Here is a 57,671-nt window from a genome sequence, read left to right as displayed (position 1 = left end):
GATTCCGTCGAGAACAGCCCGAGCGCGCCGGTACCCTGGAAGCTCGCCTTGCCGGTGAAGTGGTCGTCCGAGAGGAGCGTGACGCCGAGGGTGCCGAAGGGCCGGATCCAGCGCCCTTCGTCGAGGTCGATCCGCCCGCCGATCTCCAGCATCGGGCTGAACGCCATCAGCGTCTTGGCGACCGGGCGCATGTCGAGGTTGAAGCCCGGGGCGCCGGTCTCGGAATAGGCCGGGCTGTAGCTGTAGAGCAGGTCGAGATCGGCGTAGGGCTTGAGGTACCAGTCCCCGAACAGGACCTGATAGCTCGCCCGCAGCCTGCCGCCGGCGGTCAGGATCCCGGATTTGCTGCGCGCCGTGGCGGTGGTGCCGCCGAAATCGATCAGGCGTTTGTTGTCGGCCCAGGCATAACCGAGATTGGCCGAGGCTGCGAGGAGCCAGGGGCCGATCTGGTGCTTGAGCGCCGCCGAGACGTCGCCGGCATCGCTGGTCGTCCCGGTGATCCGGTCGGGGTCGCTCTGGAGCGCGCGGGTATAGGCACCGGTGAGGCCGAAGAACCAGTCCGGGGCGAACTCGGTCTGGAGACCGCTCTGGTAGCTGAGGGCGCTCTGGTGGTAGCCGACGTCGTCGGCCGTCGCAGACTGGGTCGTGTGGGCGCTGGTGATGCGGCCCCAGACGCACTCGCCCTCGCGCAGGAGCGTGCCGGTGCCGGTGAAGGCCGGGCAGCTCATGGCCCGTTGGAGGCCCTTGCGGGTGTCGAGGGTCCGGTCGGTCAGGTTGTCCTGGTTGGATTCCGGCTTCAGCTCGTCGAGGGCGGCGGCGTAGGCTTTCTGGCTGTCGACCGAGAGGAAGCGCCCGTAGAGGGTTCCGAGCTTGGTGGTGTTGCCGTCCCAGGCATCCTGCAGGCCCTGGGCGACGCTACGCTGGTCCGAGGTCAGCGTCACGCCCGTCGGCTCCGTGAACCGGGCCCTCGGGACCAGTGAGAGGCTGTCGCCCGATGCAACGATCGACCAGGAGATTGGGACCGCGCCGGAATGGATACTGCCGCCGGTCGCCATGGCACTGCTCTCCATGATCCGGCCGGCCCGGAGGAAGGTGTACTGGCCGGGCAGCAGCCCGTCGATCAAATGTGGCTCGACCACACCCTTCAGGGAGGCGGTGCCGGTCACGGTCAGGAGATCGGTGCGCAGGGCGCCCTCCGGCGCCAGGGGTGCGACGTCGACCAGCAGACGCCCGTACTCGCTCTGCGTGAAACTGCCGGTCACTGTCGCGCGGGCGACCCGGCCGACGCCGCCGATGTCGAGGATGGCGCTGTTGTGCAAGCGGCCGTTCGGCCCCAGGGCGATGACGCCGTCGGGGCCGGTGCGCAGGATCGCCGAGGTCGCACTCGCGTTCTGGAAACCGCCGTTGATGAAGGTGACGCTCCCCGCCTGACCGGCGGCCAGGTCCACGTCGCCGATCACGGTGCCGTAATTGTTGATCTCGCCGGCGGAGAATGCGCCGACGATGGCCCGGCCCGAAGCCGCGCTGACCACGGCGCGCCCGCCGATCACGATCGTATTGTAGCGCCCGCCATCGATGCGGATCGCCGCCCCGGTGCCGCTGCCACCTGTGACGAGGCCGTTCACCCGGAGGTTGATCCTGCCGCCCCGCTCCGGGTCCTGGTCGAGGCTTCCGTCGGTGCGTTGGACGCCGGATTGGGCGAAGATCGCGTTCGCGTCGAGGCCTGACGCAATGATCGAGCCGGACGCGTCGATAGTGATGTTGCCGCCCTTGCCGGTGGAGTTGGGACGGTTCTGGCCCGACGCCCCGGCAGCCGGGCCGGTCAGATCCAAGAGCAGGCCGCCGCCGCCGCCGAGGCTCTGGGCGAGGAGGCCGTGGGACTGGGCGCCCGTCGTGCGGATCGCGCTGCCGTCCTCCAGCGTCACCCGGATGAGCCCGCCATCGCCGTCGGAGCCGTCGCGCAGCGCGTAGGGAACCGCGTAGCCCATCACCTGATGCGCGCCGCCATAGCCGCCACCGCCGCCAATCGATTGCAGCAGCAAAGCCGGTGCCGCGTCACCGGTGGTGGAGACCTGGGCACCCGCGGCGAGGCTCACCGTGACCGGACCGCCATTCCCCGAGGCGCCGCCCGCGCCGCCGATGCCGAACGTGTATTTGTGGCCGCCCGGGCCGGCCGCGACCGAGGCGAGCCCGCCGCCGCCGCCGATGCTCTGAGCCAGGATGCCGACGGCGCCAAAGCCGCTCGTGGCGATCGTGCCGGATTGCACCACCGAGACGATGCCACCGTTGCCCGCCATGCGTCCGGAGCCGCCGAGCGTCAGGCTTCCGGATTTCTCCGACACCTTTGCTGGATCCTCCGGAGGGGCGATCCGCTCGATATCGAGCGCCGAGAGCAGGGCATCCGCCAGGGCCTGGGCGTCGCTCTTACCCCCGCTCTTCTTCGAAGCGCCGGTCTCGGCCTTGCCCTCGGAAGCGCCCTTGGCGGAGGCCGCCGTTCCGTTCTCCGCGGCGGGCGTATCGGTCTTCTCGTCGTCCGTGCCGGCGGATGGCACGGAGAAGCTGCCGCCGCCACCGCCGATGCTCTGGGCGACCACGGCATGGGCCTCGGCCCCGGTGGTGGTTACCGCGCCGCGGTTCTCGACCTGAACCCATCCGCCATTCGCCCCGGTTCCGCCGGAGCCTCCGACGGTGAGGTTGAAGGTCAGACCCTTGTTCGCGCTGCTGTTGGCGACGCTGCCGGCCACGCCATTACCGCCGCCGCCGCCGATGCTCTGCGCATAGAGACCGTAGGCGGCGTCCTCGAGGGTAGCGACGCCGCCGGTATTCAGGATCTTGACCGTACCACCAGTGTTGCCGCTGCCGCCCGTGCCGCCGAGCGTCGCCGTCAGATTGGTCTTGTTTGTCGCTTCCGCGAAGGAGAGCCCGCCCTGGCCGCCGCCGCCGCCGATGCTCTGAGCCAGGATGCCGTGTGAGCCGATGCCCTGCGTCCGGATGGTGCCGCCATTCTCGACCGAGACGGCACCGCCGTTCCCGCCCTCCGCGCCGTTCCCGCCGAGCGACAGGGTGAACGAGGCGTCGGGCAGCTTGTTGGCGCCCTTCTTCTGCGCCTCCAGATAGTTCGAGACGCCGGTGCTGTAGGACTTGAGCGCCTTGCCGAAATCGGAATTCTTGAGCTCGTCCGCCAGCTTCTTGTACGTGTCGCTGGTCTTGATGTCTTTCAGGAATTGATCGAGATCGTCCTTGTTTTTCTTGTCTTTTGCCCATTCTTCATAGGCGTTGACGCCAATCGTCTTCTTGATCTGCTTCCAGATCGCTCCCACGGTGTCCGGGTCGGAAACGTCACGCGCCGCGACGCTGCCGCCCATGCCGCCGCCGCCGCCGATGCTCTGCGCGGCGATCCCGTGTGAGCCGTCACCGCTGGTCGCGATCACGCCGCCGGCGGCGTTGGTGACGGTCACCTCCCCACCGCTGCCGCCGCTGCCGCCCTTGCCGCCGAGCGTCAGGTTGACGGCGAGCTTGCCCACGGCCGATCCGGAGACGGTGCCGCCATTGCCGCCGCCCCCGCCGATGCTCTGAGCCTCAATGCCGTGCGCGTTCGACCCGCCGGTCGTGATCGCGCCCCGATTCGTCACCGTCACCAAACCGCCGGCGTTGCCTTTCCCCGTCCCGCCGCCGATCGTCTCCGTCACCGAGAGCGTATCGGCGATCGGAAGCTTTCCGACGAGGCTGTTGAGGGTCTTGTCGAAGGAGAAGCCGGGGGCCGCGAGGCTTGAGGCGTTGCCGCCGTTGCCGCCGCCGCCGCCGACGCTCTGCGCAAGGATGCCGACCGCGTCCGCCCCCCCGGTGGTGACGCTGCCGGACTGCGTGACCGTGACCGCGCCGCCGATCCCGGCGACACCCGCGGTTCCGCCGATGCTCCGCGATATCGTGACGTTCTGCTTGAGGCTCAGGCTGTTGCTCGTCGCGGTGGCGCCGCCGCCGTTGCCGCCGCCACCGCCGATGCTCTGTGCCGCGATGCCGATGGCGCCGTCCCCGGAGGTGCGCACCACCCCGCTATTCTCGGCCGTCACCGTGCCGCCATTGCCGCCGCTGCCGCCCTTACCGCCCAGCGTCGAGGACGCCGAGACGGCCATCTGGCCCGGCGGCGCGACCGCCAGCGCGTAGGCCGCCGCGTCCCCGCCGATACCGCCGCCGCCGCCGACGCTGAGGGCCAGGAGGCCGATGGCGGAGTCGCCGTAGGTCGTGACCAGGCCAGAATTGATCACACCCGCCACGCCGCCGTTGCCGCCATCCCCGCCCGAACCGCCGATCGCGGTGGAGAAGGCGAAGCTCGGCAGCGCCTGACCGCTCGGTGTGACCAGGGGCGCCGTGATCGCCATCGCGCTGGCGAGACCGCCGACCCCGCCCCCGCCGCCGATGCTAAGGACGGACAGACCGTTCGCGCCGAAACCCGAGGTCGTCACGGTCGTGCTGCTATCGATCCGGGCCTCGCCGCCGCTGCCGCCCTTCCCGCCGGATCCGCCGATCGCCCAGGAGGCCGAAATCACCGCGCCGACCGCGATGCTCTTGACGTCGCCGCCCACCCCGCCGCCGCCGCCGATGCTCTGCACCAGCACGGCCGTCGATCCGTCCCCGGCCGTCTCGACCAGACCGCCGATGCCGGTGATGCGGGCGAGGCCGCCATCGCCGCCGCCGCCTCCGCTGCCGCCCAGGCCGACCGAGAAGAAGGCTCCAGCGGGGAAGGAACCGCCGCCGCTGCCGCCACTGCCGCCTATGCTCTGCGCCAGGACCCCGAAAGCCGTCGAGCCTTCGGTGAGGACCCGGCCGCCTTCGTTGATGATCGTGGCAGTCCCGCCCGTCCCCCCCGTGCCACCGTCACCGCCGCGGCCGAACCAGTGCGAGATGCCCCCGGCGCCGCCGCCAGTGGTCTTGGATGCCACCTCGAGGGCCGAGAGCGGCAGAGCCGAGAGGGCGCTGCCGCCGCCGATGCTCTGGGCAACCAGGCCGGTCGCGCCGGCGCCGGTGGTCGTCACCGTGCCGCTGTTGGTCAGGGTCACCGTCCCGCCCGGGGCGGCGTCGCCACCGCTGCCGCCGCCGAAGACGCCGCCGCCGCCCTGACCGCCGGGCCCGCCGACCGATTGCGCGACGAAGCCCAGCGCGTAGTCGCCCTCCGTGACGATCGTGCCTCGTTGGGTCACCGTCACGGTGCCGCCGTCACCGCCCCGGCCACCGGGCCGGCCGCCGGCATCGGGCTGAATCCCGCCGTTGCCGCCGATGCTCTGGACGAGGCCGCCGAGGGCATAGTCGCCGGAGGTCCGGATCGTCCCGAACGTGTCCAGGCGCGCGGTGCCGCCCGCGCCACCCTGCGTCACGAACGGGTTGCTGAACGCGGTCCCGGACCCGCGGATCGCGCCCGCGCCGCCGATGGACTCGACGATCACCGCCGTCGCTCCGACACCGTCGGTAATCACTTGGCCGGACCGCGTCACCGTGAGCGCGGCCGGGCCGCCGGCACCGCCCCGTCGGGACGCGGTCTGGTCCGCGTCGGTGCCCCCGGCACCGGCATTGCCGCCGATCGCGCTGACCCGAACCCCGAGGAAGGCCTGCCCCTCGGTCGAGACGCGGGACGACAGGGTCAGTCTGGCCGGCCCGGCATCGCCGCCGCCGCCGACATCCTTCTGGGCGTCGCCGCCGTTTCCGCCTCTGGAATATACCCAGAACCGGGGAATCGGCTTGAACTCAAGCTGGGAGACGCGGTTCCGCGTGACATAGCCGACCTGCTCGCCCTGCCCGGTCACGTCCTCCGCCAGCGTCGCGGTAACGGCACCGCCGCGTCCGCCCTTGGCACCTGGGACGGATGCCCAGGCGCGCGTGTCGCCCCGGCCGCCTTTTCCGCCCTGCGATCCGATTGCGATCGTTGCGCCCGCATCGCGTCCTGCGGCTGCGGGATCGACATCGATCAAACTCAAGTCGCCGCCGTTCTGGCCGGGCGTCGCGTCGACATTCGATAGGAAAGCGTTGGCTTGTCCGTTCCGGCCGTCCGCGCCGACCGTCACCTGCGGAACCGGTCGTTCGGCAGCGCGCGCCGGCATAGCCGCGATCAGAGCCAGAGCAGCAACGGACGAGACCAGGAGCTGGCGCGGGTTGCGGGCGTTCTGGCCGCAGGCTGGGACATACAGCTGACCGTAGAAGGGCGGCATCGAAACAAGTCTCTTTGCCCGCACGGCCGTGCAGGCGCACGCAGCCATCGGCGGGTGGGTCGGGGTGTTCGGCGGACCGGACCGCCATGCGTCGACGGCACTTCGACGCGGTGTCAATTTCTCATCGGCATGGTTAATGAAATCTTTATGACAAAGGTTGCGGCCCACAAACGTCAATCGCAAGCCTTGTCTCGATATTAATAAAATATTGATCTTCAAATTACCAGAAAATTTGATGTATTAATTTGGATAATCCGTATTCAATTCGATATGTTACGGAATACATAGGGAAGATCTCATTTCAAACTCTGCATCTTTGGCCGCAATCGTTCTGATTCCCTTGATCATTCGACTGCACCCGCCCTCTTTTCGTCCCCGGCGGCCTTCTGATGTGCGCGCATGGCGGTGCAGTCGAGGACCACCATTACCTGGCCGAACGCCGCGCTCCCTGCACGCGGCCGAGTAGACGTTCCCACAGCCCACCGTGGACCCGATGGAGATCTGCGCCGCACGCCGCCATGGCCCCGGTTCTTGTGGGATCGCGCGCCACTTGGCACCGTTCTGATGGCGCCACAGGATCGCCGAGCGCGTGCGCCGCAAGTCCTGTGGCAGCGTTTCGCCTTTGACCGCAAAGCCTCTCTCAACGGCTCCGGAACAGCTCGAAGCGCGTCGCTCGGCATCGTCCCCCCTCAGTCGAGGGCGAAAACGTATACTGGACCAGAGGGTTCAGGCGACGACAGGCCCTAACCCCGCGCCGCCGCCGCGGCGCCATAGCCGGCCCGGCGGCCGAAGACGACGCCGGAGGTCAGGCCCGAGCCGCCGGGATAGCCGTTGAAGAACACGCCGCCGACCATCTCGCCGCAGGCGTAGAGGCCGGGGATCTCGCTGCCGTCCTCGCGGCGGACGCCGCCGCCCTCTCCGACCTCGACGCCGCCATACGTGAAGGTGATGCCGCCGGTGACCGGGTAGGCCTTGAACGGCCCCGCCTCGATCGCCTGGGCCCAGTTCGACTTCGGCAGGGGAAGCCCCTGGGTGCCTCGGCCGTCCTTCACGGTGGGGTCGAACGGCACGGTGTCGTCCACGGCCGCGTTGAAATCCGCGATGGTGCGCCTGGCCGCCGCGCGGTCGATGCCGTTGAGGTTGTCTAGGAGCCCGTCGAGCGTGTCCGCCTCGACGAAATGGGCGTCGTGGAACCGGTACTCGCTGTAGAGCAGATGATCGACCTTGGCATCGAAGATCTGCCAGGCGACGTGGCCGGGCTGCTCCATGATCGAGCGGCCGAACTGGGCGTAGGTGTAGTTGCGGAAGTTCTTGCCCTCGTCGACGAACCGCTGCCCGTCGGCATTCAGCATGAGTCCCAGGAAATAGCAGATCTTGCGGTAGTGCTTGCGCTCGCCGTGGGGCAGGAAGAGATTGCCGTAATCGGGGGTGTGCAGGTCCATCGGCGTGGCGTGGCAGCCGCCGTAGAAGCCGTGCGGCTTGGCACCGAGGGCCAGCGCCATCTCCAGCCCGTCGCCGCGGTTGTGCGGCGTACCGCGGACCCGGGCCTTGTCCCAGCCCGCGCCGATGAAGCGGGTGCGCAGTTCGGGGTTCGACTCGAAGCCGCCGCAGGCCAGGATCACAGCCTTGGCCCGAAACGCGCCTTGGGGCGTCTCCACGCCGACGACGCGGCCCGCCTCGACGATCAGCCCGGTGGCGGGGCAGCCGTAGCGGATCTCGCCCCCCGCCTTGGTGAAGGCCTCCAGCTCGGCCCGGGCGAGGCCGAACCCCTCGTCGTGGGTGGCGAGCGTCAGGCCGCCCCAGAACACGAAGCGCCCGTCCTTCTCGAAGGATTGCCGAGAATAGATCGGCTCGAACTTCACGCCCTGGGTCGATAGCCAGCGCAGGGCCGCGCCGCTCTCGTCGATCAGGATGCGCTGCTCACGCGAGAGCGGCCGTCCATCGTTGAAGCCGAGCAGGTCGGCCTCAAAGGTCTCGGCCGTGTAGGCGCCGAAATCGGTGCGCGGCAGGCGTGGATCCTCCGGGTTGGCCAGCAGCGGGATCAGGTCGTCGTTGCCGTGATAGACGAACCGCATGGCGCCGGCCGTGTAAGCAGTGTTGCCGCCGGCCAGATCCGGCTCCGCCTTCTCGATCATCAGCACCGAGGCGCCGCGCTCCAGGGCGGCGAGGCCCGCGCTCATGGCGGCGTTGCCGGACCCGACCACCACGACATCCCAGGATTCCGCGTGCCGCTCCTGCATCCCCGCCCCCACTCCGTCATCTCGATTTCGAAAATTGTATACGCTCGCATGCAATATCCGGCAAGCGTTCCGGACGTTCCGGTTTCGCGCTAAGGCCCCGATCGAGGAGAGCCGGACATGAAGGCGAGCGAGTCGGAGCGCTCCAACGGCGCCGCGGCCTATGAGCGGCTGCTACGCGCGATCGAGGAGGGCGAAATCGCGCCCGGGAGCCGCCTGCGCGAGGCGGATCTGGCCGAGCGGTTCGCGATCAGCCGCACGCCGGTGCGGGAGGCCCTGGGCCGCCTGGAGGCGCAGGGCCTCGTCGCGCACGAGCCGCACCGGGGCGCCAGCGTGGCGCAGCTCGATTACGGGCAGGTAAGTGAGCTCTACGACATGCGCGAGGTGCTCGAGGGGACGGCGGCCCGGCTCGCCGCGATCCATGCCAGTGCGGTGGAGACCGAGATCCTGGAGGAGATGATCGCCCGTGACCGGACGCTGACCGGCGATGCGGCAGCGCTCGCGCGCAACAACCGGCTGTTCCACCGGCAGATCCACGCGGCGGCGCGCAATCGCTTCCTGCAGGGCACCCTGGAGACGATGCGCCTGTCGCTGGTGCTGCTGCCCGGCACCACGACGCTGGCCGCCCCGGAGCGCGCCGGAGAGTCCCTCGACGAGCACGCTGCCATCATCGCGGCGATCCGCGCCCGTGACGGTGACCGGGCCGAGGCGGCGGCGCGTGCACATATCCGTGCCGCCTTCAAGGCGCGGATCCGGATCTGGCAGGGGGTGTAGCCCCCGCCCTCAGGCGTGGGCCGGGACCCGGGCCTCCCGCGGGCCGCCCCGGAACAGGGCGAGCGTGGCGACGATCCCGCAGGCGGCGGCCGCCATGAGCCAGTAGCTCGGGGCGGCGCGGTCGCCGGTCTGGTCGATGAGGTAGGTCGAGACCATCGGGGTGGCGGTGCCGAACAGGGCCGTGGCGAGGCTGTACGCCAGGGAGAAGCCACTGGCCCGGACATGGGCCGGGACGACCTCGGACAGCGCGACGATCATCGCGCCGTTGTACACCCCGAAGAAGAACGACAGCCACAGCTCGACCCCAAGCATCTTGCCGAAGGTCGGATCGGCCACGAGCCAGTGCAGGGCCGGGTAGGTGGTCAGCAGCGACAAAACCGAGATCGTCAGCAGCACCGGCTTGCGCCCGACCGCGTCCGAGATCGCACCACCCACGGGCAGCCAGATGAAGTTGGTGACCGCCACGCACAGGGTGACGATCAGGCTGTCGGTCTCGGTGAGCTTGAGGACATTCTTGCCGAAGGTCGGGGTGTAGACAGTGATCATGTAGAAGGTCACCGTGGTCATGGTCGACAGCATCATGCCGAGCAGCACGATCCGCCAATTGGCGGCCACGGTGGTGAGGATCTCGCGCGTGCTCGGATGATGGGTCCGCCGGGCGAAGTCCTGCGTCTCCTGCAGGGAGCGCCGGATGAAGAAGATGAACGGCACGATCAGGCAGCCGATGAAGAACGGGATCCGCCAGCCGAAATCGCCGATCTGCTGCTTCGTCAGGTAGGCGTTGAGCCCGTAGCCGATCACGGCGGCGAACATGATCGCCACCTGCTGGCTGGCCGACTGGAACGCCGTGTAGAAACCCTTCCGCCCGGGCGTGGCGATCTCGAACAGGTAGATCGAGACGCCGCCGATCTCGACGCCGGCGGAGAAGCCCTGCAGCAGGCGCCCGGCCAGCACGATCAGCGGGGCGGCGATGCCAATCGTCCCGTAGCTCGGGCAGAAGGCGATCAGCACCGTGCCGCTCGCCATGATCGCCAGGGTGACGATCAGCCCCTTCCGGCGCCCGATCCGGTCGATATAGGCGCCGAGCACGATCGCCCCGAGGGGCCGCATCAGCGCGCCGAGCCAGAAGGTGCCGAAAGTCAGGAGCAGCTCGGTGGTCTCGTTGCCCGAGGGGAAGAACGCCCGCGCGATGGAGCTGGCGTAGAAGCCGAACAGGAAGAAGTCGAACATCTCCAAGAAGTTGCCGCTCGTCGAGCGGAGGATCGCACCGATCCTGGATTGCAGGTTCGCCTCGACGGCACCCGGATCACCGGCCATGACGCAACGCTCCGGATTTCAAGCTCATACGCCGATCCATTTCATCGCGATGATGGTCCCGGTCACCGTGAGCGCGCCGCCGATCCGGGTGGCGATCTGAGCGAACGGCATCAGCGCCATGCGGTTGGCGGCGGTGAGGATCGCCACGTCACCGGTGCCGCCCTGGCCGCTGTGGCAGGCGTTCACGATGGCGGTCTCGATCGGGTACATCCCGAGCGCGCGGCCGACGAAGAAGCCTGTGACCATCAGCGTCGACACGGTCGACACGATGGTAATCAGGTTCACCAGGGTGAAGGCCGCCATCAGCTCGTTCCAGGGGGTGAGCGCCACCCCGATGGCGAAGAGCAGCGGGTAGGTCATCGAGACCTGGACGAACTTGTAGACCACGAAGCCGCCGGCCTGGAGATGGGGCGACACGGCGCTGCCGAGCTTGGCGAACACCGCCAGGAACAGCATCGCCACCGGCGCTGGCAGGCCGACGAGGTGATGGGCGATGACCCCGAGCAGGTAGAGGGTGATGGCCGTCAGCCCGGCCGCGCCGATCGTGGCGGCGTCGATCTGGCCCCTTGCCGCTTCGGAGCGGGCCTGCGCGTCGCTCGCTTCCATGCCCTCGTGGCCGGGCTGAAGCCGGCCCTCGCCGGTAAGGTCCGGATAGCGCTTGCCGACATAGTTGAGGGTGCCGGAGAAGATGATCGCGGTGAGCGAGCCGAGCATCACCGGCGGCAGCACCTGGGCGAAGACCACGCCTTGCTGCTGGCCGAGGATTGCGGCGTAGCCAATCGAGAGCGGGATCGCACCCTCGCCGACGCCGCCGGCCATGATCGGCACGACGATGAAGAAGAAGGTCTTGTAGGACCCGAGTCCCAGGGCCGTGCCGACCAGGGTGCCGACGATGGCGGCGACCACAGAGCCGGCGGCCAGCGGGGCGAAGATCTTGAGGAAGCCCTTGACCAGGACGTCGCGATCCATGCCGAGGATCGAGCCGACGATGATCGTGGCGATGTAGATGTAGAGGAAGTTGGTGAACTTCGTGAAATCGAAGATCGCCTTCTCCATCTGAGGCGGGATCAGCTTGTAATAGACCAAGGCCGAGGGGATGAAGGTCGCGAAGATCGCGCCCGCGCCGATGTTGCGCAGGACCGGGAGCCGCTTGCCGATCTCGGCGCAGGTGAAGCCGCCCATGACCAGGACCGCGATCATGGTCGGACCGTCCGGCTTGACCTCACCCTCCTGGACCAGGACCACCAGCAGGATCGCCAGGATGACGTAGAGCGGCAGCGGGATGATGCCGATCTTCATGTCGACCAGGCGCCACCAGCTCTCGGGCCAGAACCGGCCTGCGCGGTGCGCGGCGCTCACAGTCTCAGCCGGCGCCGGCACGGGGCTGGTCGAGGCGGAACTGGTCATCGGCTTCCTCCGGACTTCCGACCACGAATGGGCCCTTCCGGCCTTCGCCGCGCGGCTCCGGTCGCCCCGACGGTCGCGACCTGGGCCGCGCGGTTGGCGGAGAAAAAGTCGAATCCGGCGTATCAGCGCCCGCACAGGGCGGCAACGCGATCAACGGGACAAAGCGCGCCACCTGTATTGGGGACAGGGATTAAACCGGCGCCTCCTTTCGTAGCCCGGACATACGCTCGAGAGCGACGCCGGGCTGGAGGCCCCGCGCCGGCCCGTCGGATCAGAAGTCGCGCTGCACGCGGAAGCGGACGTGGGTCATCGAATCCTGCGTCGCGGTGCGCGGGACGAAGGTGCCCGCGTTGATGCCGGCCACATTCGCGTAGGCGGTCGGGCTCTTGTCGGCATCAATTACCCGGCCGCTCCGCACGCCGATCTGGGTGTAGAAGGCCTCGACGCCGATATCGAGGTCGGTCACCGGCGACCAGATCAAGCTGCCGCCGAGCACGAACTGGTAGGTGTCGCGCAGGGCCTGGCTCAGCTGGTAGAACCGGGTGCCCGGGACGCCGACGGCGTTGCTGCCGAACACGGCGGTGCTGCTCGGGCTCACGAGGCTGTAGAGCGCGCCCTGGGCCAGGCGGGCACCGGCCGAGAAATCCTGCTCGCCGTAGGAGCCGAACAGCGCCGAGCGCCATTCCGGCGACCAGTAATGCAAGTACGACGCGACCGCCGAGAAGCTGGCCGAAGTCTGGAGCTGGCCGGTGAACGGGTTGATCGACGCGTCCGCGAAGTACTGCTCGAACTTCTGAGTATCGAAGCCGGTGTTGGATTGCCGGTAGCAGCCGGCGATCATGCAATAGCCGGCGTAGCTCTGCGCGCCGTTGGCGTAGGCCCCCTGCAGGTAGAGGGTATCCCCCGGGGCAATCGACGGCAGGTTGAACTTAACGCCCCCCTGCACGGCCCAGCCCTGGACCGCGTCGGTGTGTGGGATCCCGGTTAGCACGCCGCCGGTCCCCGCGGCCGGCGCGGTGCTCAGGTTGCCGACATTGATCTCGTGCGTGGCGGCCGAGAGCTGGGCCGAGCCCCAGTCCTGGTCGACCCGCAGGACCCCGACAAAATCGGGCAGCCGCGAGCGCTGGATGGTGTCGACGTTGCCGTAGCGGGACGGCACGCCGTTGGCGTAGCCGACGAAGACGGGCGTGACCGCGGCGGTGTTGGTGAACGGCGCGAAGACCGGCGAGCGCGTGAAGACCGGATCCTCGATCGACACGGTCGCCGACAGGCCGTTCCCGAAGGTGCCCGTGTAGGCGAGCAGGTTGGTCGACGCGTTGTCCGAACCGGACGTGGCGCCGTAGAACTCGAAGTCGTGCGCGTAGAAATCGTAGAACGACGAGGCACGCCCGGCGGTGAGCCCGGCGAACTGGATGAACGCCTTGTCGACGTTCACGTATTGCTGCACGCGGCCGGCCTCATCGACGCCGGTGGCGCCGTAGGCCTGGCCGATGCGCAGCATCGTGCCGGAATGGATGACGCCCGTGCGTGAGGCGGCGTCGAGGCGCGCGAAGGCGCGCAGGGTGCCGTAGGCGGTCTGCGTGCGGGCATCGAGGTTGAAGCGCGCCAATCCCCGGTAGCCCGACGTGTCGCCGGCAGCGCCCGGCTGGCGGCTGGACGAGGTCTGGTAGGCCCCCTCGAACCGGGCCCGGCCCGAGATGCGCAGGCAGGTATCGGTCCCCGGGATGTAAAAGAAGCCGGCACCGAAGGCGGAGCAGACCCGGACATACGCGATCGGGGCCGCCTTCTTGACCGGCAGGTCGGCGGCGTGGCCGGATCCGGCTGCTGCGAGCGCGGCGGCAGAACCCAGCAGGGAACGCTTCAACACATTCATCAAAACCCCCAGAAGTCTGAAGCCGAGGACGGCACCGATTCCCGTATTCCCTGCCAAACGCAGGTGTAATTTTATTTTCTTATGTGAGATGGAAGATGTTTCCGGAGTAAAACGCGCAAGACTCATCTTTCACGGATCATTCTGCGATCCGTGCTTTTGGCTTTCAACGTTCATTCCACGACCCGCACATACATTCATAATCTTGTTGCGGATCAGCAACAAAAGCATATCGATTATTATCCAGTAATATTTGTCATCTTTAGAATAGGATAGACAAATTTATGTGGGATGCGAATTTATCCAGCGCAGCATTGTTCAGTAACTCTCGCGCGATACTCTGATCACATTCGGCCGACGCAAGGGCACGTTCGCCCAGTGCAAAGGCCAGCCGAGCGCAGCCGGCGACGGAGCTAGGTCTGGACGGACGCTCAGGCGGGCCGGATTTGCGGGCGGTGGCCACTCGCCGCGGCTCCTCCGGCGAAGAAGGCTTGGAGGGATCGAATCAGAAGTCGCGCTGGACGCGGAACCGGATCTGCGAGACCGAGTCCTGGGTCGCGGTGCGCGGCACGAAGGTGCCGGCGTTGATGCCCGCGATGTTGGCATAGGCGGTCGGGCTCTTGTCGAGGTCGATCGCCCGGCCGCTCTTCAGGCCGATCTGGGTGTAGTAGCCCTCGAGGCCGATATCGAGGTCCTTCACCGGCGACCAGATCAGGCTCGCGCCGGCGACGAACTGGTAAGTGTCCCGCAGGGCCTGGCTGAGCTGGTAGAACCGCGTGCCCGGCGCGCCGACGGCATTGGCGCCGAAGGGATTGCTGCCGGCGAGCGAGCTCACGAGGTTGAAGGCCGCGCCCTGGGCGAGACGGGCGCCGCGGCCGAAGCTCTGCTCGCCGTAGGAGCCGAAGACGGCCGAGCGCCAGTCCGGCGACCAGGAGTGCAGGTACGACGCCACCGCGGTGAAGCTCTGCGAGGTCTGTAGCTGGCCGGTGACCGGATCGATCGTCGCGTCGGAGAAGAACTGCTGGAACTTCTGGCCCTGGATCGTCGCGGGGCTCTGGCCGGCCGAGCCGCTGAAGGTCGAATAGCCGGTGTAGAATTGCGCGCCGTCGGCATAGGCGCCCTGCAGGTAGAGGACGTCGCCCGGAGCGTCGAACGGCGCGTTCAGCTTCACACCGCCCTGCACCGCCCAGCCCTGGGCGCTGGTGGTGTGCGCGACGGCGGCGTTCGTGCCGGTGCCGAGCGCGATGTTGCCGACGTTCAGCTCGTGCGTGGCGGCCGAGATCTGGGCCGAACCCCAGGCCTGGTCGAGGCGCAGGACGCCGACGATATCGGGCAGGCGTTCGCGCTGGATGCTGTCGATGTTGGCAAAGCCCGACGGAACGCCGCGCATGTAGCCCGCGAGGACCGGGGCGACCGGCGCGATGCCCCCCGATGGCGCGAAGATCGGCGTACGCCGGAAGACCGGATCTTCCACCGACAGGGTCGCCGACAGGCCGCCGCCGAAGGTCGCCGTGTAGGCGAGCAGGTTGGTGGAGGCGACATCCGAGCCGGCGGTCGCGTTGGAGAGCTCTAAATCGTGGGCGTAGAAGTCGAAGAACGAGGAGGCGCGACCGGCGGTGAGCCCGGCAAACTGGATGAACGCCTTGTCGACATGCATCACCTGCTGCACGCGGCCGTTCTCGTCGGCGCCGGTCGCGATATAGGCCAGGCCGAGGCGCTCCTGGGTGCCGGAGCGCCCCACGCCGGCCGCGCCCGCCCGGCTGCCGGCATCGAGGCGCACGAAGGCGCGCAGGGTGCCGTAAGCAGTCTGCGTGCGGGCATCGAGGTTGATGCGCAGCAATCCCCGATAACCCGACGTGTCGCCGCCGTTGGTGCCGGCCTGGCGGGTATAGTTGGTGATGTAGCCGCCCTCGAACCGGGCGCGGCCGGAGACCCGCAGGCAGGTATCGGTGCCCGGAACGTAGAAAAAGCCGGCGCCGTAGGCCGAGCAGACGCGGACATACTCGAGTGGCCCGGCCTTCCTGACCGGCAGGTCGGCCGCACGGGCGGATCCCGACGCCGCGCAGGCGACGGTCGATCCGAGCAAAGCATACGCCACCAGTCTCATCAACGGCCCCAATATTTGCACGTCAAACGCGTGTTGCTCCGGCCGGACTCGTCGGTGCATGCCGTTATTCCCGCGCCACGCACGCAAGTCGTGCTTCGACGACGGAGACTTTCACGCTCATGCCGTGATGTGTGAGACTTGTACGACAAACATCATTGGGACAACTGTCACAAGGAAGCAGTTTACAATACATTCGAACGTGCTGTAGCAAAGCAACTTATGAACAATTCAATGGAAACTATATAAAATATAACCGCAATTCTCAAAACACGTTATGCGGCATAAACAGACCCGCTACGCGATCAATTAGAAGCGATGCGGCAGATATTATTGGTCTCTGTTTCCTGATCGACGTGGCGCAGAAATCCGGCCTCTGTTCTGCTGCCGGAGGAATGGCCCTATCCGATCCCGATGCGGTGAACCGAATCGGCTGGACGTCGTTGCGAGTGATGGCGACGCAGCGCCCAGCCGGGGCGACGCACGGCTGGACGGTCCGCGAAACCGGTAACCGCCCGCGATCCAGCGATGCCAGCGCCGCGGGATCCGGCGCGCTCGCTCGGCACCGCGATGCCGGCGTTAAAAAAAAGCCCGGCACAGGGCTGGGCTTTGAAAGTCGAGATGCACGAGGACGGGTGCCGAGACCGAAGCCTCGGCACCAATATCGCGGACTAGAAGTCGCGCTGGACGCGGAACCGGATCTGCGAGATCGAGTCCTGGGTCGCGGTGCGCGGCACGAAGGTGCCGGCGTTGATGCCCGCGATGTTGGCATAGGCGGTCGGGCTCTTGTCCTGATCGATCGCCCGGCCGTTCTTCAGGCCGATCTGGGTGTAGTAGCCCTCGAGGCCGATATCGAGATCCTTGACCGGCGACCAGATCAGGCTGGCACCCGCCACGAACTGGTAGGTGTCGCGCAGCGCCTGGCTCAACTGGAAGAACCGGGTGCCGGGAACGCCGACGGCGTTCGCGACCGGGTTCGGCGTCACGAGATTGGCGACGAGGCCCTGGCTGAACCGGGCGGTCTTGGCGAAGTTCTGCTCGCCGTAGGAGCCGAAGAACGCCGAGCGCCATTCCGGCGACCAGTAGTGCAGGTACGAGGCGACCGCGCTCACGGTCTGCGACGTTTGCAGCTGGCCGGTGAACGGGTTGATCGTCGCATCCGAGAAGTACTGGGTCAGCCTCTGGCCCTGGATGGTGGCCGCGTATTGCTGATACGAGCCACTGAACGCGGAGTAACCCGTATAGAGCTGCGCCCCATCGGCATAGGCACCCTGCAGATACAGGGCGTCGCCCGGCGCGATGAACGGCAGGTTGACCTTCAGGCCACCTTGCACCGCCCAAGCCTGGACGCTTTTGGTGTGCGCAACACTGGCGTTCGCGCCGGCGACGGGCGTCGTCGCGATATTGCCGACGTTCAGCTCGTGAGTGGCGGCTGAGAGCTGAGCGGAGCCCCAGGCCTGATCGAAGCGCAGGGCGCCGACGAAATCGGGTAGGCGCTCGCGCTGCACGGTGTCGATGCTGCTGACGACGGTCGGAACGCCCCGGCCGTTGTAGCCGACGACCACGGGGCTGACGGGAGTAGCCGGACCGGTCGGCGCGTAGATCGGGGTGCGGCGGAAAATCGGGTCTTCCACCGAGACCGTCGCCGACAGGCCGTTGCCGAAGGTCGCCGTGTAGGCGAACAGGTTGGTGGACGCGACATCCGAGCCGGCGGTAGCGCCAGAAAGCTCGAAGTCGTGGGCGTAGAAATCGAAGAACGAGGATGCGCGACCGGCGGTGAGCCCGGCGAACTGGATGAACGCCTTGTCGACGTTCACGAATTGCTGCGCGCGCGCGTTCTCGTCGACGCCGGTGGCGGCGTAGGCCTGCCCGATGCGCTGTTGCGTGCCGGAGGTGCCGATGCCGGAATAGCCGGTCCGGCTGCCGGCATCGAGGCGCACGAAGGCGCGGAGCGTGCCGTAGGCGGTCTGGGTGCGGGCATCGAGGTTGATGCGCATCCGGCCCTGGTAGCCCGACGTGTCACCGTTGCCCGTCTGGCGCGAGTTGCTGGCCATGTAGCCGCCCTCGAACCGGGCGCGGCCGGAGACGCGCAGGCAGGTGTCGGTGCCGGGGATGTAGAAGAAGCCGGCACCGTAGGCCGAGCAGACGCGGACGTACTCGATCGGCGCGGCCTTCTTGACCGGCAGGTCGGCGGCATGGGGTGCCCCGACCGCCGCGAAGGTAGCGGCCGAGCCGAGCAGCGAGCTCTTCAAGAGCTTCATAGATATCTCCAAATCTTCGAGACCAAATAACAACTACGATCCCGACTTATCCGGTCATCGCAGCTCTAATTTTTGTTTCGATCTGCAATTCTGATGGCAGATTTTAGAGATATCTCGCGTCCGAGATTCCTCTATGCCGTTTCATATGATGGAACGAGCCTGATATGGGCAACATCGATTTCATATCTGTTCGGTGTTTGCTTTATGTTGTTGCAGCTTCGCAACGTCACGCAAATGTTTTGCGATACTACTTCAGCAATAATTTCGATGCATACTAAGAAAGCGTCCGATAATTATCCCGGTCGATCTTCGACATGTATCCGAGGCCGGTGATTTTGATTTCGGCGACCTGTGGCAAAGGCACGGATACCTGGCGGACGCCAACACCGACCCATATCGGCGCGGCGCCATCGCCTGCGGCCGGCACGAAGCCGCCTGCTCCCGGCTTCCCCAGCGCCCGAATGCGGTGCGAAGGCCGGCGCGGCCGTGATTCGGACGAATCGGCTCACGAATCGGGAGGCGCGCATCGACCCGACACCGCGACAGTGCGCGAGGCAGAGCCGGCACACCGCTTCGATAGGGTCGCACGCCCGGACGCGGCCGGCGTGCGGATGCCGGCGGCGCAGGGGCGGCCTCGGCCAAAAACGGCGATCGGGAGCTTGGGGAAGGTGGCGCGGCGATGGTTACCCAGGGCAGCCGCCCGCGTCGGGCTCTGAGTCCCGTGAGGACGCGCGATCCTTCACGATCCCGGGGCACGCAACAGGCGGCCGACGCCTCGTGGCGTATCAGGAGCCGGGTCGGCGGCACCGCAGCCGGCCGGCTGCCGGCGGCAGAGCTTGGCTCTCAGGATGGGGCGTATGCGCGGCGATCGCGTTTCGGAGCCGCAGCACGCCGGGTCCAGGGCGCCGGAGCCTCGGCACTTTGCTTCGATGCGCGCGCCGGAATCGGGCAGTGCCGCGATCGGGCGGGCACGGCGGTAGCGGTTGCCTGGCGGCGCCCCTGTTCCGCACACCCGGCGACAACGAAAAAGGCCCAGCCGAGGGCCGGGCCTTGAGATCCGTGGAGCACGGGGTTCGGCGCCGGGCTTGGTCCCCGGCGCCGACGATGCGGCTTAGAAGTCGCGCTGGACGCGGAAGCGAACCTGCGAAACCGAGTCCTGCGTGGCAGTCCGCGGCACGAAGGTGCCCGCGTTGATGCCCGCGACGTTGGCGTAAGCAGTCGGGCTCTTGTCGCGGTCGATCACGCGGCCGTTCTTGAGACCGATCTGGGTGTAGAAGCCCTCGACACCGATATCGAGGTCCTTCACCGGCGACCAGATCAAGCTTGCGCCCGCGACGAACTGGTAGGTGTCACGCAGGGCTTCGCTGAGGTTGAAGAAGGTCGTGCCCGGCGTACCAACCGCGTTCACACCGAAGGAGTTGGCACCGGCCGGGTTGGTGAGTGCGAAGGCCGCGCCCTGGGCGAGACGGGCACCGGAGCGGTAGTCCATCTCACCGTACGACCCGAAGAAGGCCGAGCGCCACTCCGGCGACCAGTAGTGCAGGTACGAAGCCGTCGCGGTGAAGCTCGTCGACTGCTCCATCTGTCCGCTGAACGGATTGATCGTCGCGTCAGCAAAGTACTGGGCGAACTTCTGACCCTGGATCGTAGCCGCGTTCTGCGAATAGCAGCCGCTGTAGGCACAGTAACCGGTGTACATCTGCGATCCGGAGCCGTAGGCGCCCTGCAGGTACAGGGCGTCGCCCGGCGCGATGAACGGCGTGTTGATCTTGATGCCGCCCTGCACCGCCCAGCCGTAGGAGTTGCTGGTATGCGGGATGCTGATGTTCGAGCCGGTGCCAGTACCCGCGCCGTTGGCGACGTTGCCGACGTTCAGCTCATGTACGGCAGCCGAGACCTGAGCCGAACCCCAGGCCTGATCGAGACGCAGCGCGCCGACGAAGTCGGGCATGCGCGAGCGCTGGATCACGTCGACGAAGCTGAACCGCGTCGGCGCCCCACCGGTGTAACCGATGAATACCGGGGCGGGCGCATTACTCTGCGCGAAGTTCGCAATGTTGGCGTTACTCGTGACGCCGCCCGGGTTGTTGGTCGGCGAGAAGATCGGGGTCCGACGGAAGACCGGATCTTCGACCGAGAGCGTGGCTGACAGGCCGTTGCCCAGGGTCGCGGTGTAGGCGAGCAGGTTGGTCGAGGCGATGTCGGAGCCGAGCGTGGCGCCGGCGAACTCGAAGTCGTGGGCGTAGAAGTCGAAGAACGACGAGGCGCGACCGGCGGTGAGGCCGGCAAACTGGATGAACGCCTTGTCGACGTTCACGAATTGCTGAGCGCGGCCGAACTGGTCAATTCCGAGGCCCGGAAAGGCTTGGCCGATGCGCTGCTGGGTGCCGGAGGTGCCGACACCGGAATAGCCGCTGCGATGGCCGGCATCGAGGCGGACGAAGGCGCGCAGGGTGCCGTAGGCGGTCTGGGTGCGGGCATCCAGGTTGATACGCATCCGGCCCTGGTAGCCCGATGTGTCACCAGCGTTGGTGCCGTTCTGGCGCGAGTAGCTGGTCTGGTAGCCGCCCTCGAACCGGGCGCGGCCGGAGAGACGCAAGCAGGTATCGGTGCCGGGGATGTAGAAGAAGCCGGCGCCGTAGGCCGAGCAGACGCGGACATACTCGATCGGGACCGCCTTCTTGACCGGAAGGTCGGCGGCGTGTGCGGCTCCGATCGCGACGAACGCGGTGGCGGAACCGAGCAGTGAGCTCTTCAAGAGCTTCATAGACATCTCCAAAGCTTCGAGACCCAATGATGCGGACATGCCCGGTTCTCCGGATCTTGCCGCACGTCTTGTAGGTTTGGCCTGCGTCTTAGGTGGCAGGCTCCTGCGGGCTCTCGCTTGGCGATGCCCCCGTGCACCATCACCATGTGCGAACGGGTTTCGCCGATCAATCAGATTTCAGCTCGGCTAAATTGGTTCCTGTGCGATGTTGCCGCCCGGCAACAATATCAGAACGCCTTAGCCGGCAACAGCTTGCCGGATGTAATGATATGCTTGCTGAGGCAGCACGGGTGCTGTCGAACCGGGCACGAACCCGGCCGCCCCGGCCGCGTGAGAAGGCCGGGGCGTACGGGCATGAACCGTGATTGGGACTCGTGCGGTTTCCGGAGCGATCCGCCCCGCCTCGCCTCACATGGGCGGCGTCAGGCCGTCCTTGCCGACCGCGACGCGGCGCGCCGTGATCGTGCCGTCCTCGCCGCGCGCGGCGACCACGAACGCCTTAGCGCCGGCGGAGATCGCGGCCGCATCAGCCGGCTCGAAGGTGACCACCGGGGCCTGCGGCGGGACCAGGATCTTCATCGACTGGCCCTTGCCGTAATCGACCGTGAGCGTGCGTTCCGCGCCTGTCCCGCTCGCCTTCACGGTGCCGTTGGTCATCGCGCTCTTCACCCGGGGAGCGTCCGACGCGGGCGCGGCCGCCTTCACGGTGCCGTTGGTCATCGTGCTCTTGACCGCCGTGCCGCCGGTGTGATCGGGGATCACGTCCCAGTCGTAATGGCCCTCGCCGGTCCCGCGCATCGATTCCGGGAACAGCACCACCTCCAGGGCCACCGGGGGCTCGCCCTTGGTGGCGGTGCCGATGAACACGCCGTCCTTGATGTGGTCGAGCTGGGCCGGGACGACCCAGGACACCTTGGCATCCGGCGCGAGGGTCACCCGCTCGCTCTTGCCGTCCAGGGTCTTGAGGGTGAAGCCGCCGCCCTCGACGGCCTCGATCGTGCCCCGCAGCCGCTCGGGCGGTGCCGCGGCCTGGGCGGCGGCACCGAGCGTCAGCAGGCTCGCCAAGGCGAGTGTCGGAAGTCTTGCCATGCAGAGGTCCTCTCGCCGCCGGAACGATGGCGGCGTGCATGACCTGGGACTCGGCGCAGCCGTGTCAGCCCCGGCCGGCCCGTGACATCAAGCCCTTGCGAGTGGATGTAACCGGGACGGTTTCGCTCAGGCCGGAAGCGTCAGCAGGGCCAGACCCGCCGCCGCGACGCAGGCGCCGAGCGCCGGTGCGGCCCGGGCCGCGTCGAGCCGTGCCGCGGCGATGCCGAGACCGAGGCCGGCGGCGTGGAGCAGCGCGGTCGCCGCCAGGAAGCCGAAGCCGAAGGACAGGCCCGAGGCGGTTTCCGGCATCTCGGCGCCGTGGGCGTAGCCGTGGAATACCGCGAACACCCCGACGAGGCTTGCGAGCAGCGCCACCGGCGCCCGCAGGCCGACGATCGCGGCCATGCCGAACACCACGATGGAGAGCGCGATCCCGGTCTCCGCGTAGGGCAGCGCCACGCCGGCCATGCCGAGGCCCGCGCCGGCACTCATCAGCACCAGGAAGGACAGGGGCAGAGCCCAGAGCGCCCGTCCGCCGCGGAGGGCGGCCAGCAGGCCGACCGCCACCATCGCCAGCACGTGGTCGGCCCCCATCAGCGGGTGCAGGAAGCCGGCCTCCGCGCCGATGGCAGCGCCGTGGCCGGGATGGGCCAGAGCCGCCTGGGGCAGCAGCGCGAGCGCGGCGGGAAGGACGGCCAGGGACAAGACGAGGGGAGCGGCGAGCAGGCGCTTCATCGGGAATCCTTCGCGGGTTCTGCGCAGGATGTAGCGCCGATCCCGCGGCTCCGCGAGGGCCCGCGGCTCAGAGGGTCATGGCCGCGTGGACCGCCTCCGGCGCGAACGGCTCCAGGAAGGCGGCCCCGATCCCGCGCTCGAACTGGCGGACGACCCGGGCAGCCCGGCCGCCGACCCGAATCGTCTCGCCGAGCTCCAGCGTCCGGTCGAGCAGCAGGCCGATACCGGATGCGGAGACATTGAGGACGTGCCCCGGGAAGGCCAGGCCGCATTCGAGCGTGATCTCGACGGTCTTCTGCGCCGGCACGATGCGGTGATGCACGCGGACCGGCTCCGGATGGCGGTTCTGCGCACGCGCCAGCGTCATGAACTCCCGGGCCAACCCGTTGAGAGCCGCGCGTCCGCCCCGAACCCGGAAGACAAAGTCCGGGCTCGCGACCTGGGTGACCCGCACCTCCAGCAGGCCGATATGGCGGATGCTGCAGGTCAGCTCCTCACCGGCCGCAACGCGAGCCGAGGAGCGCAGCCGGATGCCCTCCGGGGTGACGTCGGCGGTGACCGCGTAGAAATCCGGCCTGCGGACGTTCCAGCAGAGCGCCGGCAGCACGATGACGTGTCGCTGGCTCGTCGCGGCTGTCATCGGTGTTCGATCCATCGGCCCGCTTCTGCGCCGTGAACGCCTGCGAAGAAGTTTCGGATTCCGATAAAATTGACTCGTCCGCCGGGCTCCATCCAACGGAGATTTTTGGCCGCAACGCCTGCGTGCATGGCATATGCGAACACACGGGGCCCGGTTGGCCGCCCGGCACGGAATGCTCGTCCTCGTGGCGATCCCCACCCTGCTACGCCGCGGGCACGGAGCCTGCATCGGCGCGCCTATCCGGCGCTGCGGCTCTCTTGAATACATGATACAGCGTCAACCCGCGCCGGGAGGGCGAGGCTTGGGGGCGCGCCGCCGCCTCTCTGGCCGCGCGGCGCAGAACACCGCGCGGCTCGATCGCACTGGACAGGATTTCCCGTGAGAGATTTCTCCGCCCCCGGGCGTTCCCCGGTCTACGCCGCCAACGCCGCCGTCGCGACCTCGCACCCGCTGTCGACCCTGGCGGCCATCGAGATCCTGCGTGCGGGCGGCAACGCCGTCGATGCCGGCATCGCCGCGGTGGCGGTGCAATGCGTGGTCGATCCGCTGATGACCGGCATCGGCGGCGATTGTTTCGCGCTTTACGCCCCGGCCGCCGCCAAGACGCCGATCGCCCTCGACGGCTCTGGGCGGGCACCTGCCGCGGCCACGCCCGATTGGTACGCCGAGCACGGCGTCGCCATCACGCCGACCTCGCCGCATGCGGTGACGGTGCCGGGGGCGGTCGGGGCCTGGGACCTGCTTGTGCGCCAGCACGGCACACGCTCGCTGGGTGAGCTGCTCCAGCCGGCGATCGGCTATGCCGAGGACGGCTTCGTGATCCAGCAGCGCGTCGGCTGGGACTGGCTGCGCAACGTTCCCCGGGTCGCGGGCGATCCCCACGCCGCCGCGACCTACCTGCCCGGCGGGGCGGCCCCGGCGATCGGCAGCGTCTTCCGCCTGCCGAAGCTCGCCGCCACGCTCCGGCGCATCGCCGAGGAAGGCCCGCGCGGCTTCTATGAAGGGCCGGTGGCCGATGACATGGTCGGCCGGCTCACCGAGCTCGGCGGCCTGCACACGCGGGACGATTTTGCCGGGGCCCGACCGGACGTGGTCACGCCGGTCTCGACCCGTTACCGCGGCTACGACGTCTACGAGTGCCCGCCCGCCGGCCAGGGCCTCGCCGCGCTGATGATGCTGAACGTGCTGTCGCATCACGATGTCGGCGCCCTGTCGGACCTCGACCGGCTCCACCTGTTCGCCGAGACCTGCAAGCAGGCCTATCACCACCGGGACGTGCTGTTCGGCGACGCCGACCTCGCCCGGGTGCCGGTGGAGCACCTGCTGTCGGATGCCTGGAAGGCCGCCGCCCACGGGGCGATCGACATGAGCCGGGCCCAGCCGCCCGAGATCTATCCGGAGATCGCCCGGGAGATCGCGGAGGAGCGGGCCCACAAGGATACGGTCTATCTCTGCGTGGTCGACCGGGACGGCAACGCGCTCTCCCTGATCAACTCCGTGTTCCAGGGCTTCGGATCGGGCATCCTGGCGCCCGAGAGCGGCGTGCTGCTGCACAACCGCGGCCTGTCGTTCCGCACGGAAGCCGGACACCCGAACAGCGTCGGGCCGGGCAAGCGGCCAATGCACACGATCATCCCGGGCATGCTCATGAAGGACGGCCAGGCAGTCGCGCCATTCGGCGTGATGGGCGGCCATTACCAGGCGATGGGCCATGTCGAGCTGCTGTCGGGCATCCTCGACCGGGGCCTCGACGTGCAGGCGGCGCTCGATGCCCCGCGCAGCTTCGCCTATGGCGGCAGCCTGGAACTGGAGGGCGGCATCTCCGACGCCGCGATGGCCGGCCTGATCGCGCGCGGCCATCCGGCGATCCGCGCGCCCCTGCCGCTCGGCGGCGGCCAGATCATCTGGATCGACCGCGCGGCCGGCACGCTGGTCGCGGGCTCGGACCCGCGCAAGGACGGGGCGGCTCTAGGGTTTTGAGGGGCGGGCGAGCCGCGGTCGCAGCCGCAGGATCGAGGTTTCCGGACGCAGCGCGGGTCCCCTTACCCGCACGGGAGTGGGGGCACGTTGCGGCTCGCATGGACCGGTATGTGATCACCGGCGCTCCTCCCTGTCAGGACGAGCGCCGATCGCAAACAATCAGTCGATGTCCTCGACCTCTTCGCCCCCGCCATAGACCCGCTGGGCCAGCGAGGCCTCCATGAACGGGTCGAGGGCGCCGTCGAGCACCGCGTCCGGATCGGTGGACTGAGTGCCGGTGCGCAGGTCCTTCACCAGCTGATAGGGCTGAAGCACGTAGGACCGGATCTGGTGGCCCCAGCCGATATCGGTCTTGGCCGCCGCCTCGGCGTTGGCCTTCTCCTCGCGCTTCTTCAGCTCCGCCTCGTAGAGCCGGGCGCGCAGCATGTTCCACGCCGTCGCGCGGTTCTTGTGCTGTGAGCGCTCCTGCTGACACGCCACCACGATCCCGGTCGGGTTGTGGGTGATGCGCACCGCAGAATCGGTGGTGTTGACGTGCTGGCCGCCGGCGCCGGACGAGCGGTAGGTGTCGATCCGGCAGTCGGATTCCTTGATCTCGATCTCGATCCGGTCGTCGATCACCGGGTAGACCCAGACGCTGGCAAAGCTGGTATGCCGCCGGGCGCTGGAATCGTAGGGCGAGATCCGCACCAGCCGGTGCACGCCGGACTCGGTCTTGAGCCAGCCATAGGCATTGTGGCCCTTGATCAGGAGCGTGGCGCCCTTGATCCCGGCTTCCTCGCCGTCCGACCACTCGACGATCTCGACCTTGTACTTCCGGCGCTCGGCCCAGCGGGCGTACATGCGCTGGAGCATGTTTGCCCAGTCCTGGCTCTCGGTGCCGCCGGCACCGGCATGGACTTCGAGATAGGTGTCGAAGGCGTCGGCCTCGCCCGAGAGAAGGGTCTCGACCTGGCGGCTCGCGGCCTCCTTCTCGACGGCGAGAATCGCGGCCTCGCCCTCGCGGATCGAGGCCTCGTCGCCCTCCATCTCGCCGAGTTCGATCAGCGTCGCGCCGTCCTCGAGGTCGCGCTCCAGCTTGCGGATGGAGGTGACCGCCTCGTCGAGTTGCTGGCGTTCGCGCATGACTTTCTGCGCGGCGTCGGCGTCATTCCACAGGTCGGGGTTCTCGGACGCCGCGTTCAGCTCCGCGAGGCGTTTATCGACGGTATCCCAGTCAAAGATGCCTCCTCAGCAGCCCTATAGACTGCTTGGCGGCATCCGAGGCTTGCTCGATCTCGGCGCGCATTTGGTTTTTCGGGACTTGAGGTGATGGGTCGGGCCGGGGTGATACCGTCCGGGGGCCGCCCTGTAAACGGCGGGGCCCCGCCGATGACCGAAGCGTGCGGCGCCCGACCGCAGGGATGCGCGCGAGCCGGTGCGTGGGCCGCGCGTTGTCCGGGACGGATCAGGCCGGAACGCGGAGGCGACCAGGATGGCGGACGACGATCACGCGAAGACGTGGAGCGAATTCAGCGAGGCCGTCAACATGACGCCGGCGGCCCTGCGCAAGCACCTCGATGGTGCGGCGAGCCAGGCGGTCGGCCAGAAGAAGGACGGCGATGAATCGACCGGCCACGAGATGGGCCGGCGCATCCTGGCGATCAAGGACAAGAAGAAGGCGGATCTGACCGACGACGACTACGCCGCGATGCGCAAGGTCGTGGGCTACGTCCACCGCCATCTCAAGCAGGGCGGCGAGGCCCGCAAGGACCCCGATTCACCGTGGCGGATGTCGCTGATGAACTGGGGCCACGATCCGCACAAGGATTGAGCCCCCGGCCGGGCCGGCTCAGTAGCGCGGCGGGACGATGTAGGACGGGGCGATCACGAACTCCTTCGGGCGCCGCTGTGCGCCGAACCGGCTCTCGGTGATCTGGTCGTTGTAGTAGTCGAACCCGGAATAGCCGAAGCCGCCGCCGTTCATGACCTCAGCCACCGGGACCGGCGGCACCGCGAGATCGGGGCGGCCCGGCGGCACGATCACCTGGCAGCAGCCGTCGGCCTGCAGGACCGAGGGGCCGTTGGGGGCGGTGAACACGTAGGCGCGCGGCTGCGGGACGCCCGGCGGGAAGGCCGGCTCGGCGGCGACGCCCTGGGCGACGAGGCCGAGCAATCCGGCGGCGATCAGGGTCTTGGTGCTCACGCGATGCTCCGTCACGGGGCCGGCCGGGCCGGCGTCAGGCCTACACTCTAGCTTATCGCGGGCGGCCTGTCCGGCGCTTGCGGGCCGACCGGTTACCGGAACCTGGACCGCCCGCTCAGCCGCGGGCGCGCAGGACGACCTGCGGGCTCGCCGGCACCGGCCGGCAATCCGACATGAAGGCGTTGACCGGCAACGGCTTGGAATCGCAGGCGTAGACATCGGTCGGGCCCGGGGCCGGCACCGGATCCCGGGCGATGATCGGGTTCGGCGCACAGGCCGAGGCCGCCGCGGCGAGCAGCAGGGCGGCGATGAGGTTCAGGCGGCGCATGCAACTCTCGGGACGCGGGAGGACCCCCGCCCCGGACCCTGCGCATCGCGATCCGCTCTGACAAGCGCCGGCGGGGGACGGGCGGTCCTTTGACGGGGCCTGTCGCACGGCGGCAACAATCGGGCTTAGAGCGCTCGCAGCCGCGTGGAAACCGGTTCGGCTGCGAGCGAGCGCGTGAAATCAAGGCCTTGGAGCCGTTCCCGATCGCGACGCGGTCGGGAACGGCTTCAGTCCGATCTCAAACGGCCCGGGCCATCGGCACGACGTTGTGCAGGGTCTTGTCGCCGCCGTCGAAGAACCGGCGGATGTTGCGGGCGGCCTGCCGGATCCGCTGCTCGTTCTCGACCAGCGCGATGCGGACATACTCGTCGCCGAACTCACCGAAGCCGATGCCCGGCGCCACCGCGACGTCGGACTTCTCGAGCAGCAGCTTCGAGAATTCGAGGCTGCCCATCTCCCGGTAGCGCTCGGGGATCGGCACCCAGGCGAACATCGAGGCCGCCGGCGCCGGGATGGTCCAGCCGGCCTTGCCGAAGGACTCCACCAGCGCGTCGCGCCTCTTGCGGTAGGTCGCTCGCATCTCGTCGATGCAGTCGTCCGGCCCGTTGAGGGCCGCGGTGGCGGCGACCTGGATTGGCGTGAAGGCGCCGTAATCGAGATACGACTTCACCCGGGAGAGCGCCGCCAACAGGCGCTCGTTGCCCACCGCGAAGCCCATGCGCCAGCCGGCCATGGAATAGGTCTTTGACAGGGAGGTGAACTCCACCGTGCAGTCGATCGCGCCCGGGACCTGCAGGACCGAGGGCGGCGGCTTGCCGTCGAAATAGACCTCCGCGTAGGCGAGGTCCGACAGCAGGATCAGCTCGTGCTGCTTCGCGAAGGCGACGAGGTCCCGGTAGAAATCGAGGTCGGCCACGTAGGCGGTCGGGTTCGACGGATAGCAGACCACCAGGGCGACCGGCTTCGGGATCGAGTGGCGCATCGCCCGCTCGAGGGCCGGGAACATCGCCGGGGTCGGCTCGGCCGGGACGGAGCGGATCACGCCGCCGGCCATCAGGAAGCCGAAGGCGTGGATCGGGTAGCTCGGGTTCGGAACCAGCACGACGTCGCCCGGGGCGGTGATCGCCTGGGCCATGTTGGCGAAGCCCTCTTTCGAGCCCAGCGTCGCCACCACCTGGGTGTCGGGGTTGAGGCTCACGCCGAAGCGGCGCTGATAATAGCCGGCCTGGGCGCGGCGCAGGCCGGCGATGCCCTTCGAGGCGGAATAGCGGTCGGTCCGCGGACGGCCCGCCGTCTCGCACAGCTTGGCGATGACGTGCTTGGGGGCGTCGAGGTCCGGGTTGCCCATGCCGAGATCGATGATGTCGGCGCCTTGAGCTCGGGCGGTTGCCTTGATCCGGTTGACCTGCTCGAACACGTAGGGCGGCAGGCGCTTGATGCGGTGGAAATCGGTCATCGGCGTGTCCATCGGCGCGTCCCGAATCTGGCGTCTCTCGTTCATGGCGGGCGCGCGAACGAATCGCTCTATCAGAGATGCGCGCCGCCGCCGACTCACAAAAATCCGAGCCGGATCGGCCGTGTTATTGCGCCACGGCGGGGGCCGGCTTGATCGTGGCCGCCGCCCCGCGCCCGGCGCTCTCGGCGGCGCGGCCGCGGCTCTGGTTGCGGCCGCGGGCGCCTTCGAGCTCGGCCTCCAGCGCCTTCTGCCCCTCGGCCGACTTGGCCCGGACGGGGCGCTTGGGCGCATCGACGCCCACCGGCATGAAGGCCGGCGGCTCCTTGCTGCGCGACTCGGTCACGAAATCCGGCGCGGCCACGACCCGGGGCCCGTAGCCGGCATCGGTGGCGAGCGTGCGCACCGTATCCCCCGAGCAGGCGGCGAGCGGCGCCGCCAGCAGCGCCAGGACGAGCGCCCGTGCCGCTGCCGGCGCGCCGGGCAGCCGGGCGGTCGATGGGGTGGTGTTCGGAAAGGCGCGGCGCATGGGCACAAAGGTATGAGAAGAACGCGCGGATGTTTCGGCGACATGCGCGGCCGGGCTGGTGCAACCACTCGCTCGCTCCCTAATTTGTCGGAAACGAGGCTCATGCTCAGTCGAGCCGAAACACCACACAGGGAGGCACGCGTGACGAGCCCGCGGACGCAGGCGCCGGACCAGGCTGCCGCACGGACTTCCCTGACCAACGGCGCCCTGCCGGAGGGCATCCCCACGCCGCCGATGCCGGATATCGAGGCCCTGTCGCGCAACGCGGGACACTTCGTGGAGGCGCTCGGGCGCAGTGCCGCCCGCATGCTCACGCCCGAAGCCCAGGCCAACGGGCCGACCGGGGAGATCAACGAGGCGATCAAGACGCTCGGTCAGGTTGCCGAGGCGTGGCTCTCGGACCCGAACCGCAGCGCCGAGGCCCAGGCCAAGCTGTCCCAGGCGTTCCTGACGCTCTGGGGCACGACCTACCTGCGGCTCCAGGGCCAGGAGGCCGAGCCGGTGGCGGTGCCCGAGCCCCGGGACGGCCGGTTCAGCGACGCGGAGTGGTCGAGCAACCCGTATTTCGACTTCATCAAGCAGGGCTACCTGATCGCGACCCGCTGGGCCGAGAGCTTGGTCGACGAGGCCCAGGGCATCGACGAGCACACCCGCCACAAGGCCCAGTTCTACCTGCGCCAGCTCACCAGCATGCTGTCGCCGTCGAACTTCCTGCCGACCAACCCGGAGCTGATCCGTCACACCCTGCAGGAGAGCGGCGCCAATCTCGTGCGCGGCCTCAAGATGTACGAGGAGGATCTGGCGGCCGGTGGCGGGCAGCTGCGCGTCCGCCAGACCGATCCGAGCGGGTTCGAGGTCGGCCGCAACATCGCGGTGACCCCCGGCGAGGTGGTGTTCCGCAACGACCTGATCGAGCTGATCCAGTACGCGCCGACCACCGAGACCGTGCTCAAGCGCCCTTTCCTGATGGTGCCGCCCTGGATCAACAAATACTATATCCTCGACCTCAACCCCCAGAAGAGCTTCCTGAAATGGATGGTCGATCAGGGGCTGACGGTGTTCTGCATCTCCTGGGTGAACCCGGATGCGCGCCATGCCGACAAGGACTTCGAGTCCTACATGCGCGAGGGCATCGAGGCGGCGATCGACGCGATCGGCGTCGCCACGGGCGAGAGCGAGGTGCATGCGGCCGGCTACTGCGTGGGCGGCACCCTGCTTTCCGTGACGCTCGCCATGCAGGCCGCCACGGGCAACCGGCGGATCAAGAGCGCGACCTTGCTGACCACCCAGGTCGACTTCACCCATGCGGGTGACCTCAAGGTGTTCGCCGACGAGGAGCAGATCCGCCAGATCGAGGCCCGCATGGCCGAGCGGGGCTACCTGGAGGGCACCCGCATGGCCAACGCCTTCAACATGCTGCGGCCGAACGATCTGATCTGGCCGTACTTCGTGAACAACTACATCAAGGGCAAGGCGCCGACCCCGTTCGACCTGCTGTACTGGAACTCGGACGCCACCCGGATGCCGGCGGCGAACCACGCCTTTTACCTGCGCAACTGCTATCTCGAGAACGCGCTGGCCAAGGGCCGGATGGTGATCGGCAACGTCCGGCTGGACCTGAAGAAGGTTCAGGTGCCGGTCTTCAACCTGGCCACCCGGGAGGACCACATCGCCCCGGCGATCTCGGTCTTCGAGGGTTCGAAGACCTTCGGCGGCAAGGTCGATTACGTCCTGGCTGGCTCCGGCCACATAGCCGGGGTGATCAACCCGCCATCCAAGCCGAAATACGGCTACTGGACCGGCGGCCCGGTCAAGGGCGCGCTGAAGGACTGGATCGCGGCGGCGGTCGAGACCAAGGGCTCGTGGTGGCCCTACTGGTTCCAGTGGATCGAGGCCCAGGCCCCCGAGCGAGTCCCAGCTCGCCAACCGGGCGGCGACGCGCTGCCGTCGCTGGGCCCGGCCCCCGGCACCTACGTGCGGATGCGCGCCTGAGGGGAGCTTCGCCGGGACGGCGCAAGGGCTCGGACACGATATCGCGCGCCCTCTGCTGTGCGGGCGATCAGCTTCACACGGCTCCAGACGAAGCGCTGGTTCCCTCTCCCGGGCGGGAGAGGAGGCACCTCGCGGCTGTCACGAGCCGATATGTGATCATCGCAGCCGGCCCGGGCGTGGGGCCCTGCGCTCTCTGCCCGCGACGCTATGAGAGGCCGAACGCCCCGCTCAGTACTTCCGGATCAGCGGCGCCGGTGTGGCCGCAGGCGGGGCGCCGAACATGTAGCGGAAGCCCACCGAGACGATGTCGGCGCTGGAATCGACCACGCCCGCGAAGGCGATGTTGCTGACGTTGTAGTCGCGCCCGACCCCTGCGAGGATGCGCGAGCGGTCGAGGAAGAAGTGCGAATAGGCCAGGTTCAGGGTCAGGCGCTCGTTCCAGCGGTAGCTCGCGCCCACGGAGGCGATGTAGCGGTCGCCGTCGGGCAGCCGCACCGAGCGGTTGCGGAAGTCGATCGGCGAGGATTCGTAGGCGAAGCCGGTCCGCAGAGTCAGGTTGGGCGCCGCGTCGTATTCGGCACCGATCGAGTAGGTGTAGCCGTCCTTGTAGTTCAGCGGCAGGTTGCTGACCGGCAGGCCGAGGCGGTTCGACACGATCCCGATCGTGCCAAGCCTGGACCACTGATCCCATTCGAAGCCGAGATTGAGCCGGGCGACCGGCGAGATCGCCTGGACGAGGCCGACGCTGAGCTTCTCCGGCGTGTTGAGCTTGGCACGGACCTGTCCGGCGAGCGGCGCTAGCGCCACCAGCGGCACGCCGATCGACCCGTCGATGTCGTGATGCACGGAAGAGCGGTAGCCGATGCCGATCACAGTCCCGTCGCGGGGCGTCAGGGTGGCGCCCGCCGTGAAGCCGACACCCCAGGATTCGCCCTTGAGGAACGAGCTCGGATACAGGGTCGGCGCGATGCCGGGGATCGGCAGCGCCTGCCGCAAGGTCAGCCGGAAATACTCGATGTTCGGGCCGGCGGCGAGCGACAGCCACTCGTTGACCTTGAAGCCGATTACCGGATTGAACGCCAGCGTGAAGATCCGGGACGAGCGCCCGTAGACCTCGCCGGCCCAGACTGGGTTCGGCTTGGTGACCAAGCCGAAGGGCGCGCCCGTGGAAAGGCCGAGCCACAGGCGGTCGTTGAGCTGATAGGAGGTCGCCCCCGCGGGCACCACGGCGCCCTGCCCGATATCGCCGGAGCCGCCCAGACCCGCGAAACCGGGATTGGTGCCGGGCGCGGTCCGGATCTCGGAGGAGAGGCCGATATAGGTGAGGTTCTGCTCCGCGACGAAGCCCGGGTTCATCGTGATGGTGGCGGGGTTCCAGAACATCGACGAGACGCCGCCGGAACCGGCGGCCGCACCCGCGAAGGACAGGCCCTGGGCCCGGGTGCTCTGCTCCCGGATGCCGAACGCTCCGGCCCGGGCCTCCCCGGCGCCGAGCGCCGCCACAGCAGCCGCGAGCACCGCCGCGCGCATTGTCCCGCTCATCTGTCCCCCCGAACCGGTTGGTTAGCCCGGGCGCCCTGATTCGACCTTGTGCCCCGGTCCGGCGCCCTTGCCGACATGGTGCCGGTTTCCCCGGGTCGATCGCAATGACGATTTCTATTCGGGCCAGCGGGAAGGTCATTGATGAAGCGAAAATGCATAGCGCGCTTTATTGTACGCCGTCATATTGAAATCTGACTTCTCACGGGTCTAACAGTTGTTCGCGCGCGCGTCGGCGCGATGAACAATAAATCTATCGCCGTTGAAATCTGCACTTTTTCGCCATGATGTGACCAAGTTGTGACACCGCACACAGGCACGCATGGGTCCGGCAGCGCTTGCACCGACGGTCCTGCCCGGCCATGGTCCCGGCGCCCGGCGCAGACCGGTTCCAGGGAAGGATGAGGAGTCGCGGCGATGAAGCTCTTCCGGCACGGCCCGAGCGGCGACGAGAAGCCCGGCCTCATGGATGCGCAGGGGGGCCTGCGCGATCTGTCGACCATCGTGCGCGACATTGCCGGCCCGGCGCTGGCGCCCGAATCGCTCGCCCGGCTGCGCGCCCTCGATACCGAGAAGCTGCCGAAGCTGCCGGACGACGTGCGGCTCGGCCCCTGCGTCGGCGGCACCCGCAACGTCGTCGCGATCGGTCTCAACTTCGCCGACCACGCCGCCGAGACCGGCTCGCCGATCCCGGCCGAGCCGATCATCTTCAACAAGGCGCCGTCCAGCCTGTGCGGGCCGAACGACACGGTGATCATCCCCAAGGGCTCGGCCAAGACTGACTGGGAGGTGGAACTCGCCGTGGTCATCGGCCGCCGGGCGAGCTACGTCCACGCCAACGAGGCGCTGAACTACGTGGCGGGCGCCTGCATCTGCAACGACGTCTCCGAGCGCGAGTGGCAGCTGGAGCGCGGCCCGACCTGGACCAAGGGCAAGAGCGCGCCGACCTTCGGGCCGCTGGGGCCCTGGCTGGTGACGCTCGACGAGATCCCCGACCTCAAGAACCTCGCCATGAGCCTCGACGTGAACGGCGAGCGCCGCCAGACCGGCTCGACCGCGACCATGATCTTCGACGTGCCCCAGCTCGTCGCCTACGCGTCGCATTTCATGCTGCTGGAGCCCGGGGACGTGATCACCACCGGGACCCCGCCCGGCGTCGGCCTGGGCATGAAGCCGCCGCGCTACCTCAAGGCCGGTGACGAGATGGTCCTGCGCATTGAGCGCCTGGGCGAGCAGCGCCAGAAGGTCATCGCCTTCGACGACTGGACCGCCAAGGTCTCGGCCGGCGAGCCGACGCACTGACGCAGGCGCCGCCGCCTCCGCACCGGATGGCGGCGGCCCGCAGGGCGCTTGATTTTGGCCACCGATCCCACTCAAGAAGACAACATGAGCCAAGCCGCCGACCCGCACGCCTCCGATTTTCGCCACGACTGGAGCGTGGCCGAGATCCGCGCGATCCACGATTTGCCGTTGCTTGATCTGGTGTATCGGGCCGCAGGCGTGCATCGGGCCCACAACGACCCCAGCGACGTCCAGCGCGCGAGCCTGCTCTCGATCAAGACGGGCGCCTGCCCGGAGGATTGCGGCTACTGCTCGCAATCGGCCCACCACAAGGGCACCGGTCTGCCGCGCCAGCGCCTGATGCCGGTGGAGACAGTGCTGGCCGAAGCCGCGGCCGCGAAGGCCAACGGCGCGACCCGCTTCTGCATGGGCGCGGCCTGGCGCAGCCCGCGGGACGGCGCGGAATTCGACTCCGTGCTCGACATGGTGCGGGGCGTGCGCGGTCTCGGGATGGAGGCCTGCGTCACGCTGGGCATGCTGACCGCCAGCCAGGCCGAGCGCCTGGCCGAGGCGGGGCTCACCGCCTACAACCACAACCTCGATACCGGGCCGGACTATTACGACAAGATCGTCTCGACCCGCACCTACGAGGACCGCCTGAATACCCTGGAGCGGGTCCGCGAGGCCGGCATCGGCGTCTGCTGCGGCGGCATCATCGGCCTCGGCGAGGGAGTCGGCGACCGGGTCGCGATGCTGCAGGTGCTGGCCAACCACGCGCCGCACCCGGAGAGCGTGCCGATCAACGCCCTGGCCGCCGTCCCCGGCACGCCGCTCGGCGACACGGCCACGCCGGTCGATCCGTTCGACATGGTGCGGATGTGCGCCACCGCCCGCATCGTCATGCCCAAGGCCCGGGTCCGCCTGAGCGCCGGGCGCAAGGCCCTGAGCCGAGAGGCGCAGGCCCTGTGCTTCCTCGCCGGGGCCAACTCGATCTTCTACGGCGAGCGCCTGCTCACCACCGCCAACAACGAGGCGGATTCCGACGCGGCCCTGCTGCAGGATCTCGGCATCCGGGTCGCCGAGCCGATCCTCGCCGCGGCAGAATAGGGTCTCACGCTTCCGCCAGCACGATCCGGAACCGGGCCCCGCCCTCGCCCGGATCGAGGGTCAGGCTGCCGCCGTTGATGCCGATCAGCTCGGCGGCGATCGGCAGGCCGAGGCCGGTGCCGCCCGAGCGCGCCGAGCCCTGGAACGGCGAGAACAAGTTCTCCCGGGCCCGCGCCGGCAGGCCCGGGCCGTTATCGGTCACCAGGATGGTCACCCGGCCCGGCTCCTCGCGGGTGGCGGCGACCCGAACCTCGGCGTCGGGCATTCCGGCGCCGTCGAGCGCCTGGACCGCGTTGCGGACCAGGTTGGCGAGCGCCCGGGCAAGCTGCTCCGGATCGGCCTGGACGCGACATTCGCCGGCCGCCACGCTCACGCGAACGGGATGCGACGCGAGCGCGGCGAGATCCGGCAACTCGGCGAAGAGCGGGGCCAGCGGCGTGCAGCTTAACGTCGGCGCGCGTTCGGAGACGCGCCCGTAGGCCAGGCTCGCTTCGCAGAACCGGATCGCCCGGGCGATGGCCGCGACCAGCCGCGGCGCCACCCGCTGGACCATCGGGTCGGCGGTATCCTCCAGCCGATCGCCCAGGAGTTGCGCGCCGGTCAGGAGGTTGCGCAGCTCGTGGCTGACCTTGCTGACCGCGAGCCCCAGCTCGGCGAGGCGCCGCTTCTGGCGGAGCTGATCGGCCAGGATCCGCTGCATCCGCCCGAGCGCCAGTTCCGCCTGGCCGATCTCGTCGCGGCGGCGGGACGGCGCGATGATCCGGCCGGCATCCTCCGGGTTCTCCGCGAAGGCGGTGATGCTGGTGGCCAGCCGCCTCACCGGGCGCACGATCAGCACTTGCAGGACCACGAAGACCAGCCCGGCCGCGGAGGCCGCGATGATCAGCGAGGAGACCAGCAGCCGCAGGGCGTAGTCGATCATCGCGGCGCGCAGGGGCGCCTCGTCGAGCAGGACCTCGACCCGGTCGAAGCCGATGCCCCCCTCCCCGATCACCCGGATCGGTTCACGCACCGGCGCGACCAGGGTCCGCCAGGCGCCCCGAATGGTCGACCAGGCGGTGACGTCGCGCAGGTCGACGGTGTCGGCGACCGTCTCGGGCACCGGCTCGATAGCGAGCAGCCGCTGGGCGCCGCCGCCCCGCACCGCGATCGCCCGGGCGTTGACCCCGGCGAGCAGCCGGCTCTCCACCGCCTCCGAGACCGGCTCGCCGGTGCGGCCGTCGAGGACCAGGGCGGCGACCTGCGCGGCCGCGACCCGGTCCGACATCCACTCGACCCGATAATTGGCGACCGCCGGCACGTAGGTGAGTACCTCCGCCACCACCACGAAGGCGACGGTGACCAGGAACAGCCGGCCGGACAGGCCCAGGCGCGCCGGGGGCCGCTCGGGCACCTCGCGCGACGCGGCGACCGCGGCGGTCGCCGCAGCCGCGACCGTGTCGGATTCGACGGCCACGCTCATCACGCTCCGACCTGGCATTGCGGCGGGCGGGCGACGTAGGGATCATGAAAGCTCGAGCCGTTTCCGGCCTTCGCGCGGGACATGTTCGGGGCGCCATCACTTCGAAGGCGGGAACACAGGCGCATTCCCGCGCGCACTATACGAGCACGATGACGCTGAGGTTGCATGTACCTTGGAACACCTCGAAGAACGTCCACGGCCAAGCGGGCGGGCACGTGGGCGGGCACCCAGAGCGGCGTTCCGTCCCGGCGTGCCGCTCAATCGCCCCTCAACCGCTTCGGAACCGTCGGCTCAGCACCATGCTGCCCAGAGCGAAGACCGCCAGCATTCCCAGGCCCCCCACCATCTTGGGCGTGATCAGTGCCCGCAGGGTCAGGGCCTCGTCGCAGCCGGGGGCACCGGAGGCCAGGCAGGCGGCCCGGGCGGCCTCGTGGGCGGCGACCACGTCGTCGATCCCGGCGCCGGTGGTGGCGTAGACCAGGGCGCCCGGCAGGAGGCCCAGGAAGGTCGCCAGCACGAAGACCCGCATCTTCACCCCACAGGCGGCCGGCGCGAGGTTCGTCATCCAGAACGGGAACAGCGGCAGCAGCCGCATCACCGCGATGTAGCCGAAGGCGTCGCGCCGGAACCCGTCCGTGAAGGCGGCGAGCCGCGTCCCGCCCATCCGGCGCAGTAGGTCGGCCCCGGGTCCTTTGCCGATGGCGAAGACGATCGCCGCCCCCGTGGTGGCGGCGCAAACCGCTGTCAGCGCACCCGGCACAATCCCGAACAGGAAGCCGCAGATCATGGTGAGGATCAGCGTGGCCGGCACCGAGACCACCACGGCGGCGACGTAGACCAGGTAGGCGGCCACTAGGGCGCGCGCGTATCCGGCCTCGACGAAGTCGTGCAGCCAGGCCCGCGAGGCGAGCAGCCGGTCGAGGCTCAGGAGCTGCGCGACCCCGGAGACCAGCACGATCGCCGAGATGCACAGCAACAGCCCCAGCGGCAGCCAGCGCCGCAGCCGCTTCCAGCGCCCCTCCGGGACGGACGCGAGCCCGGCGTCGCTCACCCGGGCTTGCGCATCCGCAGGATCTTGAAGAAGCCGCCCGGGAAGGTCGGCTTCAGCCCCAGCACCTCGACGCCGTTGCGCCGGGCCCAGGCCTCGATCCGGGTAGCCTTGAAGTCCGACGACCAACCGATCTTGGTGCAGAGCGGGGCAACGACCTCCTCGACCCGGGCCAGCGGCCCGTCGCTCTGCCCGAAATGGTTGGCGAGCACGATGCCGCCACCGGGCCGGACCACCCGCAGGAACTCGGACATCGCGGCCTCGGGGTCGGGTACCAGGGTGATCAGGAACTGCGCCACCACGGCATCGAAGCTCGCATCGGCGTAGCCGAGATGGCAGACATCCATCACCTGCAGGCCCTTCACGTGGGACAGGTTCCGGCGCTTCACCTTGGCGCGGGCGCGCTTAAGCATGTCCTCGGAGAGGTCGACCCCGCAGACGAAGCTCGCCTTCGGGTAATAGCCGAGCGCCAGCCCGGTGCCGACGCCGGCCTCCAGGATCCGCGGCCCGTGCTCGGCCGCGGCCTCGACTGCGGCCCGGGCCGCGGGCTCGGTCAGCTTGTCGTAGACCACGTCGTAGACGGGGGCCCAGCGGGCATAGGCCTTGCGCATCAGGGCCGTGCTCGGCCCGGCCATCTGCGGCTCGCTCAGCATCGTTCAGACTATCCAGAAAGTGAGATCAGGCGGCTTCTCGGGGCCGGGCCGACAACGCGTCGACCCGGCGGATGGTGCCGCCGCCCAGCACCCGGGCCCGGGGGCCGTCGTCGCCGTAGATCGCGCAGGCCTGGCCCGGGGACACGCCGTCCTCGGGTTCGGTCAGCACGACCTCGGCGGTGCCGTCCGGCCCGATGGTCAGCGTGGCCGGGCGCGGCGGCCGGGTCGAGCGCACGCGGACGGCCACTTGCAGGTCGCGCACCGACTCGGCCGGGCCCTCGCCCAGCCAGTTCAGGTCCGAGAGGCGGATGCGGGTCGTCGCCAGCGCCGTGCGCGGGCCGACCACCACCCGGGCGGTGTCCGGCTCCAGGCGCACGACGTAGAGCGGCTCGGCCCCCGACAGGCCGAGGCCCCGGCGCTGGCCGACCGTGTAATGGACGATGCCCTCGTGCCGGCCGAGGACGTGGCCGGCGAGGTCGACGATCTCGCCGGGCCGGGCCGCGTCCGGGCGCAAGCGGGCGATCACGTCGCTGTAGCGGCCCTGGGGCACGAAGCAGATATCCTGGCTGTCCGGCTTCTCGGCCAGCGACAGGCCGAGATCCTTGGCGAGCGCCCGGGTCTCCGTCTTGGACATCTCGCCCAGCGGAAAGCGCAGGAACGCGAGCTGCTCGGCCGTGGTCGCGTAGAGGAAGTAGCTCTGGTCCCGGGCCGGATCGAGGGCGCGATGCAGCGTCCGGCCGCCGCCGGGCAGGGCCCGGCTCGCCACGTAATGCCCGGTCGCTAGGGCGTCGGCGTCGAGGTCCCGGGCCAGCCCGAGCAGATCGCGGAACTTCACCGTGCGATTGCACTCGACGCAGGGGATCGGCGTTTCGCCGGCGAGGTAGCTCTCGGCGAACTTCTCGATCACCGCGTCGCGGAACCGGTCCTCGTAGTCGAGGACGTAATGCGGGATGCCGAGATGCTGGGCGGCCGCGCGCGCATCGTTGATGTCCTGGCCGGCGCAGCACGCGCCCTTGCGATGGGTCGCGGCGCCGTGGTCGTAAAGCTGGAGCGTGACCCCGACCACGTCGAAGCCCTGTCGCTTCAGCAGCCCCGCGACCACGGAGGAATCGACGCCGCCCGACATGGCGACGACGACGCGCGTCTCGTGGGCTGGCTTAGGAAGGTCGAGGGCGTTCATCGCACGGGTCCGCCGCCGCCGGCTGAAAGGCGTTTCGGCTGCACGGCCCGTCTATAGCGGGAGTTCGGCCGGCTTTCCAGGGTGGGGTTTCCTGGACGCCTGCGATGGCACCGCATCGCGCCGTGCGGGGCAGGAAACGCCCCCCGCGCTGTCATTCCGGGTCGCCGCAGGCGAGCCCGGATTCCAGAACCACCGGCAGTGCAAGAGCTTGGCGCCTCGGGATCCCGGGCTACGCTGCGCGGCCGCAGGATGATGGGGCGTGGCGGAACCGGTCTAGCCGGAGTCTGTCGAATAGGACTGAGCTTTTCGCGATGGAGCAAGAAGAGTCTTCCAGCCTGTGTCACCCCTAGCGCGTGCAGGAGAGGGCACTTGGCCACACCCGGGGTTGCGTAGGCTCATCAGACTCCGCTGGAATCAACCTTCGTATCGCTGACGTCTGTGCTTCACCCTGCAACCGGATCTAGACGCTCGGAGCCCGGCAAATCCTGCCTGGCGCGCGGCAGGTTCGGCCCCGGGGGAAGCCCAGCCCTACACTCACCATAAGAAAAAACGTTTTGGTTCAGCCGCTTACCGGGACACTTCGATGGCCTGGCCCTTGCTCGATCCGCAGCGAGAGGAGCCTCACCATGGCGAGCGGCGCAGCGGATCGGTTGGATGTCAGCGGGTGGATTCCGGCCGCTCGCACATCATCCACCACGCGATCGAGCTGGGATGCGGCGGGCGTGGCGGCCCGGGCGGGCGACTCATCGCAGGACCGCTTCGGCGCGGCGCTGAGCGCGGCGCGGGCCCGGGATGATGCGGCGGCGAGCCGCGCCCGCGTGGACGCCCGGCGCGATCAGGCCGATGCGGCCCGCACCGCCTCGGAGCGCGCTCGGGATGCAAGCGACACAGCCAAGGCGCGCGCCGCCGCCCGTCCGGAGGCCCGACCCACCAATCCCGCGAGGCTGGCAGAAGCCCGCACCCAGGCTCCGAGCCTGCCGCCGGCCGAGGCGCGGCCCGCCAAACCAATGAGCCGCCCCGAAACGCAGGGTCCGGCGAAACCGTCGGATCCCACCCCCGCCGCTGGCCCTGGCCGGACCACCGATCCGACGGCGCAGCCGGCCTCTGCCGATGCCGCCGGCACGCCCGTGCGGGACGCTCCGTCTGACGCGACGACCCTCGATGCGGCCAAGACCGACGCGGCTGCAGCCGATCCGGCCGCAGCCGAGACCGCGCAGGCCGAGGCGGTGCCGAGCGAGGTGCCGGCCCAGGCCCCGCTTCAGCCGACGGCGCCGGCCGTCCCCGGCACGGTGCAGGCCCTGCTGGCCGAGCTGATCAAGGGCGCTCCCGTCCAGACCAAGGTGGTCGATGGGCAGGACGGCGAAGTCGGGGTGACCAGCACCGCCGCGTCGGGGACGGCGCTCGCGGACACCTCGGCTGTCGCGGCGGAAGCGGCAGGCGGGAAACCCGGCCTCGCCATGATCGGGGCCAAGACCGGCGCGGCGCCGACGGCGAAGGGCTCGGGCCCTGGCGCGAACCCGGTCGAGGCGGTCAAAGCCGGCGAGGCCGATCCCGCGGGCGCGGAAGCGGCGTCGGGCATGCAGGCCGGCCAGGATTTCCTCGCCGCCCTGGCGGATGCCGGGAAAGGCGGCGCGTCGGCCGGCCTGCTGGCGCCCGCCCCGGCCTCGCCTCAGGGCGGCCCGGACCCGTCCGCCCTCGCCCCGCAGGCAGCAGTCGGGACCAGTCCCGGCGTGACGCACGCCGCTGCGCCCGCTCCGAATCCGACGCAGACCCGGCCGGATCCGGCGGTGCCGATCGGCCAGGTCCCGATGACCATCGGGCTGCGCTCGCTCGCCGGGTCGAGCGAGTTCCAGATCCGGCTCGATCCCGCCGAGCTCGGGCGGATCGACGTCAAGCTCGAGATCGACAAGGCCCGCGGCGCGGTGACGACCCATCTGGTCGTCGAGCGGCCCGAGACCCTGGCGATGCTCCAGCGCGACGCCGGCCAGCTGCAGCAGGCTTTGTCCCAGGCCGGGCTCGACCCGTCCGGGGGCGGCCTCAACCTGTCGCTGCGCAGCGACGGCAACGCCCAGGGCGGCGCGGGCGGCGGCCAGGGCGACGCGCCTCGGAACGGCCAGGCCGCCTGGGCGCAGGATCGGGCCGAGGCGCCCCAGGAAACCGCACCGACGCGCTGGCTGCGCGGCTACGGCGGTCTCGACATCCGAATCTAGCGCGATGCGCGACCGCATCGAACCATCACCCGTCCGGGCTGTCCGCCCCGACGCGCCACGGGAGCGAGCCGCATGACCTCCGGCATATCCGGCGTTACCAACACATCATCCACAGCGACGAGCGTCAGCGGCAATGCCAGCGAGATCGCCGGCAACTTCACGCAGTTCCTGACGCTGCTGACCACGCAGCTCAAGAACCAGAACCCGCTCGACCCGATGGACACCAACCAGTTCACCCAGCAGCTGGTCCAATTCGCGGGCGTCGAGCAGCAGCTCAAGTCCAACGACCGCCTCGACAGCATCCTGACCGCATCGAAATCGGCAAGCTCGGCCTCGGCCACGAGCTATATCGGCAAGAGCATCACGGCCGACGGTAGCAGCTCGCAGCTCTCCAACGGCTCGGCCTCCTGGACGCTGACGCCCGCCCGGGCGGCCCCCAAGGCGGTGGTGACGATCCTTGATTCGAAGAACAACGTGGTGGCGACGCAGACCACGTCGCTCACGGCCGGCAGCCAGACCTACAGCTGGAACGGCAAGACCTCGGCGGGCCTGACCGCACCCGACGGCACCTATTCGATCAAGGTCTCGGCCGCCGACACGACCGGGACGAACGTTGCCGTGGACACCCAGCTGAACGGGACCGTGGACTCGGTCGACCTCAGCGGCACGGCGCCGGTCCTGATGATCGGCTCTCAGAAAGTCCCGCTCAGCAGCGTTCAAAGCATAGGGTTGTCCACAAGTGGCACCTGACGAATCATATCCGAGTGATCCGCTTCAACATCTCTTAAGCGGGCGCAAGTACCTTCAACGCTCGACAGGTCAGTCGAGTGTAGAGCGTATCATGACCGAACCCAGCCGCCCGAGAGTCAAATACGTGATCGGGCCCGACGGCAGTCCTCTGACCATCGCGGATCTTCCGCCGCCGAGCACCCGCCGATGGGTGATCCGGCGCAAGGCAGAGGTCGTCGCCGCCGTGCGCGGTGGCCTCCTCAGTCTCGAGGAGGCGTGCAAGCGCTACACCTTGACCACCGAGGAATTTCTGAGCTGGCAGTTCTCCATCGACCAGCACGGCCTGGCCGGGCTGCGGACGACCCGGATCCAGCATTACCGGCACTGAGCCGCGATCGCGCCGTACGGCCCGATCCCCGGAAACGACACCGTCCGAAGCCGCGTCCGCATCCCGGATGCGGCTTCGTTCCGTTCCGGGACCCAACTTTACGCCCGTCCCGCGCCCGGCATTAACGCCCCGCTAACCATGGGCTGGGCAATTTCTGCCGGGCGGGGCGTCGGGCTCCGTCAGCGTCAGAGTGCAGCGAACCGCCCGTGAAGCCGGTCCTCGATCTCGTCACGAAGCTCGGACCGGCCCGGATCGCCGCCATGGCGGCGGTGACGCTGACCCTGATCGGCTTCTTCGCGTTCATCATCCTGCGGGTGTCGCGGCCCGATATGGGCGTGCTGTTCTCCGACCTGTCGATGCAGGATTCGGCCGCCGTGATCCGCGAGCTCGACAGCCGCGGCATCCGCTACGAGTCGAAGGGCGATACCGGCCAGACCATCATGGCGCCCCGGGCCGACCTCGCCCGGCTGCGCATGGATCTGGCCGGCAAGGGACTGCCGGTCCAGGCCGGCGTCGGCTACGAAATCTTCGATAAGGGCGACGCGTTCTCGTCCACCAACTTCGTCCAGAACGTGAACCACCTGCGCGCCCTGGAGGGCGAGCTCGCCCGCTCGATCCGGGCGATCGGTCGGGTCCAGGCGGCCCGCGTTCACCTGGTCCTGCCCGAGCGGCGCCTGTTCGAGCGCGACCGGGAGAGTCCGAGCGCGGCGATCGTACTGAAGCTGATGGGTGAGCTCGATGCCGGGCAGGTCCGGGCGATCCGCCACCTGGCGGCCTCCGCCGTGGAGGGCCTGAAGCCCGAGCGGGTCTCGATCGTCGACGAGCGCGGGCGCTTGCTCGCCGACGGCGCCAAGGACGCCGACCCCAACGGCGCCAGCGGCTTCGAGGACCGGCAGATCGGCCTGGAGCGGCGCCTGCGCGGCCAGATCGAGGACGTGGTGGCCGGCATCGTCGGCCCGGGCCGCGCCCGGGTCCAGGTGAATGCCGAGCTGGACCTCAACCGGGTCGAGAGCCGCTCCGAGACCTTCGACCCGGAGAGCCGGGTCGTGCGTTCGGCCCAGACCCGGACCGAATCCGCCGTCACCGGCAATGCCGACGGCCAGGTCACCGTCGGCAACGAGCTGCCCGGCGCCAATGGCGGCGACAAGCCGCCGGCCCCGAAGGACGCGACCAACAAGAACGAAGAGACCACCAACTACGAGATCTCGCGAGTCACCAAGACCGAGATCGCCGAGGGCGGCCGGATCAAGCGCCTGTCGGTCGCCGTGGTGGTCGACGGCGTCTACGCCACCGCCCCCGACGGCAAGCAGACCTACGCGCCCCGCCCACCGGCCGAGATCGAGCGGATCACCGCCCTGGTCCGCAGCGCGGTCGGCTTCGACAAGGCCCGCGGCGACCAGCTCGAGGTGGTGAACCTGCGCTTCGCCGAGGCGCCGAGCGTGCCGCAGTTCAGCGAGCCGACCCTGATCCAGTCGCTCCTGGCGCCGACCAAGGACGACGTCCTGCGCATGGCCGAGCTCTCGGTTCTGGCGCTGCTGACGCTGATCGTCCTGCTCACGGTGGTGCGCCCGCTGGTGCGGCAGGTCCTGGCGCCGGTGCCGGCCGCCCCGGCTCTGGCCGGCCCCGCGACCCTCGCCGAGGCGGCCGCCGCCGCGGCCTCGGGTGCCGCGGTCACCATGATCGAGCGCGACAACCCGACGGCCCGGTTGATGGAGTTCGCCAAGATCAACGGCCAGATCCAGGCCGACACGGTCCAGCGCGTCGTCGACATGGTCCGGGCGAGCCCGGCCGAGACCGTCGAGGTGCTGCGCACCTGGATCCAGGAAGAGTAGCGCGTCGAGGATCGGGGACGAACGATGGCGGCAGGACTGGCGGCGAATCTGACGAGCGAGGGCAACAGCGCCTTCGCGGCGATGCCCGGCCCGCAGCGCGCGGCCGCGCTGCTGCTCATGCTCGGCGAGGCCGAGGGCGCGCCGATCTGGCAGATGCTGGAGGAGGACGAGGTCAAGAAGGTCAGCCACGCGATGGTCCAGCTCGGCACGCTGGAGGTCGCCACCGTCGAGAAGCTGATCATCGAGTTCGTGACGAAGCTCAGCAACAGCGGCGGCATCTCGTCGAACTTCGAGCGCACCGAGGCGCTGCTGCTGAAGATCTTCCCGTCCGATCAGGTCTCGCTGATCATGGCCGAGATCAAGGGCGCGTCGGGCAAGCGCGTCTGGGCCTCGATCGCCCAGGTCGATCCGGAGATCCTGGCCTCGTTCCTGCGCAACGAGTACCCGCAGACCGTGGCGGTGGTGCTGTCGCGGGTGCGGGCCGACTACGCCGCCAAGGTGCTCACCATCCTGCCCGAGGAATTCGCGATCGACGTCCTGAACCGGATGCTCCGCATGGAGACGGTGCAGAAGGAGGCCTTGCGCCACATCGAGGAGACCCTGCGGGTCGAGTTCGTCTCGACCATCGCCCAGACCCAGCGCCGCGACGCCCACGAGATGATGGCGGACGTGTTCAACGCCTTCGACCGGCAGACCGAGGGCCGGTTCCTCGCCGCCCTCGACCAGGCCAATCGCGGCTCGGCCAAGCGCATCCGCGAGTTGATGTTCACCTTCGAGGATCTGCTGAAGCTCGACCCGGGCAGCGTCCAGACCCTGCTGCGCGGTATCGACAATGAAACCCTGTGCCGGGCCCTGAAGGGCGCCAACGAGCCGACCCGGGCCTTCTTCATGCGGCAGATGTCGACCCGCGCGGCCAAGAATCTGACGGACGAGATGTCCTCGCTCGGGCCGGTCCGCCTCAAGGAGGTCGACGAGGCGCAGGCGAAGATGACCGAGATCGCGAAGGATCTGGCCGAGAAGGGTGAGATCATGATCGCCAAGAACAGCGCCGAGGAGGAGCTGGTCTATTGAACGTCTCGTCTCCCCAGATCGCGAAGCCGTTCCTGTTCGAGACCGACTTCCGCAGCCCGCGCCCGAGCGCGGCGGCCCAGCGCGCCGCCGAGGCGGCCGCCCGCGCGGAAGTCGAAGCCCATGCCCGCGGCGTGCAGGAGGGCCTGGTCCAGGCCGAGGCCCGGATCCAGGGCCGGCTCGCCGACGCGCTGAGCCACCTGGCCCAGGCGGCCACCGCCCTCCTCGCCCGGGCCGACGCGCACGATGCCGCGCGCGACGCGCAGGCGGTCGAGGTCGCGATGCTGATCGCCCGCAAGGTCGCCGGGGAGGCGCTCGATGCCGCCCCGCTCGCCAGCATCGGCGAGGCCGCCCGCACGGCGCTCCAGCACCTGCGCGGCGTGCCCCATCTCGTGGTCCGCGTGCATGACGGCCTCGTCGAGGACGCCGAGGCGCTGGTGAAGACGCTCGCCCGCGAGCGCGGCTACGAGGGCCGCCTCGTGGTGCTGGGCGATCCCGACATGCAGGCGGGCGACGCCCGCATCGAATGGGCCGACGGCGGAATCGTGCGCGAGCGTGCCCGCATCGAGGCCGCCGTCGCCGACGCCCTCGGCCTGCCCCCGACCCCGTAAGGAGCCCGGATGTCCGACGATTTCAGCCTGCCCCAGCTCGGCGACAACGATCCCGACTACGCCGCGGGCTCGATCCGGGACGCGCCTACCACCCCGAAGACCGCCGCCGACCTCGAGCAGTTGTTCGACGTGCCCGTGATGGTCTCAGCGGTGCTCGGCTCCTCTCGGATGCCGATCGGCGACCTGCTCCGCCTCGCCCCCGGCGCGGTGCTCGAACTCGACCGGAAGGTCGGCGAGGCGATCGACGTCTTCGTCAACAACCGGCTCGTCGCCCGCGGCGAGGTCGTCCTCGTCGAGGACCGGCTCGGGGTGACGATGACCGAGATCGTCAAGGGCGAATAGTTTTCTGGACCTGTGCCGGTAGCGCCCGCCCCGCTGAGGCGGCGCCCCATCGGCGCCACGACGTTTGAGAAGGACGAACCATGCGGCTCCTGATGATCGGGCGGCTCAACGGCGAGCTGATCACCGCCTCCAAGATCGCGATGCGGCGCGGCGCCTCCGTCACGCAGGCGGACGCAATCCCGCAGGGCCTCAATGTCCTGCGCGCCAAGGGCGCCGACCTGATCATGATCGACGTGTCGCTGGCGGTGCGCGACCTCGTCGACGCCCTGGAGGCCGAGCGCATCCGCACCCCGGTGGTGGCCTGCGGCGTCTCGGCCGACGCCCAGACCGCGGTCGCGGCGATCCGGGCCGGCGCCAAGGAATACATCCCGCTCCCGCCCGATCCCGAGCTGATCGCTGCGGTGCTCGAGGCGGTCGCCTCCGACCGCGCGGCCTTCGTCTGGCGCGATCCGTCGATGGAGCGGGTGGTCAAGCTCGCCGAGCAGGTCGCCCCGTCCGAGGCCTCGGTGCTGATCACCGGTGAGAGCGGCACCGGCAAGGAGGTGCTGGCGCGCCACGTCCACCTGAAGTCGAACCGGGCCAGCAAGCCATTCGTCTCGGTCAATTGCGCGGCGATCCCCGAGGCCCTGCTCGAATCCGAACTGTTCGGCCACGAGAAGGGCGCGTTCACCGGCGCGGTCGCCCGCCGCATCGGCCGGTTCGAGGAGGCCAATGGCGGCACGCTCCTGCTCGACGAGATCTCCGAGATGGATGTGCGCCTGCAGTCGAAGCTGCTGCGCGCCCTCCAGGAGCGGGTGATCGACCGGGTCGGCGGCACCGCCCCGGTGCGAGTCGATATCCGCGTGCTCGCGACCTCGAACCGCAACCTGATGGACGAGGTCCGCAAGGGCACGTTCCGGGAGGACCTGTTCTACCGGCTCAACGTCGTCTCGCTGAAGCTGCCGGCCCTGCGCGACAGGCCGGCCGACATCCTGGAACTCGCGGCCCATTTCGCGCGGAAATACGCCGAGGTGAACGGCGTGCCGGCCCGCCCGCTCAGCGCCGAGGCGCGGGCGCTGGTGCTGAAGAACCCCTGGCGCGGCAACGTCCGCGAGCTGGAGAATACGCTGCACCGGGCGGTGCTGCTGGCCTCCGGCCCCGAAATCGGCCCCGACGCGATCCTGTCCCCGGATGGCGAGTCGATCGCAACGGCGGGCCCGGCCGGCCGCGCCGTCCAGGCCGCCGAAGCCGCCACCCGCGGGCTTGTCGGCCGGACCGTGGCGCAGGTCGAGTGCGACCTGATCCTCGACACCCTCGACCATTGCCTCGGCAACCGCACCCATGCGGCTAAGATCCTCGGCATCTCGATCCGCACCCTGCGCAACAAGCTCAACGAGTACGTCTCGGCCGGCCTCGACGTGGCCGAGCCCGGCGCCGTCCGGGCGAGCGCGGCCTACGGGTAGGGCAGGCTATCAGCAGCGCTCGCAACGGCGATCACCGTCCTTGCGAGCACAGCGATGACGCCATAGCGGAACGTCCCGGGCCGGGGCCACGTCAGTGCCCGTTGCGGGACGCCTTGTTGGCCTCGTTCTGGGCCGCGAAGGCCGCGTCGAGCTTGCGCAGGGATTCGTAGCGGGCGACGTCGCCCTCGACGTCGCGGATCGTCTCCTCGACGAGGTGGCGCTGAAGCGCGACGCGCGGGTCGTCGGGGGGCAGCGCCTCGCGCTCCTGCAGGCGGAGCACGGCCTGCCGCACCACGGTGTAGACCGCTTCGCGCTCCGCCCGGCTCATCGAGGGCTGGATCGCCTTCGCGACGAGATCGGAGAAATCCGACATGGAGTGTTAGACTTCGCTCATCGATCGGGAGAGGCCCGAGGTGCAGGGCCGTCTCCCTCTACAGACCGCGCGGCGCGGGATCCAGACCCCGCAGCGCCGGCTCACATCCGCTGGTCGCGGATGCCGGCGATCAGAAGCGAGGACGAGCTCCAGAGCACGAAGAAGCAGAAGAACGCCACGATCAGGGTATGGCCCCGCTCGGGGTAGAGGCTGTCGGTCGGCAGGACCGGCGGCACGAAGGTCGCCAGGAAGATGTGCTGCTTGCTGGCCGAGATCCGGGCCCGGTCGAGCAGCATGTTGGCCGATTCCTCGAGCTTCTCGGCGATGGTCCGCTCGACCAGCAGGCCCTCGTACTGGAGCAGCGCCTCGGTCAGGTTGGCGCCGCCGCCCGCGGCCGCGCCGGCATTGGTCAGCTCGTCCTGCAGCGTCTTCATCTGCTGGTCGATGGCCGCGATGTTCGCAACCAGCGTCTGGATCGAGCGCGAGCGCTCATCCAGGTTCGAGCTGCGCAGGACCTGAAGATCAGTCTCGAGCTTGAGCCTCTCCTTGCGCAGGAGCGTCAGCGTGGTGAGCGTCCCTTCGGCGGTCTTGATCGGGTCGATCACACCCCACTGGTTCCGGAAGCTCTGCACCCCAAGATGGGCTTTGCGCAGGCGCTCCTGGGCCACCGTCGCGTCCGCCTGGGCCTGCTTGACCATATCGGCCTGGGCGCGCTTCGAGATGTCGTTGATCAGCGCCTCGGCCCGGCTCACCACCTCGCGGGCGATGGTCAGGGCGTCCTCCGGCGTGAAGGCGCGCACCGACAGGCGGATCACGCCCGAGATCGAGTCGATATGCGCGTCGACGTGTTTGCGCCAATACTTAGTCAGGTCCTCGATCGGGTCGCTCGGATCGAACCGGGCCCAGAAATCCGCCTCGGATCGGGAGAACATCTTCGAGATGCCGATGCTCTTTTCCAGCGCCTCCACCAGCGTCTGGCTGGCGATATAGTCGCGGACGATGAAGCTGTCCTGGCTGTTGTGCTTCTGAATCAGGTTCGTGTACTGACCGAGCGAGATGTTCTCCATCGGCTCGACGTTGCCGCGCACCGCGAACTGAGCCTCGGCGATGTACTGGTTGGAGGCGAAGGCGAACAGGTACAGGCCGACCACCAGGGTCGGCAGCAGCACGAACATCCCGACGCGGCGGATAATCCGCGCACCGTAGCTCGACGTGTCCTCCCGGCGACGGCCGAGGCCGGGCAGCCGCGTCCAGTCGAGGCGCTCGCGCGCCGCGGCCACCAGCGCCCGGGCGCCGCGCTTCTCCGGCACCGGACGGATCGTCTCCGCGCCGTGACGCAGCTCGGTCATCGTCGATGGGGCGAACGTCACGAGTTCGCTTTCGCGCGTGTCGTCCTTGACGTCGTCGAAGCTCATCCGCTCACTGTTCCTGGGTCTGCGCCGGATCCGCCACCGCGAAACCGGCCGGAGGACGGCCCGTGCGCAGCGCCGAAATCCCGTTCTTTTCGGCCCTTTTTAAGGCACCGCCCCCAGCCGCTGCTGCACCGCGGCGACGGGCAACGTAGCCGGCCTCGGTATCGCGCCGTACAATCTCCCGATGATGACACTCCCTCGCGTCGCCCCCGAATCCGGAGACCGCCCGGCCGGTCGCCCGGCCCGGACCCAGTCGGCCAAGACCAAGATCGCCGAGGTGGTGGTGGTCTGCACCAAATGCGCCAAGCGCCAGGGGCTGCGCCCGCGCGAAATCCGGGCGCTCCTGAAGGGTGCGGCCAAGCAGGCGGTCAGGGACGGGCTGCTCACCGGGCGGACCAAGCTCTGCATCGTCGAGTCGGGCTGCCTCGGGCCCTGCCCAAAACGCGCGGTGGCGGTGGCCACGGGCGCGAGCCTGGCGGAGGGCCGCGTCGTCCTGCTCGATCCCGATGCCGCCCCCCAGGAAACCCTCGCCGCCGTGCTGCGCCCCGTGCTACCGCGGCGGCGCGCCCCCGAATTCGGCCCCAATACATCCCTAGCGGCGGTGCCACCTGCCGAATCGCCGCCGGCTGCTTGACTGGCGCAACCTGGAGCGCTCGCCCTTGCCCGCCATCTGGCGCACCTCATCCGCGGGACGGTCGTGAGCGGCGGCCGCCCCCCCCGGACCCACCGGATCGGCCTCGCCGTGCTGCGCCGGTTGCCCCTGATCGGCACGCTGATCGGCCTCGGCCTGGCGGTCTGGCTCGTGGCGACCAACGATCTCTCGGCAGTGGCCGCGGCGTTCGGGCGGATCGGGCTCGTGGGCTTTGCCGGCGTGACGCTGGTCCGCGCCCTCGTGGTGCTGGCCTGCGGCTTCGCCTGGGCGCGCATCCTCGACGGGCTGTCGCCCGCCCCGGCCTCGGCTTGCCTGATCCTGCGCTTCGTGCGCGAGGGCATCAACGTGCTGCTGCCGGTGGCCTCGGTCGGCGGCGACGTGCTCGGGGCGCGGCTCCTGACCTTCTGGGGCGTGACCGGCACCCTGGCGGCGGCCTCGGTGCTCGCCGACATGCTGTTCCAGGTCGGCACGCTGGCGCTGTTTGCCGCCCTCGGCGCCAGCCTGCTGAGCCAGGTCGAGGGCCCGGCCGCCGCCGAACTCGCCCATTGGACCCTGCGGACCCTCGCGGTGGCCGGCCTGGCGGTGGCGGCCTTCTTCGCCTTCCAGCGCACCGGGATCGTGCGCGTGGTCGAGGACCGCATCGCGGCTCTGGGACGGCGCTTCGTGCGCGAGACGGAGGCCCGCCCGGAGCCGCCCCAGCGGATCCAGGGAGCGCTCGACACGGTCTGGGCGGCGGAACGGCGTGGCCGGCTCGTCCAGTCCTTCGCCCTGCACGCGCTCGCCTGGCTGCTCGGCGCCGCCGAGGTCGCGGTCGTGCTCACCTGCATCGGCGTCGAGAGCATCAACCTGTCGGAGATCCTGGTGATCGAGGCGCTGAGCCAGGCGATCAAGGCCGCGGCCTTCCTGGTGCCGAGTGGGCTCGGCGTGCAGGAGGGCGGTCTCGTCCTGGTCTGCGGCCTGTTCGGGATCGATGCCGGCACGGCGATCGCCCTCTCGCTCGCCCGGCGCGTCCCCGATGTCGTCCTCGGCCTGCCGGCGCTGCTGGTCTGGCAGAACCTCGAGGCGCGGCGCACGGGCGTGCGCCCGGCCACACCCAGCTGCGACCGCCCGTGACCGCGATGCTCGTGACGACGAACGCGCCGACAGGCCGCCCGGTGGTGACCCTCCACGTCCCGATCCTCGCCGCGCTGATCGGCACCCTGCTGAGTGCCGGACCGGCCCTGGCCCAGAGCCTCAGCGTCGATCTCGGCGCGGGCGGGACCACCGAGCGGGCGCTCCAGCTCGTCGCGCTGATCACCGTCCTGGCGGTGGCGCCCTCGGTGCTGGTGATGGCCACCGCCTTCACGCGGATCGTCGTCGTGCTGTCGATCTTGCGCTCGGCGCTCGGCACCCAGACGGCACCGCCGACCGCGGTGATCGTCAGCCTGGCGCTGTTCCTGACCGCCTTCGTGATGGCCCCCACCGGCCGGGCCGCCTACAGCGCCGGGATCGAGCCCTTGGTCGCCGGCCGGATCACCCAGGCCCAGGCCTTCGAGCGGGCCTCGGCGCCGTTCAAGACGTTCATGCTCAAGAACGTGCGTGAGAAGGACCTGAAGTTGTTCCTCGATCTGGCCAAGGTGCCGGTGCCGAAGGGGCCGGAGGATGTCGGCCTCGAGATTGTAACCCCGGCCTTCATGATCTCGGAGCTGCGCCGCGCCTTCGAGATCGGGTTCCTGCTATTCATCCCGTTCCTGATCATCGACCTCGTGGTCGCGTCGGTGCTGATGGCGGTGGGCATGATGATGGTGCCGCCCGCCACCGTCGCCCTGCCGTTCAAACTGATCTTCTTCGTGCTGGTCGACGGCTGGACCTTGGTGGCCGGATCGCTGGTCCAGAGCTACGGCGGATAGATTCACTTAGGCAAGTCTATAGAGTTTCGAATAGCATTTTAACTCAGGTTTAGCAAACTCTCGCTAACAGAGTGCATGTTCTTCATGCGCCACTACATTCGCGATCGAGGAGGGGCGGCAGCGGTTGAGTTCGCGCTGGTCGCGATGCTGTTCATCCTGAGCCTTCTATTCATCATGACCGTGGCCACGATCCTGTTCATCAATCAGGCGCTGGACTACGCCACGACCCGCGCGGCCCGACAGATTCTCACCGGCGCCGCCCAGGCGAACGCCCTCGATCAGGCCAGCTTCAAGGCCTCGCTGTGCAGCAACCTGCCGGCGACGCTGAAATGCAGCAACCTCATCGTCAACCTGTACGTGGTGCCGCCCGGAAGCTCATCCAGCGGTTACTACACCTACGTGAAGTCCGACCTCAGCGGCCTGGCGATCCCACCGCTGACCCCGGGTTCCGGCCAGTACACCCTCGGCACGCGCGGGCAGTTCCAGTATCTCCTGGTGATCTATCCGATCACCTTCCTGCCCTCCGCCTTCGCGTCGATGCTCGGCGGCGGCGCGACCTTCAACGGTGCCCCGGCCTACCTGACGGTCTCGACGGCGGCGTTCCGCAACGAGCTGTTCTGATGGCGCCCGGGATGCGTGGAGCATCGTCCCGTAAGGTGCGCCCCGGCTTCCGGGATGATGCGGCTCGACAGGCTCGCGCAGCGTGTCGGCTCCGGGCGGTGCGCTTCCTGCGGGACAGGCGGGCGGTCTCGGCGATCGAGTTCGCGCTGATCCTGCCGGTGCTGCTGATCCTGATGCTCGCCGGGACCCAGCTCGTCACCTACGTCAATGCCAGCCGCAAGGTCGGGCTGGTCGCCCAGTCGATCAGCCAGATGATCTCCCAGGCGATGCCGCCTGCGGGCTCGACGGTGGCGACCGTCAACGCCACCGACCTGCATTTCAGCTTCGATTCCGCGCTCGTCCTGTTCCCGTACCTGATGAAGGACGGGCCGCGGCAGGGCCTGCAATGGTGGCAGGACATCGCCATTACCTACGCCGCCGTGGCGTTCACCCAGACGGCGTCGAACTGCACCGGCGGCGACCTGAGCGCCTGCTACATGGGTGCCGTCGTGTGGACGAGTTCGGGAACGACCGGGGGGAATTACCGGCCTTGCGCGGTCCCCCAGCTCCCGGCTGCCGATACCGCTCCGCCGAGCCGCACGACGCTGCCGCGCTCGGTGTTCGGGCCCGGCTCGATCGTCGTGGTCGACGTGGTCTTCAACTTCAAGCCGACTTTCGGCGCGCGGTTCATCCCCGCGGTGCGGATCGCCCGCTCGATGTACGTGCAGCCGCGCTACGCCACGCTGGTCAATTTCGACCCGGCGGGCAACGATGGGATCGCCGTGAAATGCCCGGGCTTCTGAACCGCGCGCGCCGCCTCGTCGCCCGGGCGGCATCCATCGCCGGCGCGCGCTCCGGCAACGTGACGATCCTGTTCGCCCTGAGCCTGCTGCCGATGGTCGGCCTGATCGGCTACGGGGTCGATTACGGCGTGGCGATCACCGACAAGGCCAAGCTCGACGCCGCCGCGGACGCGGCCGCCATCGCCGCGGTGGCGACCGCCAAGGCCTACATCGCCGCCAATCCGGGCCAGGCGAACGTCACCGCCAACGCCATCGCGGCCGGTGTCGCCCAGGCCTCGAAAGCCTTCACGGTCAATGCCGGCACCGTGCCGTTCGCCCAGGTGCAGCTTCAGACGCCGCAACTGGTGCGGACCAGCCAGACGCTCAGGTCGACGGTCATCTACAGCGCCACGGTGAAGAACAATTTCGGCCAGATCTTCTGGAGCCCGACCACGACCTTCTCCAACACGGTCACGGCCTCGGCCGACCTCGCGAGCTATCTCGATTTTTACCTGCTGCTGGACGTGTCGGGCTCCATGGGCCTGCCGGCGACGACGACCGGGATGAGCAAGCTTGCAAGCCAGAACAACGACATGAGTAACGACTACAAGCAGGGCTGCCAGTTCGCCTGCCATTACCCGGGCAACAACGGCTGGAACTTGGCCGCCGGCAAGATCCAGTTGCGCTCGGACGCCGTCAACAACGCGGTCTGCTCGCTGATCCAGCGGGCCGCCAATCCGTCCGTGACCAGTCAGTATCGCGTCGGCCTGTACCCGTTCATCAACCAGCTGGGCACGCTGGCCGACATCAACAGCTCGATCGCGACCCTGAACACCGCCGCCCAATGCGCCCAGTCCTGGCCCCTCGCCCTGACCAGCCTGCTCGATACCGGAACGACCCAGCTCTACACGAATAACGATCCGAGCACCGGCATCGGCTCCGGCGGCACGCATTTCGAGGTCGTCCTGCCGCAGATGAAGACCACCATCACCAATGCCGGCGGGTTCGGCGACGGCTCCAGCATCAGCGCCCGCAAGCCCTTCGTGTTCCTGATCACCGACGGGATGCAGAACGGCCAGCACTATTATATTTACAAGAACAACAAGTACTACTACCCGGGCAACCCATCCAAGTTCTCGGGCTACGGCAGCGCCGGCTTCGATACGTCGACGCCCTCGCAGATCGATCCGTCGCTCTGTACTGCGCTGAAGAGTGCCGGGGCAACGATTTCGATCCTGTACATCCCCTACAACATCATCAGCTTCAAAGATTACGGCGGGATCGTCGCCGGGGAGAACAAGAAGGTGAATGCCTTCAGCCCGACCCTGGCGACGCCCCTACAGAATTGCGCCTCGCCGGGGTATTTCTACACGGCCAACAGCCCGGACGACATCACGAGCGCCCTCACCGCGATGTTCGACAAGGCCCTGCAGGTCGCGCGGCTGACGCAGTGAGGGCTGATTTCTCCAAGTCACCCTCACCGTCCTTGCGAGCGCAGCGAAGCAACTTAGGGAAGCGACACCTTCGGAGATCGCGCACCGGGCTGGGTTGCTTCGCTACGCTCGCAATGACGGGGGGAGCGATTGAGGACCAGGATCAGGCCTCGACGATGCGCACGTCCGAAAAGCCCTCGTCGCGTGTCGGCGGCTCGAACAGGCCCGCGACCGAGCGGATGCTCGCCTCCGGGACGATCCGGTCTGCCGGTCGCTGCCGGTTCCGCTCCAGGGCGATCGCGAGGGGCACGCGGATCCAGATGGCCTCGACAGGAACGCCGTGGCGGCGCGCGATCGCGATGAGCGGCGCCCGGTGCCGCGCCCCCGGAAGGGCCGCATCGACATAGAGGCTGCCGGCATCCGGATCCTGGCCGGCGATCCAGCTCGACTTTCCCGCCCCTTGCAGGCCGCAGACGATCGCGACCCGCGCGATGCCACCGTGCGCCAGAGCCCGGTCCAGCGCCGCGTAGGCCAAGCGCCACGCCTCGGCGGTGCGCTCCGGCGTCCAGAGACGGCCAGATCCGGTCTCGAGGAAGCTGTCGGGGTCGATCACCAGGGCCATGGCGCGGCTCAGCCCGGCGGCGTGCCCGGGGTCTCGACGCTGCTTTGGCGCTCGGCCGCCGCCGCGCCGCGCTCGGGCAAGGCGGTCTCGGGGTAGCGCTTGCGGTACTCGGCCAGGAAGGCCGACAGGGTCTCGGCCTTGGTGGCGCGGGCCGCGATGGCGCGGAATTCCGGCGTCTTCGTCGGGTTGGCGCCGGTGAGCAGCGCGAAGCTGCGGGCGTCCGGGCTCTCGGCCATCGCCTCCGAGAACTTGGCCTTCAGCCGCTCCAGGCCTATCGCCTCGCCGGCAAGGTCGTAGGCGATCGCGGCGCGGATGGCGTCGGCCCGGGCCTGCTCATCCAGGGGCCGGCCGGCGCGCCAAGCGTCGCCCAGCAGCGCCTCGTGCGACTCGCCGGCCTCGCGCCAGCGGCGGGCGCCCCAGTAGATGTCGGCCCGCAGGCGCTCGATATCCGAGCCGGTCTCGCCCTCGATCGTCTCCAGGGCGAGGTCGGTGCGGGTGAGGTCAGACAGGGCGCGGGCCCGGACCAGGGCGCGGGCGCGGGTCAGCTCGCTGGGCAGCTCGGGCAGGTTGGTGGCGTCGAGCACCTGCAGCGCCCGCATCGGCTTGTCGTCCATCAGCCGGATCGTGGCGAGCCGGGCCGCCACGGCGGAGCGGGCCGGGCCGGTGAGCCGATTGTCGATCTGGTACTGGAGCAGGTCGGCGGCCGAATCCAGGAGGTCCAGCCCGACCAGCCGGTCGGCCAGCCGGCGCACCACCTCGTCGCCGCGCCGGCCGATCGGGGCCAGCTCGCGGAAGTCGAAATACAACGCCACCGCGTCGACCCCGGAGAGCGTGTCGCCCTTGTCGGTCAGGTAGAGGTTCTCAAAGGCGGTCCGCACCTCGCGGGCGAGCGCCTGGGTGGCCGGGTCGTTCGGCGCGTAGGCATTGGCCCGGCGCAGGACCGTGAAGGCGTCACGCCAGCGTCCGGCGCCGAGATAGAGCCGCGCCAGGCCGACCGAGATGCCGGTCTCGGTCGGGCCGCCGTGCCAGGTCATGGCCAGCCGCTCCAGCCGGTCCAGCGCCGCGTCCGGCTCGAGCTTGCCGGAGGCGCGGGCGAGCAGCGTGCCCCGCAGCTGCGCCTCGGCCGCCACCGGCCGCTGGCCGACCTG

General features: G+C 69.1%; 45 protein-coding genes and 1 pseudogene (1 of these 46 running past the window's edge). 20 read left to right on the top strand and 26 right to left on the bottom strand.

Annotated features, from left to right (window positions below):
- From AKJ13_RS16535 to tcuA, 3 genes and pseudogenes are all read right to left on the bottom strand, one after another.
- A protein-coding gene (locus AKJ13_RS16535; RefSeq protein WP_050734335.1) for an autotransporter outer membrane beta-barrel domain-containing protein crosses the window boundary here: on the bottom strand, window positions 1-6,200 show its 5' portion. 148 nt of this gene lie to the left of the window's left edge; the window shows 6,200 of its 6,348 coding nt (coding positions 1-6,200); its start codon is at window positions 6,198-6,200; its stop codon lies off the left edge, out of view.
- Between the two features lie 392 nt (window positions 6,201-6,592).
- Window positions 6,593-6,880: pseudogene (locus tag AKJ13_RS32695) on the bottom strand (IS5/IS1182 family transposase); the annotation flags it as partial.
- Window positions 6,881-6,943: 63 nt separating this feature from the next.
- Window positions 6,944-8,440 (bottom strand): FAD-dependent tricarballylate dehydrogenase TcuA, encoded by a 1,497-nt coding sequence (gene tcuA, locus AKJ13_RS16530; RefSeq protein WP_050734334.1) that lies wholly within the window; start codon window positions 8,438-8,440, stop codon window positions 6,944-6,946.
- A 117-nt stretch (window positions 8,441-8,557) separates the two neighbouring features.
- On the opposite strand from tcuA, the gene AKJ13_RS16525 reads away from it, so the two are divergent.
- Complete coding sequence (locus tag AKJ13_RS16525; protein WP_050734333.1) at window positions 8,558-9,211, top strand: GntR family transcriptional regulator; 654 nt, start codon at window positions 8,558-8,560, stop codon at window positions 9,209-9,211.
- Between the two features lie 9 nt (window positions 9,212-9,220).
- Here AKJ13_RS16525 and AKJ13_RS16520 read toward each other — a convergent pair whose 3' ends face one another.
- The 9 genes from AKJ13_RS16520 to AKJ13_RS16480 all read right to left on the bottom strand — a co-directional run bounded on the left by AKJ13_RS16520 (window position 9,221) and on the right by AKJ13_RS16480 (window position 23,401).
- Window positions 9,221-10,528 carry an MFS transporter gene (locus AKJ13_RS16520; protein WP_050734332.1) on the bottom strand — a complete coding sequence of 436 codons (1,308 nt, stop codon included), beginning with the start codon at window positions 10,526-10,528 and terminating at the stop codon, window positions 9,221-9,223.
- Between the two features lie 24 nt (window positions 10,529-10,552).
- Entirely contained in the window at window positions 10,553-11,935 is a 1,383-nt protein-coding gene (locus AKJ13_RS16515; protein ID WP_050734331.1) for a 2-hydroxycarboxylate transporter family protein, read from the bottom strand.
- Window positions 11,936-12,206: 271 nt separating this feature from the next.
- Complete coding sequence (locus AKJ13_RS16510) at window positions 12,207-13,808, bottom strand: porin (protein WP_050734384.1); 1,602 nt, start codon at window positions 13,806-13,808, stop codon at window positions 12,207-12,209.
- 502 nt (window positions 13,809-14,310) lie between these two features.
- Window positions 14,311-15,912 (bottom strand): porin, encoded by a 1,602-nt coding sequence (locus AKJ13_RS16505; protein ID WP_050734383.1) that lies wholly within the window; start codon window positions 15,910-15,912, stop codon window positions 14,311-14,313.
- A 668-nt stretch (window positions 15,913-16,580) separates the two neighbouring features.
- On the bottom strand, window positions 16,581-18,170 hold the full coding sequence (locus AKJ13_RS16500) for a porin (protein WP_050734330.1): 1,590 nt from the start codon (window positions 18,168-18,170) through the stop codon (window positions 16,581-16,583).
- Between the two features lie 1,111 nt (window positions 18,171-19,281).
- Window positions 19,282-20,937, bottom strand: a complete 1,656-nt coding sequence (locus AKJ13_RS16495; RefSeq protein ID WP_050734329.1) for a porin — start codon at window positions 20,935-20,937, stop codon at window positions 19,282-19,284.
- Between the two features lie 408 nt (window positions 20,938-21,345).
- Entirely contained in the window at window positions 21,346-22,026 is a 681-nt protein-coding gene (locus tag AKJ13_RS16490; protein ID WP_050734328.1) for a hypothetical protein, read from the bottom strand.
- Window positions 22,027-22,152: 126 nt separating this feature from the next.
- Entirely contained in the window at window positions 22,153-22,761 is a 609-nt protein-coding gene (locus AKJ13_RS16485; protein ID WP_050734327.1) for a HupE/UreJ family protein, read from the bottom strand.
- A gap of 67 nt (window positions 22,762-22,828) precedes the next feature.
- Window positions 22,829-23,401 (bottom strand): PilZ domain-containing protein, encoded by a 573-nt coding sequence (locus AKJ13_RS16480; protein ID WP_050734326.1) that lies wholly within the window; start codon window positions 23,399-23,401, stop codon window positions 22,829-22,831.
- A gap of 378 nt (window positions 23,402-23,779) precedes the next feature.
- Between AKJ13_RS16480 and AKJ13_RS16475 the strand changes: the two genes are divergently transcribed.
- Entirely contained in the window at window positions 23,780-25,381 is a 1,602-nt protein-coding gene (locus tag AKJ13_RS16475) for a gamma-glutamyltransferase family protein (RefSeq protein ID WP_050734325.1), read from the top strand.
- Between the two features lie 159 nt (window positions 25,382-25,540).
- Here the strand turns inward: AKJ13_RS16475 and prfB are convergent.
- Window positions 25,541-26,669 (bottom strand): peptide chain release factor 2 gene (prfB, locus tag AKJ13_RS16470; RefSeq protein ID WP_122162225.1). Its coding sequence is split into 2 segments (ribosomal slippage): window positions 25,541-26,599 and window positions 26,601-26,669, totalling 1,128 coding nucleotides; the frame shifts between segments, so codons are not numbered across the junction.
- Window positions 26,670-26,855: 186 nt separating this feature from the next.
- Between prfB and AKJ13_RS16465 the strand changes: the two genes are divergently transcribed.
- Window positions 26,856-27,194, top strand: coding sequence for a DUF3140 domain-containing protein (locus tag AKJ13_RS16465; protein WP_050734324.1), 339 nt, complete (start codon window positions 26,856-26,858; stop codon window positions 27,192-27,194).
- An 18-nt stretch (window positions 27,195-27,212) separates the two neighbouring features.
- On the opposite strand, the gene AKJ13_RS16460 is transcribed toward AKJ13_RS16465, so the two are convergent.
- The 4 genes from AKJ13_RS16460 to AKJ13_RS16445 all read right to left on the bottom strand — a co-directional run bounded on the left by AKJ13_RS16460 (window position 27,213) and on the right by AKJ13_RS16445 (window position 29,876).
- Complete coding sequence (locus AKJ13_RS16460) at window positions 27,213-27,566, bottom strand: hypothetical protein (RefSeq protein WP_050734323.1); 354 nt, start codon at window positions 27,564-27,566, stop codon at window positions 27,213-27,215.
- A 115-nt stretch (window positions 27,567-27,681) separates the two neighbouring features.
- Window positions 27,682-27,894 (bottom strand): hypothetical protein, encoded by a 213-nt coding sequence (locus AKJ13_RS16455; protein WP_007567016.1) that lies wholly within the window; start codon window positions 27,892-27,894, stop codon window positions 27,682-27,684.
- A 238-nt stretch (window positions 27,895-28,132) separates the two neighbouring features.
- Window positions 28,133-29,350: an LL-diaminopimelate aminotransferase gene (locus AKJ13_RS16450; protein WP_039903877.1), complete on the bottom strand. Its 1,218-nt coding sequence runs from the start codon at window positions 29,348-29,350 to the stop codon at window positions 28,133-28,135.
- Between the two features lie 124 nt (window positions 29,351-29,474).
- Complete coding sequence (locus AKJ13_RS16445) at window positions 29,475-29,876, bottom strand: hypothetical protein (RefSeq protein WP_200905649.1); 402 nt, start codon at window positions 29,874-29,876, stop codon at window positions 29,475-29,477.
- A 141-nt stretch (window positions 29,877-30,017) separates the two neighbouring features.
- Between AKJ13_RS16445 and phaC the strand changes: the two genes are divergently transcribed.
- Window positions 30,018-31,868 carry a class I poly(R)-hydroxyalkanoic acid synthase gene (gene phaC / locus AKJ13_RS16440; RefSeq protein WP_144426279.1) on the top strand — a complete coding sequence of 617 codons (1,851 nt, stop codon included), beginning with the start codon at window positions 30,018-30,020 and terminating at the stop codon, window positions 31,866-31,868.
- Window positions 31,869-32,096: 228 nt separating this feature from the next.
- On the opposite strand, the gene AKJ13_RS16435 is transcribed toward phaC, so the two are convergent.
- On the bottom strand, window positions 32,097-33,410 hold the full coding sequence (locus AKJ13_RS16435) for an OmpP1/FadL family transporter (RefSeq protein WP_244471632.1): 1,314 nt from the start codon (window positions 33,408-33,410) through the stop codon (window positions 32,097-32,099).
- A gap of 414 nt (window positions 33,411-33,824) precedes the next feature.
- Here AKJ13_RS16435 and AKJ13_RS16430 point away from each other — a divergent pair, with 414 nt between their 5' ends.
- Together AKJ13_RS16430 and bioB are read left to right on the top strand one after the other, a co-directional pair.
- On the top strand, window positions 33,825-34,709 hold the full coding sequence (locus AKJ13_RS16430; RefSeq protein WP_050734321.1) for a fumarylacetoacetate hydrolase family protein: 885 nt from the start codon (window positions 33,825-33,827) through the stop codon (window positions 34,707-34,709).
- A gap of 84 nt (window positions 34,710-34,793) precedes the next feature.
- A complete protein-coding gene (bioB, locus tag AKJ13_RS16425; protein WP_050734320.1) occupies window positions 34,794-35,795 on the top strand; it encodes a biotin synthase BioB in 1,002 nt (333 codons plus the stop codon).
- 4 nt (window positions 35,796-35,799) lie between these two features.
- Here bioB and AKJ13_RS16420 read toward each other — a convergent pair whose 3' ends face one another.
- The 4 genes from AKJ13_RS16420 to mnmA all read right to left on the bottom strand — a co-directional run bounded on the left by AKJ13_RS16420 (window position 35,800) and on the right by mnmA (window position 40,138).
- Entirely contained in the window at window positions 35,800-37,257 is a 1,458-nt protein-coding gene (locus tag AKJ13_RS16420) for a HAMP domain-containing sensor histidine kinase (protein WP_244471631.1), read from the bottom strand.
- A gap of 268 nt (window positions 37,258-37,525) precedes the next feature.
- Entirely contained in the window at window positions 37,526-38,308 is a 783-nt protein-coding gene (locus AKJ13_RS16415) for a VTT domain-containing protein (RefSeq protein ID WP_050734318.1), read from the bottom strand.
- On the bottom strand, window positions 38,305-38,958 hold the full coding sequence (locus tag AKJ13_RS16410; RefSeq protein ID WP_007569084.1) for a class I SAM-dependent methyltransferase: 654 nt from the start codon (window positions 38,956-38,958) through the stop codon (window positions 38,305-38,307). Before AKJ13_RS16410 ends, AKJ13_RS16415 begins: the two co-directional genes overlap by 4 nt.
- 25 nt (window positions 38,959-38,983) lie before the next feature.
- Window positions 38,984-40,138, bottom strand: a complete 1,155-nt coding sequence (gene mnmA, locus AKJ13_RS16405; protein WP_050734317.1) for a tRNA 2-thiouridine(34) synthase MnmA — start codon at window positions 40,136-40,138, stop codon at window positions 38,984-38,986.
- A gap of 722 nt (window positions 40,139-40,860) precedes the next feature.
- Here mnmA and AKJ13_RS16400 point away from each other — a divergent pair.
- The 8 genes from AKJ13_RS16400 (at window position 40,861) to AKJ13_RS16365 (ending at window position 48,760) form a co-directional block, all read left to right on the top strand.
- Window positions 40,861-42,348, top strand: a complete 1,488-nt coding sequence (locus AKJ13_RS16400; protein ID WP_244471630.1) for a flagellar hook-length control protein FliK — start codon at window positions 40,861-40,863, stop codon at window positions 42,346-42,348.
- A gap of 72 nt (window positions 42,349-42,420) precedes the next feature.
- The gene (locus tag AKJ13_RS16395; protein ID WP_007569079.1) at window positions 42,421-43,098 is read left to right on the top strand and encodes a flagellar hook capping FlgD N-terminal domain-containing protein; all 678 of its coding nucleotides are present in this window, start codon (window positions 42,421-42,423) and stop codon (window positions 43,096-43,098) included.
- A gap of 91 nt (window positions 43,099-43,189) precedes the next feature.
- Complete coding sequence (locus AKJ13_RS16390) at window positions 43,190-43,465, top strand: DUF1153 domain-containing protein (RefSeq protein ID WP_007569077.1); 276 nt, start codon at window positions 43,190-43,192, stop codon at window positions 43,463-43,465.
- 206 nt (window positions 43,466-43,671) lie between these two features.
- Window positions 43,672-45,297, top strand: a complete 1,626-nt coding sequence (gene fliF, locus AKJ13_RS16385; protein ID WP_050734315.1) for a flagellar basal-body MS-ring/collar protein FliF — start codon at window positions 43,672-43,674, stop codon at window positions 45,295-45,297.
- Between the two features lie 24 nt (window positions 45,298-45,321).
- On the top strand, window positions 45,322-46,368 hold the full coding sequence (locus tag AKJ13_RS16380) for a flagellar motor switch protein FliG (RefSeq protein ID WP_050734314.1): 1,047 nt from the start codon (window positions 45,322-45,324) through the stop codon (window positions 46,366-46,368).
- Window positions 46,365-46,976 carry a FliH/SctL family protein gene (locus AKJ13_RS16375; RefSeq protein WP_200905648.1) on the top strand — a complete coding sequence of 204 codons (612 nt, stop codon included), beginning with the start codon at window positions 46,365-46,367 and terminating at the stop codon, window positions 46,974-46,976. Before AKJ13_RS16380 ends, AKJ13_RS16375 begins: the two co-directional genes overlap by 4 nt.
- A gap of 9 nt (window positions 46,977-46,985) precedes the next feature.
- On the top strand, window positions 46,986-47,318 hold the full coding sequence (gene fliN, locus AKJ13_RS16370) for a flagellar motor switch protein FliN (RefSeq protein WP_007569068.1): 333 nt from the start codon (window positions 46,986-46,988) through the stop codon (window positions 47,316-47,318).
- An 80-nt stretch (window positions 47,319-47,398) separates the two neighbouring features.
- The gene (locus AKJ13_RS16365) at window positions 47,399-48,760 is read left to right on the top strand and encodes a sigma-54 dependent transcriptional regulator (RefSeq protein WP_050734313.1); all 1,362 of its coding nucleotides are present in this window, start codon (window positions 47,399-47,401) and stop codon (window positions 48,758-48,760) included.
- Between the two features lie 91 nt (window positions 48,761-48,851).
- Here the strand turns inward: AKJ13_RS16365 and AKJ13_RS16360 are convergent, their stop codons facing one another.
- Both AKJ13_RS16360 and AKJ13_RS16355 read right to left on the bottom strand, forming a co-directional pair.
- On the bottom strand, window positions 48,852-49,133 hold the full coding sequence (locus AKJ13_RS16360; RefSeq protein WP_050734312.1) for a hypothetical protein: 282 nt from the start codon (window positions 49,131-49,133) through the stop codon (window positions 48,852-48,854).
- 101 nt (window positions 49,134-49,234) lie between these two features.
- Complete coding sequence (locus tag AKJ13_RS16355) at window positions 49,235-50,548, bottom strand: capsule biosynthesis protein (RefSeq protein WP_050734311.1); 1,314 nt, start codon at window positions 50,546-50,548, stop codon at window positions 49,235-49,237.
- Window positions 50,549-50,729: 181 nt separating this feature from the next.
- Here AKJ13_RS16355 and AKJ13_RS16350 point away from each other — a divergent pair, with 181 nt between their 5' ends.
- The 6 genes from AKJ13_RS16350 (at window position 50,730) to AKJ13_RS16325 (ending at window position 55,922) form a co-directional block, all read left to right on the top strand.
- Complete coding sequence (locus tag AKJ13_RS16350; protein WP_050734310.1) at window positions 50,730-51,179, top strand: hypothetical protein; 450 nt, start codon at window positions 50,730-50,732, stop codon at window positions 51,177-51,179.
- A 63-nt stretch (window positions 51,180-51,242) separates the two neighbouring features.
- Entirely contained in the window at window positions 51,243-52,310 is a 1,068-nt protein-coding gene (locus AKJ13_RS16345) for a flippase-like domain-containing protein (protein WP_050734309.1), read from the top strand.
- A 5-nt stretch (window positions 52,311-52,315) separates the two neighbouring features.
- Complete coding sequence (gene fliP, locus AKJ13_RS16340; protein WP_050734379.1) at window positions 52,316-53,086, top strand: flagellar type III secretion system pore protein FliP; 771 nt, start codon at window positions 52,316-52,318, stop codon at window positions 53,084-53,086.
- Between the two features lie 84 nt (window positions 53,087-53,170).
- On the top strand, window positions 53,171-53,707 hold the full coding sequence (locus tag AKJ13_RS16335) for a TadE/TadG family type IV pilus assembly protein (RefSeq protein WP_050734378.1): 537 nt from the start codon (window positions 53,171-53,173) through the stop codon (window positions 53,705-53,707).
- The gene (locus AKJ13_RS16330; protein WP_050734308.1) at window positions 53,707-54,489 is read left to right on the top strand and encodes a TadE/TadG family type IV pilus assembly protein; all 783 of its coding nucleotides are present in this window, start codon (window positions 53,707-53,709) and stop codon (window positions 54,487-54,489) included. Before AKJ13_RS16335 ends, AKJ13_RS16330 begins: the two co-directional genes overlap by 1 nt.
- Window positions 54,474-55,922 (top strand): pilus assembly protein TadG-related protein, encoded by a 1,449-nt coding sequence (locus AKJ13_RS16325; protein WP_050734307.1) that lies wholly within the window; start codon window positions 54,474-54,476, stop codon window positions 55,920-55,922. The genes AKJ13_RS16330 and AKJ13_RS16325 overlap by 16 nt, the downstream gene beginning before the upstream one ends.
- A 142-nt stretch (window positions 55,923-56,064) precedes the next feature.
- On the opposite strand, the gene AKJ13_RS16320 is transcribed toward AKJ13_RS16325, so the two are convergent.
- Window positions 56,065-56,523 (bottom strand): AAA family ATPase, encoded by a 459-nt coding sequence (locus AKJ13_RS16320; protein WP_050734306.1) that lies wholly within the window; start codon window positions 56,521-56,523, stop codon window positions 56,065-56,067.
- Between the two features lie 8 nt (window positions 56,524-56,531).
- A partial coding sequence (locus tag AKJ13_RS16315) for a tetratricopeptide repeat protein (RefSeq protein WP_144426278.1) occupies window positions 56,532-57,671 on the bottom strand: 1,140 nt, incomplete at its 5' end.

The organism is Methylobacterium sp. ARG-1, assembly GCF_001262595.1.
Lineage (GTDB): Bacteria > Pseudomonadota > Alphaproteobacteria > Rhizobiales > Beijerinckiaceae > Methylobacterium > Methylobacterium brachiatum.
The sequence above is the reverse complement of the archived record's forward strand: the minus strand, read 5'-3'. Positions and strand labels throughout refer to the sequence as shown.

Excerpts from the sequence above, each read along its gene's own strand:
- tcuA (WP_050734334.1), bottom strand. The coding sequence starts at position 8,440 with ATGCAGGAGCGGCACGCGGAATCCTGGGATGTCGTGGTGGTCGGGTCC.
- AKJ13_RS16525 (WP_050734333.1), top strand. The coding sequence starts at position 8,558 with ATGAAGGCGAGCGAGTCGGAGCGCTCCAACGGCGCCGCGGCCTATGAG.
- AKJ13_RS16520 (WP_050734332.1), bottom strand. The coding sequence starts at position 10,528 with ATGGCCGGTGATCCGGGTGCCGTCGAGGCGAACCTGCAATCCAGGATC.
- AKJ13_RS16515 (WP_050734331.1), bottom strand. The coding sequence starts at position 11,935 with ATGACCAGTTCCGCCTCGACCAGCCCCGTGCCGGCGCCGGCTGAGACT.
- AKJ13_RS16510 (WP_050734384.1), bottom strand. The coding sequence starts at position 13,808 with ATGAATGTGTTGAAGCGTTCCCTGCTGGGTTCTGCCGCCGCGCTCGCA.
- AKJ13_RS16505 (WP_050734383.1), bottom strand. The coding sequence starts at position 15,912 with ATGAGACTGGTGGCGTATGCTTTGCTCGGATCGACCGTCGCCTGCGCG.
- AKJ13_RS16500 (WP_050734330.1), bottom strand. The coding sequence starts at position 18,170 with ATGAAGCTCTTGAAGAGCTCGCTGCTCGGCTCGGCCGCTACCTTCGCG.
- AKJ13_RS16495 (WP_050734329.1), bottom strand. The coding sequence starts at position 20,937 with ATGAAGCTCTTGAAGAGCTCACTGCTCGGTTCCGCCACCGCGTTCGTC.
- AKJ13_RS16490 (WP_050734328.1), bottom strand. The coding sequence starts at position 22,026 with ATGGCAAGACTTCCGACACTCGCCTTGGCGAGCCTGCTGACGCTCGGT.
- AKJ13_RS16485 (WP_050734327.1), bottom strand. The coding sequence starts at position 22,761 with ATGAAGCGCCTGCTCGCCGCTCCCCTCGTCTTGTCCCTGGCCGTCCTT.
- AKJ13_RS16480 (WP_050734326.1), bottom strand. The coding sequence starts at position 23,401 with ATGACAGCCGCGACGAGCCAGCGACACGTCATCGTGCTGCCGGCGCTC.
- AKJ13_RS16465 (WP_050734324.1), top strand. The coding sequence starts at position 26,856 with ATGGCGGACGACGATCACGCGAAGACGTGGAGCGAATTCAGCGAGGCC.
- AKJ13_RS16455 (WP_007567016.1), bottom strand. The coding sequence starts at position 27,894 with ATGCGCCGCCTGAACCTCATCGCCGCCCTGCTGCTCGCCGCGGCGGCC.
- AKJ13_RS16450 (WP_039903877.1), bottom strand. The coding sequence starts at position 29,350 with ATGACCGATTTCCACCGCATCAAGCGCCTGCCGCCCTACGTGTTCGAG.
- AKJ13_RS16445 (WP_200905649.1), bottom strand. The coding sequence starts at position 29,876 with ATGCGCCGCGCCTTTCCGAACACCACCCCATCGACCGCCCGGCTGCCC.
- AKJ13_RS16435 (WP_244471632.1), bottom strand. The coding sequence starts at position 33,410 with ATGAGCGGGACAATGCGCGCGGCGGTGCTCGCGGCTGCTGTGGCGGCG.
- AKJ13_RS16430 (WP_050734321.1), top strand. The coding sequence starts at position 33,825 with ATGAAGCTCTTCCGGCACGGCCCGAGCGGCGACGAGAAGCCCGGCCTC.
- bioB (WP_050734320.1), top strand. The coding sequence starts at position 34,794 with ATGAGCCAAGCCGCCGACCCGCACGCCTCCGATTTTCGCCACGACTGG.
- AKJ13_RS16420 (WP_244471631.1), bottom strand. The coding sequence starts at position 37,257 with ATGAGCGTGGCCGTCGAATCCGACACGGTCGCGGCTGCGGCGACCGCC.
- AKJ13_RS16410 (WP_007569084.1), bottom strand. The coding sequence starts at position 38,958 with ATGCTGAGCGAGCCGCAGATGGCCGGGCCGAGCACGGCCCTGATGCGC.
- mnmA (WP_050734317.1), bottom strand. The coding sequence starts at position 40,138 with ATGAACGCCCTCGACCTTCCTAAGCCAGCCCACGAGACGCGCGTCGTC.
- AKJ13_RS16395 (WP_007569079.1), top strand. The coding sequence starts at position 42,421 with ATGACCTCCGGCATATCCGGCGTTACCAACACATCATCCACAGCGACG.
- AKJ13_RS16390 (WP_007569077.1), top strand. The coding sequence starts at position 43,190 with ATGACCGAACCCAGCCGCCCGAGAGTCAAATACGTGATCGGGCCCGAC.
- AKJ13_RS16380 (WP_050734314.1), top strand. The coding sequence starts at position 45,322 with ATGGCGGCAGGACTGGCGGCGAATCTGACGAGCGAGGGCAACAGCGCC.
- fliN (WP_007569068.1), top strand. The coding sequence starts at position 46,986 with ATGTCCGACGATTTCAGCCTGCCCCAGCTCGGCGACAACGATCCCGAC.
- AKJ13_RS16365 (WP_050734313.1), top strand. The coding sequence starts at position 47,399 with ATGCGGCTCCTGATGATCGGGCGGCTCAACGGCGAGCTGATCACCGCC.
- AKJ13_RS16360 (WP_050734312.1), bottom strand. The coding sequence starts at position 49,133 with ATGTCGGATTTCTCCGATCTCGTCGCGAAGGCGATCCAGCCCTCGATG.
- AKJ13_RS16355 (WP_050734311.1), bottom strand. The coding sequence starts at position 50,548 with ATGAGCTTCGACGACGTCAAGGACGACACGCGCGAAAGCGAACTCGTG.
- AKJ13_RS16350 (WP_050734310.1), top strand. The coding sequence starts at position 50,730 with ATGATGACACTCCCTCGCGTCGCCCCCGAATCCGGAGACCGCCCGGCC.
- fliP (WP_050734379.1), top strand. The coding sequence starts at position 52,316 with ATGCTCGTGACGACGAACGCGCCGACAGGCCGCCCGGTGGTGACCCTC.
- AKJ13_RS16335 (WP_050734378.1), top strand. The coding sequence starts at position 53,171 with ATGCGCCACTACATTCGCGATCGAGGAGGGGCGGCAGCGGTTGAGTTC.
- AKJ13_RS16330 (WP_050734308.1), top strand. The coding sequence starts at position 53,707 with ATGGCGCCCGGGATGCGTGGAGCATCGTCCCGTAAGGTGCGCCCCGGC.
- AKJ13_RS16325 (WP_050734307.1), top strand. The coding sequence starts at position 54,474 with ATGCCCGGGCTTCTGAACCGCGCGCGCCGCCTCGTCGCCCGGGCGGCA.
- AKJ13_RS16320 (WP_050734306.1), bottom strand. The coding sequence starts at position 56,523 with ATGGCCCTGGTGATCGACCCCGACAGCTTCCTCGAGACCGGATCTGGC.